We start from the raw sequence: 57,671 nt of genomic DNA, 5'->3' as shown, positions 1-57,671 counted from the left end.
TCAGGGGGCCCTTTCCGTACGGTCCCCTCGGCTATGCGCTGGTGGGCTTCCGGTTCGCCGGTCTTACCGATCCGGAGGGCTCCACCGAGCTGTCCCTGCAGACGATCACCGGTGACCCCCATGCGTACACCGCCCAGCTCGGCTCGGTGGTTGCGCTCACCCTCTGCGGTCACGAACGGATCGTGCTGGGGCTATCGGCAACGGCATTCTTTCCTGGAGCGGTCCGCGAACACGTTCATTCGCCGCTCACCTGGTGGATGACTGACGCCGCGGAGGACGCCATCACGGTCCGAGACGGCCGGGTGATGCGTGGATCGGACTACATCCAGATCTCCGGCCTCCCCAAACAGGCCAAACGCGGCGAGCTGGTAGAGATGGGGGAGCGGCTGTTCGAGACGCACCTTGTCCCCCTCCTTGAGGAGATGCGCCGCGACGATGCGGATCGGGCGAGAGTGGCGCTCGCCGTGAACTCCTACGAGCAGTGTCTGGACCTGGCGCGAGGTATCACGCAGGCGGTCGGCTACCGGGATGGCCTATGCGTCGCGGTCCCGGCGGACATGAAACGGCGCGAGGCACTTATGGGACGGTTTCCTCTCCGTCGTGGTGTGAACACGCTCACAGCGGATGAGTTCGAGGACTTCCCTGCGCACGGTGACATTCTGATCGCTCCCATGGCCCGTATCACCCGCGGGCTGAACATCGTTGTCGGTATTCGATCCGCTCTGTCGGCGATCTTCCTGTGCGTTCGCCCGCTCGCGCTGATGTCGGATCCCGCGGAAATGTTCGCCAGCGTCAATGCCGCCGGACACACGGGGGTCGAGCCGTCCGGCCGTCCGGCCGACATGCTGGCAGCGGCGCGGAGGCGTTCACGTGAACGGCTCTACCAGGTGCTGCGAGCGGCACCGCATTTCCGCAACCAGGACGACGAGTTACAGGAAGAAGTAGTCGCGGGAGTCATCGTCGACCTCATCCAGCTCGCTGGCCGCGCCCGCCGCGGCGGCACGGATATGCGGCTCTTCCTCGTCGACCATGCCATTCACGACAAGAGCTGGCGCAGTGACATGGCTACCATCATCCGCCGTATGTACGCAGCCTGGCCTGACGAGACTCGCCGCGACATGGCATCCGTCTACGGATCGGCCCTGACCTCTCTGCTCAAGGACGTCGCAGGAATCGATCCGACGGATGTTCAGTGATCCCCCACCACACCCAGCGCTCGAAGAGGAGCGGTAGCTGATGCCTGAGAGCATGAGCCGACTGAATGTTCTGGCCTTCCGATTCACCCCTGACCTGGCCGGAACGGTCCAGATCAGACGGCTGCCCGAGGAGTTCCAGCGCGCGTGGTGGGCCTTCGACAGTGCGTACAAGGCCACATGTGGCAAGGACGTCCAACCCGCGCACTCCGCGATCTCGCTGGCGCTGCGCGGCCTGCTCGGTGGACATGTTCACTTCGACCCCGGCAAGGGCGAACTCGTCACCGAGATGGACCTGGACGATCAAGACATCCTCGATGCGTTCACCCTGTTTCGCGCCTTCTCGCTCGAGGAGGAACCTGACCTTGGACGCCCCTGCGACCTCGCGAAGATCGTCGCCGCCACGCCGGCGGAGTGCGTCCATCTTGGAACGTTTCTTGATGGAGGGTGTACTCAGCCGAATCCGCCCGGGTGGGTGTTCGCGACTGCTGGTTGGGCCTTCGCCCGCTCCCTGGCCGCCCAGCCATGGGAGATTGACGGCAGGTCTGTACGGCTGCGCGACGACACCAGCGGCGCGCTCAACGCCTGGGATGATCTATGGGCAGGCGCCGTGCTCCGCCCGGTTGTTGGCTCGAAAGACAAACGATCCGAGCCTCGGCACTCCATGGCGCGCATCACCGCCCGGTTGAAGACCGTTCCGAACATTGCCCATCCGGTCCTGCTACTGGAGGGCAACGCCACCAGGATCAGCCCGACGCTGCGCGGTGTCAGTTCGGTACTCGTCGAGCAGAAGACAGCGGCAGCACCCCTCGTACGGCTCTCGCTCGATGGGAGAATCGCCCGACACGTCAACCGGCCCGCTGCACAGACCCTGGCCGCCCTCAGCGTGGACCGTGCCGTGCTCGACCTCCAGGACTTCGCGATCAACGCGGCAGAACCCGGCCGAGTACGCGGAATCGTGCCCAAGTCCTGGCGGTTCGCCATAGGCCGAGGTGTCGGGATGCACTTTCACCGGGCACTTCACCGGCACGTCCACGAGGTCTTTCCGGAGATCCAGCCGATCGGCACACGCGCCGTCAAAGGACGATTCCCGGCCCCGCGCCAGGGCCGGATCGAAACGGGCGCCATCGCGGCCGCCTTGCGAACCCATGGACATGCCTCGCTGACTGTCGTCTGCCTCTGGGCGAGGGACGTCAACCGGAGACGGATGCTGACCGAACTCGGCGCGGCCTTTGGCGTGGACTTACTGTATGAGGACCCAGCCGACGGAGCTGTCGTATCCGTGTCCGATCAGATCCGAGTAGCCGTCAAGCACGCGCCGGAGCTTCTCGACCACGGTCTCACCGTCGATCGAGTTGCATTGGCGAAGCAGATCCCTGTCCTGCATCCAGCGACGGGTGACCTCACAGTCGTCCTCTGCGAAACGGACTCCAACCACGGCGCGCGCGTCGAGCTCGAGGACAGTGAGGCGGAATCCGAGCAAGAAGCGCGGGCAGCCTATAAACGTTTCCTCGATCGGCGTAGAAGCCTGGAGGCCGAGGACGCCAAACCGCAGGTGCGACGGCTGCTCGCCCGCCTGCAGCTTGTAAGCCAGTTTCTTGATCAGCCCAAGCAGCAGCGTAAGCGAGCGAAGCCGCCGAAACACGAGGACTATCCCGCCCGGGCTGCAGTGATCGATCTGCTTCGCTCCGCGGGCATGACCGATGATCGGTTCACCCATGCCCTTGCCGGGGTCCGGATCGGCGAGCATCTCGCGTCCAACGTCGCGCACATCGGGATTCACATTCGGCAGCAGAACAAGCAGACGCGAGGGGGGAAGACCAAGCTCGTCGTGACGATCACGGCCTTGCTGCCCCCCAGTGGAGGCGAGACCGTCTGGAAGACCTTGGCGTGGGCGCATCGCGACCGGCCGCAATGGGAGCCATACCCCTTGGCATGCGCGCACTTCCACGCGGTCGCGCTGGAACGGGGTAGCCGCAGCCATGACGAGCTCGTCCGCCTGGCGGGCATCGTCGAACATGCCCTGGGCACGCTGACAGACAGCAGGCTCCGCGGTATTCCCTACGCGGTCTATGTTGACGGGTTCACCAGCCGCGGCGTCTGGCCGGGACTGTTCAACAACCGGCAGGGGGCACCGCCAGACCTGGATCGTCCCTGGCTTCCTGGGGCGACACTCCCCGCTGCTCAGCGACCCATCGCCACGGTTCGTGTCAACGCGGAACCGAGTGAGACGCCTCGGCCGGTAAGCGTCACGGCGGTACGGCTTGAGGCTGAGGGTCGTCAGATCAGGTCGGAATCACGGACCACGACCAGGCTCTTCCGGGTCGAGACGGACTTCGGTGACCCGGTGTTCTGGCTCTCCCGAGTGCCGGTCCAATTCGACGGGGCAGGTTCGGGGCGGCTCGGTGAGTTCACGACCCGATGGGGTGTCGAGGATGGGCCAGCGACCCGTCGCACCTGGTACTCCATGAACACCTTGGAGATATATCCGATCGGGCGACTACCCGACACCTCGATGGAAGCGCTGGCCGTGAGCGCCGCTCGCCTGTGCCGCCAGACGAGTGGCTGGGACGGCCAGACGACCTATCCAGAACCTCTGCACCTCGCCCGCCAGCTGGACCTCGATCATCCCGAGTATCGCGCTGACGAACTCCCCGACGACCCAGAGTCCCCACTGCTCGCTCACGACGAATGAAGGCGCGATGATCGGCCCCACTCCCCATACCCGCAAGCTTCTCGCCTTGCTCGGCGACAGCGAGCTCTCCCGCGCGGACCTTCTCAGCCGAGCACGAGTGAAGTTCCCACGCCAGCCTGACTCCCGGCTGTCCCTGCTCATCGACGAGGCCGTGACGGCGGGACACATCACCGATGACGCCGGAATCCTGTGCCGAGTAGGGAGCGTGCCAGCGCCCGCTCCCCGAGCGCGGGGACTGGATGCGCCACCGCCCAGGCCGCTGCGCGCGGTCGCGATCGATGTGGAATCGGTCGTACGTACCACCGATCGCGAGCCCTATACGGAAAAGCGGATCTTTCAGATCGGCGCGGTCCGCTGCGGGGCGGATCAGGTATGGGCCTCTGGGACCGGGCGGTTCACGCGCTGGCTGGCACTCCCGCTCGGCGAGGACTGGACGATCGCTTCGGCCCGGATGCGGGCGAGGCATGCCGCCGAGGCGATCTCTCCGGCGGAGGCCCTCACAGATCTCTTCGCCTTCCTGGAAGGTGCGGATGCCGTTGTCGCCTACAACGGCACCGATGCCGACTTCCCGATGCTCGCCGATGCGCTGGCCCGTGAGGGAATGCCGGACCTGCCCGGGCACCGGATCGATGGTTACTACCTCGCACTCTCCATGTGGCCGATGGCCCGTTCCCACCGCCTCGCCACCCTCGCCGAGGACCTGGGCATCGAGACGGACGGTCTCTCCTGGCACGACGCGACGGACGACGCCGAGTTGCTCGGGCGACTGCTTGAATTCGGTGCCCGGACTTTGGCTTCCTGGCCGGAGGGGCTCGCCGACCTGGTCGCCGGAACCTGTCCTGATTCGACGGCTTGGCAGCTGTTGCGCGAGATGGCGGGCGGCGCCAGCGCGTATGGGAGCAAACGCCCGACCACTCATGCTGAGATCGCTCAGCTCACCGTCGATCTCCTCGACGGCAGGGCACCGATGCGCAACCAGGGCGGTGGACAGGGCCGCAGCACACTTACCGCGGCTCAGCACCTGCGCGGACCCGATGGCAGGGTAGACCCGGTCGCGCTTGCGGCGCTGGTCCACGGTGAGCACGTACGACGGCGACCGGCCCAGGAGCAGATGGCTGCCGTCCTACACTCGTGGACCGATGCTGGCGCCTGTGGGGCTATCGAAGCGCCCACCGGCACGGGGAAGAGCTACGCGATCCTCGCCGCCGTCATCGATTGGCTCGCCGCGCATCCCGCTCACACGGCGATCGTCACCACGTATACCAAACAGCTTCAGGCGCAACTCGCAGATGACCTCATCCGGCTCGAGCAGGCAGTTCCCGGACTCCTCGGGCTGAGTGACGTGGTCAAGGGGAAGGCCAACCGGCTTTCGCTGCGGGCATTGCTCCTTGCTCTGGCGGATGCCACCGCGCTGGAGTCTGAGCGACGTCCGAGACCGAGTACGGCAGGGCGGTTCCTCCCGAACCCGCGCTACCGGGAACTGCTCATCTATCTCTTCCTGCGGTTGCGCGCAGCCCGTGAACCGTTTAGTTCCTGGGTGGCGCGCTCTGTTGACCCGGTGGACGTGCCGATGTTCTTCGCCGAGTACGCGGGCGCTGCGATCTCCGTATGGCTGACCAGCCTGTCCCAGGGCGATGCGGGTGATTACGCCGAAGACCCAGACAATCCCATCTCACTGCACACCAATACTGTTCGCGAAGCTCTCGCAGCTCGTCGGCTGGTTCTGGCGAACCACGCGTTGCTCCTCGCTCACCTGGATCATCTGGAGACGCTCGGCACGAGCACAGTCCTGGTCGTAGACGAAGCCCACGAACTGGAGAACGCGGCTACCTCCGCCCTCACCACGGTTCTTGACTATCAGGCGCTCGAAGACCTTCACGCCGAGCTTGAGTCCTGGACTCAGGAGGCATCGGCGGGCCCGCTCCGCGCCGCGGTACAGGAGGCTGTCGCCAATCTGACCAACCTTCTCGACCACGAAAGTCTCCCCAAGCTGGCCAGCCAGCTCTTTGACGCACGCTCGCCGGGTGCCTCGGTAGGCTCTCGCGGCATCACGCTCGCGAGTCCATTTGACGGTTCCGCAGGTCGTAACCGCATCGGCACTCTCGTAGGTCTGCTCAAGCGGCTCGCCGGTCTGTGTGAGGCTGTCACGGGAACCCTCAGGGCCTACAGTGCTGGCCAACCACTCGGCTTCTATACGCAGGAACGAGTCAGTGCGCTGGTGAGCCGCACAATGGCCCAAGGTTCCGCAGCGCAGGCACTCGTTGCCGATTTGGAAGATTTCCTCGATGGCGCGGAGCAGGCGCCGGCCACCGACGGGCGGTTCGCAGACTCTGAACCTGAGGAATCGACTGCGCTCAGCGACCCGGACGACGGCGACCTCGTCGATGCCGATGACCTATCCGATCTGCCCGGACTCTCGGCCGAAGGTGAGCAGCGGGAAGACCTGCACGATCGTGCAGAACGCGCTGGCGAGGAGGGCCGGATAGGAAGCTGCAGTAGTCGAGGCGCGCTGCCGCCGAACACCTCGAACCGGGTTGTCCACGCGAGGGAGCTAGGCGCCCTACGGGGCATGCTCCGGGCCTATAGGTTTCAGCTCGCGACCTCACCGGTCGAGTTGCCCGAGGACCCGGATTGGCGGCGGTTCCTGGGTGCCTTCCGGCGGACGTACTACATCTCGGCCACGCTTCGGGTGGAGGGTTCGTGGGCCTTCCTCCGATCACGGCTGGGGTTGGTGGAGGCAACGCGGACCCTGCATCTACCGAGCCCGTTCGACCTGGAAGACCAGATGGAACTTGTCTGCCTGGAGGACTTCCCTTCGTGGGCCGAGCAGGCAGAGGGTGCCATCAGGACCGTGGCCCATCAGCTGCGTGGATACGCTGCGGCGATGGTCCGCCCGGCCGATGGCGAGCGTGGCGGGTACGACAACGGGGCTCTTGTGCTCACCACGGCGCGGTCTACCTCCGGCGGGATCGCCGATCGACTCGTGGCGGAGCTAAGGCATGCAGGAGAACCGGCCCCTGTTCGCTCAGCGCTGGTACGTGGCAACCGGCAAGGCCTCGCCGAGTTCACCGACCGTGAGTACGGCGGCGGCTTCCTGATCGGCACCAAAGGGTTGTGGCAGGGCGTCGATATCGCCGACGCGCAGCGCCTCCGGCTTGTCTGGATCAACAAGCTGCCGTTCGCGCCGTTCGGCGATCCGGTGATCGAAGCACGCCGGGCGGCTGAGGCCATCCGAGCCGAGTCGCTCGGTCTTGAGGATCCCGAGCGGGCGGCCATCGAGCGGTACTACCTGCCGATGGCGGCGCTTCAGCTCCGGCAGGCCGTGGGGCGCCTGATCAGGTCCGAGCGTCATAGGGGCGTTGTCATAATCTCCGACCGCAAGCTCGCGGGGGTCTCAGCGCTGCGCCGGACCTATCGGAAAATCTTCCTCGGCTCGCTGGAGCCAGAGATCCTCAAGCCTCATCCTGTGACCTGGGAGCCAGGCGGAGGCAACGTCGTACCGATGACGGATGCCTGGCGCAGGATCTGGCATTTCTTCGCCCGTCACGAGCTGCTCGATCCGGGCCGCGCGTCGGAACTGTCGACCGACGAGGCCTTGGATGAGCACACGACGTTGCCGCAGACCCGTGCGATCAGGGAACTGGAGCTGAGCCGCGAAGAGGTCGAGCGATTGCGCTCCTCCGGTGGTCTGGCCGACGAGGTCGTCCAGAGAGCGGCCGCTGTGGCTGGATTGCTTCGGCTTCAGGACGGCTCAGCCGTCTTGAAGCCCGCCCAAGAACAGGCGATCCGTTCCGTCGCCGACGGAAAGGATCTGCTCGGCCTTCTTCCTACGGGCTTTGGCAAGAGCTACTGCTTCCAGCTGCCGGCGCTGATCCTGCCGGGCGTGACATTGGTGGTGTCGCCGCTCGTCGCCCTGATGCACGACCAGGCGCTTGAACTCAACCGCTCCATCGGAGGTGCGGTGCGAGCGCTCGTCGCCCCGATGCGTGAGTCCAACTCTCGTGCCGGGCGCACCGAGGTCCACGAACAGCTGCAAGGCCGACGTGATCACCGGATAAAGATCATTTACGTATCTCCGGAACGGCTGTGTCAGAGCCGCTTCCGAGAACTGGTGCGCGATGCCGTCCGCGATGGGATCATCACCCGAGTCGCGGTTGACGAGGCACATACGTCCATCCAGTGGGGAGACGACTTCCGGCCGTCCTTCCGCAGAGTCGAACGGTTGCTGGCCGAGCTCCGTACGGAGCACCGCCTTCGCGTGACGGCCCTTACCGCGACGGCCAACCACCATGTCCGCGCTGGGTTGCGCGAAAGAATCTTCGGGCTTCGTGAGGGCGAAGCCGATAGCGGACTCGTGACGGTCCAGGAGAGTCCGATTAGACCTGAACTGGCCATCCACCGCCGTTCGATCGCGTCGGCCGGACCAGCCAAGGTCGCTGCTCTACTGGAAGGGGTCGTCCGCACGATCGACGGTCACGCGATCTTCTACTGTCTGACGATCAAGGAGGTTCTTGCCGTCCACGCGCATCTGCGCGATCACGTCGGTGATGGCCGTGTGCTGGTCAGACGCTTCCACGGCCGCCTCACCGAGGCGGAGAAGGCGGCCGTCATGACGGAGTTCCGCGAGGCACCGAGGCAGGGTGAGGAAGGATTCGTTCCGCTACTGGTAGTGGCCACGTCCGCGTTCGGCCTCGGCATCGATCGCCCCGACGTGCGGACCGTCTTCTGCGTGTCGCCGCCGACCGATCTTGCGGCGCTCTACCAGCAGATCGGCCGTGCCGGCCGGGATGGTGGTGCGCCGGGCACAGTCAACGCCGGACTCGCCCTGGCCACCAATAGAGGATTGCGGACTGTCCAGTTCATGACTGACCGGAACCTCTCCGCATCTCTCGCCCGACGAATGGCCGTCATGGTGTTCGGCCGTCACGACGGTGTGCTGGACATCGCCGCCACGGCCGACCAGCTCATTGGTGAGGACCTGGACGCGGGACGAATCGACGCCGCTAAAGCCCGGGAGTCTCGGACACAGGATGAATACGCCGAAGGGATGGCCCGGGTCTTCGCGACGCTCGCTGACCTCGGAGCTGTCGAGGATCTCGGGGATTTCCCGCCTCGGGTGGCTGTCGGCGCCGGAGAGCTGCTCGATCCTGGCGGTATCCCAGATGCGCTGGAAGAGAAACTGATCGCAACTGTGCTGAGTCTTCCAGCACGTGAAGGGTCCCTTCACAGGTCAGCGCTGTTCCTTCCAGACCTCGACCGCCACCTGGCAGCCGAGATCGATGGATATGCCACCATGATTGAGCACCCGGCTGAGCTGTGGGCACTGCTGTCAGATCTGCACGACAGAGGGAGGCTCGATGTCTCCGCCGCGCCATCGCGCCGTTTCGTCACGGGCGTGAGAGTCGTGCGGCGTGCGCTGCCCGGCGGATTCCACGCGGCACTCGAGAGCCGTACTGAAAGGGCTGCCGCCGAGCTGGAGCGTCTGCGGGACTTCTTCCAGGACCACGGCGCCTGTTCCAATCGCAAGTTCGCTGACTACTTCGGTGTAGGCGAACTGCCCGAGGACTGCTGCTCCAGCCTCAGCAACCGTTGTTCGGCGTGCTGGGACCGCAGGCTCGACGTTCCAATGGGGGAGTCGAAGCCCGCGGTTGTTATGGCCCTCAACGCGGCCACCAGAAACTTGACCGCAAGCGGAGGCACCTCCGCCCCACAGGAACGGACTCTCGACAGGCAGGTCACCGCCCTTCTCTGGCATGTCGCCCGGGGCCTGACCGCCCAGCATCTCCGCCTCGCCTTACGAGGCGAGGACTCGTGGTTCCATGCTGGGCAGCGACGGAGGTTGAGGCTGCAAAGGACGATTACGACCAGCCGGTATTTCGGGGCGGCACCTCGGGTGACAGTGCGGCAGGTCGAGGACTCGCTCGCGCGATTGGAGGCTGCGGGAACTGTGGTGTTCGTCGAGGGGCGATGGAGAGAGGCGGGGAACGTGCGGCGTGAAGCCGCCCGACGGGCGAAGGAGAACCTGTGACGGTCTGGACTCCTTATGCCGATAATCCCTTGTTCACCGCCGAACTCATCCTCGGTCCTGAGGCCATGTCCGACCGCCAGAGAGAGCGACTCACTCGCTACCTCGAAGCATTGGCTTCGCAGCGCGGCGTCCTTCACACCGCGGTCGCGTTCAACGCCGTCTACTTCGGCTACGACCTCGACTACGGCGGCTACACAGGTGGCCCTGTGGACTTCGATCGCCTGCCCGATACGCGCTCAGACGCTCCGGCACCGCCGGTCGGGGCGTTGGTAAGCCTGGAGGTGGGCTCGGAACCGCTGTTCTGTGAGGTCCTCTACGCCGAGGGTGCGCACCCCGCCCTGGACGACGACGGTGCCGTCGAGCCCTGGCTGTCCGGGGCTCCCCGTGACACCGCAGGTCCCAGCGGGGGGCCAGGGGCCCGAGACAGACTGGTCGTGGATTTCGACGCCTTCGGCCATGGGGTGATCACTACCCGTGAACGCCTTGGTCGGTTGCGGCGTAAGGGCCGGTTGCTCGACGACCTCGGCCATCTTCTGCTGCCTTCTCCTGTGCGAACGGGATTCGTGGACTTTCTCCTGGGGCCCGCGCGGGAGTGTCTGATCACCGGCCCATTGCCCCTGCTTCTGGGTACTGACGCCGACGACGCGGATCTCGAGGCCGGCGTACGCAGAGCTCTCCGAACCCTCGACGCCCTCCTCGCCGCAGCTCCTGGTCTGCGACGTTGGGGACCCTATGCCTTCGCCCGCGATACGCTTGCGGTTCGACTCGGTGACAAGGAAGGCGAACTGGGCGGGGCCGACCTGGCCTCCATTGTCAGCGGAATGACCCGCCCGCCGTCGAAAACTCGCCGAAACCGGCACGTTGAGAGCGTAACCTACACGGCTGTTGGTCCCCGGTTGCGTGGCTCAGCGGCCAACCAAGCGGCGCTGGAAGGCGTGGCTTATGCTCTCGCTGTCTGCCACGCCAATGCCGTGTTGTCCGATGTGGCCAGACGCGAAGCCGATGAGAGAGGTGTTCTCCCTTCGGGCGGACATCTGCGACTCGACGATCTCCGGCAGGGTGGGGGTATCTGGCGAGTCTCCCACCCAGCCGGGCCGCACGCCGGTCTTGACCCACTTCTGCCGCTCGGCCTCGGTTGGCTCGAGAGCCTGCCACCCGCTGCCGACGAGGATGACCTAGTCACCAAACCCGAGGGTGAGGAACGGCTCACCATCACGGATTCCCAGGTTGACTGGACCAGCCCGTTACGGCTTCGACATCACTCGGAGGGGAGGCTACCCCTACCTGAACGTCTCGCGAGCGAACTGACTGCGGGAGCCGTAAGACTTCGGCTCAGCCATGACGGGTATGACCTCGATCCCGATGAGGCAGATCAGGCCGTCTGCGTCGAGTACCGAGAGGGCCACCCCTATCTGACCGGCGTCTGCTGGCCGCTGGAGTACTTCCCTGGCATCATCCTCGACTTCTGGTGGCCTCGCGGAGCCCCCAGCATCAATGCCGGATCGACCCTCCTCGATAGCCCGATTACGTTGGACGGCGAGCTCATCGAGCACCGATACGATCCCGGAATCGTTACCAGGGACAGAGCCCCGGGCTGTGTTGTCCGAGGAAGCGCCGTGCGCCTCGAGCTCCGTGACCGGATCCTGCGTGCGGTTCGTCGAGCGGGCCTCCTTCGGGCGGACGGTGCGGCGGTCTTGCCGGAACAGATGCTCACCAAGGCGGTCTTCGGCGATCCCGCCGCTCATGCGACGATCCTGCTAGCGCCCCTGACGGAACTACTCGCAGAGGGCGTTCTCGATCGATCTGTGGCGAGCAAGGACATGGGTTGCGCGCTGAATTTCCCCGCGACGCCTGGGGCGCCGGAGGTCCCCGTCCTGGTCTGGCGACCGGAGATTGTTCCGGCCGGGGGAAACACTTCCGGGCAGGGATCCCGCAACATCGCAGTGCGTCTCAAAGGTCACGATGTCCGCTCGTTTCTTCGACGGCTTCGGCCGGGTGAACGTGCATCCGAACTTGCTCGGGACGAATATCGGCGGGTCGGCGAGCATTTCGGGTTCGGACCGGAATTGCCGGTCGGCTACACCATCGTCCGCGCTCATCGCCGTGGAGTCTTATGAGCTCAGGCGAGCCAATGTTGGTATTTTCCTGCGGTCTAAGAGGTACGTAAGCAAAATAGTACTTGTGATGGAACAAGGCGGCTGAGAATGGCGAGACGTAAGAACCATGCGAGAAACGGCACGTGTGCCTGCCATTTAACGCGGGACTACGTCCCTGCCGATCCGGAGCGGTTCAGCCAGGCCGCGGAGGCCTTCGCGCAAGCACTCCGCCGCCTGCCCGATCCGTTTGCCGGCGCGATCACGGCGCTGACGCCCGCGGATGTGCGTTGGGGAATGAACAGGATCAACCCTGAGCGTCGCGGTCTTGTCATGAGCCGCCTTGGGCTCGGCAACATCAAGCCGAGCAAATGCCCGCTGTCCATGTGCGAGGGCATCCTTGCCAGGCTCAACCGACCAGAGGGCCGGTTCGCCGCTCAGACCTTCGCCCGTCCGGTCGTCGAATCACTCGGCAAGGGCGGGTTCCCTGAAAGTCTGGCCTGCCTGTACCTCTGGTCACATATGGGAACGGGGCTGACTCCAGACGCGGTCGCCGCTGACGCCCGGTTCCTTGCGGCATGGGCTGAACTGCCGTGGTGGCTACCTCCAGGAGTGTCCACCGAGCAAGGGGAAGCCGTGCTCGAAGCCGCCCAGCTGGTCATCGCCGTCAGCTCAGACTTTCCGCCGGGAACTCCCGAGGGTGGGCAGCCCGATCACGCTCATGAAGAACCGCCGCCGAGGAACGATCAACCTATGCACCAACAGCCACCAACGCCGGCAGTCGCCCCAGATTCTGAAATCTCGACAGGGTCGACCACAGATCCCGAACAGCTCGCGGTGGATCTGGCGCAGGCATGGTCGGACGCGAAGCAACGTGTCGTAAGGCTCGGCGAAGACCTTTCGGCAGGCTTGCTTCCCGATGGGACACACCCGGTGTCTTTCGAGCATCTCGCTGCCCACACCGCACTTGCGCGGAACCGCGTCGGAGCCGACCTGCCCATCCCGGATCTGCTGACAGCCCTGCGCCAGGTCGCGGATCGTGAGAAGCGAGCCGCGGAACTCGCATCACTAGGCGAACTGGAGGGCCCTGCGGGCCAGCGGAACGAGTTGGCAGCAATGATCGAAGCTCTCATAGCCGCCCCCCATTGGGGTGAGGAAGAGCGCCGCCAGGCTGACGGTCTCCACGCTCTCTACCGTCTGATCGATCTGGTAGCAGGTGAAGGTGGGGTTCCTGCCGACAAGACAGAATTCAACGCGCTCGCCGACAGGGCAGGCGTCCTTCCTATGAATCTCTCATTCCTTGCCGCGACGGGTCAGCTCACCCGCCCACACCTTCCTCCTGCGGATGTGGCGCCTCCCGCGAACGCAGAAGAAGACACATCGCCAGTGGCGCATGCCAGCGCAACCCTCATCGAACTCGCGGAGGGGACAGAGGCAGAAGCCCAGACGGAGGTCGCCCCGGCTGTAGTCCCGGTGTCCGCACCGAGCACCCCCGAATCGAGCGATACCCGGTACCCAGTGGAATGCCTGGCTGAACTGGTGGCCGCACGTCGCTTCGCCGCGGCGCACACGATGGCGGAAGCCATGGGCCAAGACGCTCCTGAACGCTGGCCCTACCGTGTCGCAGCTCTCGCAGAGGCCGTTAGGTCCGCCAGCGGCTCGTGTGCGGCACGGCTCGCTGCCGAGATGCGAGACGTCACCATGATCGAGCCCGAGCCGGTGGCGCTTCTCGTGGCCGTCCCAGCTCTGATCCGGGCCGGCCTCATCACTGGCGCATCTGACATCGGTGCACTCCTGATCGAGTCGGTCAATCATCTGGATCCTGAGCTCGGTATGGTGGCCGAGAGTGTGGGACGCACCGTCGTATCAGGCGCGCTCGCCGACACACCGCTCATCGGCATGCTCGCGGACGTTACCGAGTTGGAACGTCGGCTGGAGGAGGCCAGGGCAGAGGCGGCGTTACGACTGACGCGCCAGCGCACTATCCGGTTCCCGCGTGCCACGGCGATGGCGAAACGTTGGCTTGACGCCGAAAGCGGGCTTCTCGGATCACTCCTCTCCGCCGCTGCGGAGGATGATCGGACGAGGGTTCAGCAGGTCAAGGCGGAAGTCACGCGGCTGAACGCAACGAGTGAGATCAGTCGCGAGATAGATCGGCTCGATCATCAGATTCGGCAGAATGGAGCCAAACCGCTGGTGGGCGGCCCTCGTCAGAATCTGCACGCGCTTGCGGTCGGCGCGCTATCGGCTGTCTCGGCGTGGTTGGAGGCAGTCACTGCGCTGGAACGTCAGGCTCGACAGGGTCGCACGTGGGCGACCCATGCCATCGGGGCCTTGAGATCGGAGCTACTCAGCCGACGTGCCCCGGTAGCCGCTGTCCTGACAGACCGTGCAGGCAACCCCGATCCGTTGACAGCCGCTGCGGCCTACGCCGCCGCAGCGGCCATGGAGGACACGTTCGCCTTGCTCGCGGGCGACCGCAGCCTCACACCGGGCGAGCCGGCTGCGGACCTCGTCCTCACCGTCGAACTGCTCAAGATCTCGGGCGCCCGGCTCGATTCCGAGTCTTCCGAAGTCGTCCTTGGAGAAGATCTCCGAGGGGAGATCGCGATGCTCGCTGAGGCGTTCACCCTGAGCTGGGAAGAAGCCTATGCTCGCCATCTAGCGGGCGAGAACTACCCGGCCGCCGCCGCGATCATGAAGCTTGCCATAGAACAGCAGCCCCTGCGGGGCGGGCCGATGGCAGGTGAGGCCTTCGTCGAGCACGAACTGCGTGCAGCAGTTGAACGCTCCCGCAGCGAACTCCTCGACCTGCGTGACAGTCTGGCCGTGGAGGTTCGGCGGGCGCGGGGCCAGAACGAGCTTTCTGAACAGGAGGATACGCAGCTCGGAACGATGCTGGCAGCCGCTGACCCACTCCGCGGGGACCGCACAGATCTGCACGAAGTCCGCCGTCAACTCGGTACGATCAAGCAAGCGCTGCCCGAACTGCGCAGCGCGGCGGCCGAACGACTGCGTGATCGGTTGGACAATGCCATAGCCGAGCGGCAGAAGCCGGTCGATCCGGCCGAGCCCGCCAAGATTTCGGAACTGATCGACGACGGGAAGCTCTCGATCGCCGAGGAGCTGATCTGGTGCCTCGAAAACGATGCTGACCTGCCGGCCTGGGAGCCGCGTGAGGACCTGGAAGCATTCTTCCCTACCGTCCCCGAGGCCCTCCCCCAGGGGATCACACCCGATCACATCGAGGCGCTGCGTTCCGGAGGAATGATCGCTGACCTTCCAGTACTCGACTGCTCAACCCTTTCTGAAGGCTTCAGGGAGCGCGGCGCGATGGCGCTTCGCGACTGGCGGCTGCTTGCCTCAACGCCGCGGGATGGCCGTGGCCGCGGCGGCCAACTCGAGCACCTGACCGGCGTACTTCGACTGGCAGGTCTGGAGCCTGAAAGCATCAGAAAGATCAGCAATCATCCAGGAAACGGCTCGGAGCGTCGGTTCGTGCAGGCATCCGGCATTCGGTTCATTGGCCGGGCCACTCTGCCAGAGTTCGGCACCCGCCTCGGCGATGGCCGGCGCGCGGGCGGAGAGCTCAAGATCCTGTTGGCCTGGGGCAGGCCACCCGCCGACCTGCTGATGAGCTGGATCGATCACGACAGTTCCGGTGACAGCGTACTGGTGGCCTACTTCGGCACCATGACGGCGTCGGTGCGTCGTGCTCTTGCCGTACGTGCCGTCCACTCGCCCGCTCCGGTGATCGTCTTGGACGATGCCGCACTGGCCTATCTCGCCGTGAACGGTGAGGGCCAACTGCCCACGGCACTCGCGGTAGCGCTCCCGTTCTCCGCCATCAACCCCTACGTGCGCGACAAACGCGGTCCCGTGGCTCCCGAGATGTTCTATGGGCGCGACAAGGAACGCCGGGCGATCCTGGATCCCAATGGTACGCAGGTGATCTTTGGCGGGCGAGGTCTCGGCAAGTCGGCTCTCCTTCGTGACAGCAAGACGGAATGGGAGCGGACCCAGGGACGATTGGCTGTCTTCCTGGACCTCAGGGACATCGTCGGCAAGGAAGGCCTCGGTGCCGGAGCTGTCTGGGACAAGCTCCGTCAACAGCTGATTGTGGATGAGGTACTCGCTCCTGTGCGCGCCAAGGCGGCCCGCGGAGACTCTCACGACGCGGTCAAGGTGGGTCTGCGATGCTGGCTCGACGCCGACTCGAGGCACAGGCTCCTGGTTCTGCTGGACGAGGCCGACGGATTCTTCGAGTCGGACGCCCCGAGCTTCGTCCAAACCCACAGGCTCAAGGCGCTCGGAACCGAATTCGACGGCAGGGTCAAGGTCGTGTTCGCCGGTCTCCACTCGGTCCAACGATTCGCCAAGGTTGGGCGGAACGGCCCGTTCTCCCACCTGGCTCAGCGCCCCGAGGTCATCGGACCACTAAAGCATCAGCACGCGTTCGACCTGATCGCCAAGCCGCTCAGAGCGCTGGGCATGGTCATCGCGACGGATCTCGTCCACCAGATCAACATCCACTGCGCTTACCAGCCCTTCCTGCTCCAGATGTTCGGTCACCGGCTGATCGAGCTCATGCACCAGCGGAGAACCGGACACAACGCCGGACCGCCGTACGTGGTCTCCGAGGCGGACGTTGAGGCAGTCATCTCAGATCACGGGCTCAAGGGTGACATTATCCGGGTCTTCCGCGACACTCTGAATCTTGATTCGCGCTACAACGTCATCGCCAATGTTCTAGCCCACCATGCGTACGAGCGGGGCATGGATGCCCGGCTGAAGGAAAGCGACCTGCGTGCCGAGTGCGGCACGTATTGGCCGCAAGGTTTTGCTGGGCTGGATTTCGAGGGCTTCCGCGCCTACCTGCAGGAGATGGCCGGCCTCGGCGTGCTCCATCACAACAACGACGGTCTCGGCTGGCAGCTCAGATCCCTAAACGTCCTGCCGATGATCGGCAATCCTGATGACGTCCTGACGGAACTGGTAAATGCCGCCACCGAGCAGATACCTCACCGCGACCATGTCCTCCAGGCACGGCGGCTGCTCCGCGACGGCCGTACCCGGGCCCCGCTCACCGAGGAGCAGATCGACGACCTGCTAGGCGAGCACACCAACCAGACCCGGGTAGTGCTGGGCTCCCGCGCGACCGGTATCGGTGACGTGACTCAGACGTTGGACGAGGTCGTCGAAGCCCTCAGCCTTCGGTTCCGGCTGCGGAAACCGACAGGTGTCAACGAATTCAAGACCGAGTTGGTCGAGGGAGATCCAGGAGATCGAAGAATCATCCTTTCGGATCTGATCCGAAAGGAGACCAAGGCGGATGGTTGTCGCGACAGTCTGAAGTTGGCGCTCACGCTGCTTCCTCGAGCATCGGGTGTGACCCGCTCTGCCGTGCTCGTCGCGGATCCGAGTGTCATGAGCTTCTGGGAGGAAGCCCTTGCCATGGACGAGCAGGGCATGTCGGTCGTGCTGCTACGCCGACACACACGCTCGACTCTGAAGACATGGACGCTGGAGACCGATCGATTCGGTGCGCATCTGGATGGGCTCTACACGGTCACGTCCGGCTGGCCGTTCCTTGTCGAACGCGCCCTCACTGAGTCCTCCCGGCGTGCTGAGCACGACGTCCTGGCCAGGTTGTCGGCTGAACTCGACGCCCCTCAAGGAAGTCGCAACCTCCTGGAAGCGGTTGGGCTGCTGGCTGATCGTCGGGTGTCCAGAGGATATCGGGCGATCTCTGGCTTTTCCGATGGGTCAGGTCTCACTCATGCCGATTTGATCGCCGCCGTAGGGTGCGACATCGATGAGCACGACCCCGAGTCGACAGTCAGCTGCCTTCTCGCCCTGGATCTCTTCGACCTTGACGACCAAGGGCGCTATCGCCCTGAACCCCTCGTGGCGGCAGCCTGGGCAGCGCTTCCGTCTACCCCTAGGTCGTCTTAGCTTGGGATTTAACCAGCTCAAGATCAACGTGAGATCGTTTTCGCGGTTCCCCGGACAGTGACGCGGCCTTCGCGCGATCGTGTCTTCTCGCCAGAGTCAACACCGATCGCCCGAAGGCCGCAGGGGTGAAGTGCTGCACGACCATGCCGAAGTCGAGGCGCTGTCTGGATTGTCCGCGTTTCGGGACGGGTTCTATGACTTGTACTGCTTCATAACTCAGCGCGTGGTGCTTGATCTGCGGCTTTGACCTCCAGAGGCCTCGCGGGCAAGATCGCGGTCTGTGTCGGTTCGTCTGCTGTATCTGATCTTGATTCGGGTGTTCGGCTGGCTGGTGCTGCTGGGGCGTGGGCAGGCGTCCAAGGACGTCGAGATCATGGTGCTCCGCCACGAGGTGGCCGTGTTGAGGCGCCAGGTCGTCCGGTCGAAGCCGGACTGGGCCGATCGAGCGGTCCTGGCGGCGTTGGCCCGGTTCCTGCCGATGGCCCTGCGCGCTCACCGATTGGTCACCCCCGGCACCCTATTGGCCTGGCATCGGCGTTTGATCAAACGCGCGTGGACCTACCCGCACCGCTCTGGCCGTCCCGGCACAAGCAAGGAGATTCGGGATCTTGTCTTTCGTCTGGCCCGCGAGAACCCCCGGTGGGGGTACCGGCGGGTCCATGGTGAGCTGGTTTGCCTCGGCGTGCAGCTCAGCGAAGCGACCGTGCGACGAATCCTGCGTTCACGCCGGCACCGGCCGGTACCACGAAGCCTCGACACCTCCTGGCGGGCGTTTCTACGGCTGCAAGCGAAAGGGCTCCTCGCCTGCGACTTCTTCCACATCGACACGATCTTCTTGAAGCGCCTGTACGTCCTGTTCGTCATGGAGGTAGAAGCACGACGTGTTCACATCCTGGGTGTGACCGCCCATCCCACCGGCGCCTGGACGGCTCAGCAGGCCCGCAACCTGCTCATGGGCCTCGGGCACAGGGCTACCTCGTTCCGGTTCCTCATTCGGGACCGGGACACCAAATTCACCGCCGTCTTCGATGAGATCTTTGCCGGGGCAGGTGTCACGGTGATGAAGACTGCGCCGCGGACACCTCGAGCTAACTGCTACGCCGAACGCTGGGTGCGCACCGTCAGGGCCGAATGCACCGACCGGATGCTGATCTACGACGAACGCCATCTTCGATCGGTCCTGAACGAGTACGCCGAGCACTACAACAGCCATCGCCCGCACCAGTCCCGCCAACAACGCCCACCCGATCAAGACGAGCACGTCGTGGTGCCGCTGGAAGGCCGGGTTCAGCGCCGAAAGGTGCTCAGCGGAGCCATCAACGAGTACCGGAGGGCTGCCTGACAGACCCGAAGAAGCACCAGCTCAAACCATGTGTACGAGTTTTGAAGCGGTACACCCCGGACACCGCAGCGCAGCCCGCCCGGGACCTGACCGAACTCAACGACCCGCGATCCATCCGCCGAAAACCCGTCGCCACAGGCATGATCAGCGAATACCACCACGCCGCTTAACCACAGCTCAGGTCACATAACTCAATATTCGAGCGGTACACCATACGGACTTTTGGGCGAATTTCAGGCGGATGACACTAGCAATGCTACGGCCTGCAATTGCAGGTGTCCGACGACCCCATAGTCCCGCATGGGCGGCGGTAAGGGGCAGCTGATGCCATCTACTACATATTCATCAGCTGAGTCAGTTGTTGTCGGACTGCGTTTGTCACTGTTTGGTTCTTACCGCGAAAAGCGACGTAGGATCTCCCGGCTTGTGCATCGCGCCATGGGTCACCAGTGGGGGTGTTCTGAGATGTTGTGACCTTCATGAATGAATTCTCGCCAATAAGCCATTCGGACCTTGACCCCCAGCTGCGGGATGGCAGCTTAACATGCGAATAGGCGTTTTTGATATAAGTGGCGACAATGTCTGATTCAGCGCTAAAGGCCAGCCTTAGATCGTCTGGTCCATTGTAGAGCGCCTTCTCAAGTAGAATCTCAACACAGGAGGACGAAATAGTGTCGCGCCACACTTCCCAGGGAGTTGGGCCATCGGCACTATCGGCACGAAATAGTTCCGCTGGATCGGCTGGATCGTCTGCTTCGTAGCCTACGGCGAATTCCATTTCGCCCTCGTCTTCGATTCTCCAAATCAGCACACCTGCGCTTAGATCCTGGCGGAGTTCATCCAGAGGGAGTATGTTGCCATGGCTGGTCGTGATATCAGACCCTTGACCAAGGATATTATATATTGTAGATATCGGTGCTGGCAGTGGAAACCCGAGGCGATTCTCTGTTTGAGTGATCTCCGTGTTGGAGTAGACGTCTATATTTGTGCGTACATCCAGCCATTCGCGAGAGAAGGCCTCGATGAAGTGACATGCCTCATTCGGGCCTGTTGTCGCGAGCTTAATGGATTCGACTAGAGAGATTCTTTGGTTCACGTAGCCAGGATACCGTATCGATCGGGATAAGAGAAGTAACTGACGCTGGCCGATGCCCCCGCTCGACCATTCGGAATGGCGGCACCGGCAGCGATATTAAGCTAAGGTGAAAGCCTTTGAAGGGCCGATTCTCCCTTTATGCAATCATGCAGTCCCATGTTCCGAGATTGTTTGCCCATTTACAGTTGGGCATTGGCGGTCCGGCCCAGTATTCTGGATCCTTCATGTAGAGCCAGGCCCATGTGATCATCGAGATGGCGTCCATCGCACCCACTCCCCCATCAACACCCCGGGGAAGTCTTGGAAGAAGAGTGCTTGGCCTCGAACCGGCTGTAAGTGGAGTTGTGGGTTTATTTGCGATGTTATTCCGATTTATCATTTTCGGAATTTCCGTTTCGGGGGTAATTCCCCCCTTGATGGAATTTTTTCCTTCTCCTCCGAATATCCTCTCATATCCCGGGGAGCGGAACACGATTGTCACGCCATATTTTTTGGCGACGCCCGGTAGGGTGGCCATGCAGCCTGTATCGCCTTGGCATGGTGTTCTCTTGGGGTCGTCTACCGCGATAATAATCGTGTTGCCTTTTTCTAGCAGTCCACGAAGGTTGAAGTCGCGAATGACTCTCGGTTCGATGTGGCTATCGTAGCTGCGTTCTTCCCGTGTGGGCATCTTTTCGTTTAGGCCGGTGTTTGTCAGCCCACTGAAGAACGTATTGTCGTAATGAATCAGATTTCCATTTTTGTCGTAAGCAGCTGCGGAGCCTCGGATTCCCGTCTCGTTTAGCGCCTTTTTCCCGTGTGGTTTCGTCCGCAGGTAGCGCTCGCGGAAGGTGGGTGCCGGCGGCGTCCTTGGAGAACCATCAGGTACTCGGATCGACGGAGAGTGTCCGTCAAGCTCAATGAGATTAATAGGGTTACCGCCAGCGAACGCATAGCGGTTGGCAGTCCATGGATCCAGCGCGAGTGCTAGATCGCCGAGGGCCCCGTTGTAAGTGTCTCGGTTGAGGAAGCGGTTGAGGCCCGGGTTGTAGTCGCGGAACCCCATGTCATACATGCCGGTGGAGTTGTCCCAGCGCTTGGCATTGAAGCGGTAGGGGTTGTACTCCTCCTTGGCGGTCGGGTCGACCGGGTCGGGCTTGTCGACGCCGGTGAACAGTTTGTCGTCGTTGCCGCCGTAGGCGGTGTAACCGTAGGTGGCGCGGGTGTCACCGGCCTCGCCGGTGATCTGTTCGACGTCGGTGTGGGCGTTGTAGCCGTAGTAGGACGACTCCTCCCCACCGGTGGCGTTGACCTTGACCTGGGACAGGCGCTCGCCCCACGGCGAGTACTGGAAGGACTTGGTGAGCTTGCCGGCGACCTCTTCGTCCAGGACCTCGCCGGACAGGCCGAGGTAGGAGTAGGTGGTGGTTTTCGCCTGGGCGGAGCCTTCCTTCTCGGTCTTGCTGGTGGTTCGATCCAGCGGGTCGTAGGTGTAGCTGGTGACGGTGGTGGCGCCGTCGCCGCCGAGCTTCTCGTGCCGGACGACGTGGTCGAAGCCGTCGTAGCTGTACTTCTCCTGGACCTTGCCGCCGCCGGTGACGGTGCGCAGCCGGCCGTAGGGGTCGTAGTTGTAGGTGGCCGTGGCTCCGTCGGTAACGGAGGTCATCAGGCGGTTGCGGTCGTAGGTGAAGGTGGTCTTCTTGCCGAGGACTTCTTGTTCGTAGACGTTGCTGTTGGCGTCATGCCAGTACGTCTCGGTTGCCGCGGTTCCGCCGCCGGTCGGGGTTTTGACGGTTTTGGCGATGCGGTCGCGGGGGTCGTAGGTGTAGGTGAAGTCGTGTTCGAGGTAGGCGCCGGGGTTGTCGGCGTTCTGAATCTTGGTGACGTCGCGGGCGCGGTGCAGGTTGCCCTGGTAGCCGATGGTGTGCTCGGCGACCACCGTCCCGTTCGACTTCTTCTCGATCGAGTGCCGCAGCAGGCCGTCGAGGAAGTAGTCGTAGGTGACGGTGTTGTTGTTGGCCTTGGTCTCCGTCAGGCGTTCGGCCTTGCGGGTGTAGCTGTAGCCGGTGACCTTCGGCGCGGGGTCGGTGGCCGACTTCTTGTTGACGACCTGGTCGACCAGGTCCCGCACGTCATACCGGTAGGTCGCGAGGGTCTTGTCGTGGGTGCGCTCGGTGACGGCGCTGTTTTCGTTGTAGGTGTAGGTGGTGGTGTTCTTCAGGACGCCGTTCAGCTTCTCCTTGATCGATTCGATCTGGTTGAGGCCGGTGTAGGCGATGTCCCAGACGTCGATCTTGGCGGTTGGCGAGTGGTCGTCGATCTTGGTGAGGTTGGCGTTGGCGTCGTAGGTGTAGGCGAAGTCCTTCTTCTCCGCGTCGGTGTCGCCGCTGTTGTCGCGGACCAGTTTGACCGCGTCGGCGACGACGCTGCCGTTGGCCTCGTCGGTCAGGGTGATGGCGTGGGCGTTGCCGGCGGTGAAGGCGAAGCTGCCGAGGTCGACCCAGTCGCCGGTGTTCTTGGTCTGTTCGACGGTGACGACCTGCTGGCCGCCGTCGTGCTTGACGGTGTACTTGGCGTTGGTCGCGGTGCCGCCGGCCGGGTATTTGACCTGCACCTTGTAGCTGCCGGGGGCCGGGGTGGTCAGCCCCCAGGTGAAGGAGGACTGGCCGGTTCCGGCGGGGGCGGTGGCGTAGTCGTAGCCGACGAACCCGGACGTCGCCGACGTGGTGAGGGTGGGGCCGACGATGTTCGATGAGGAGGCGCCGCTGGTGCCGCCGAGGGTCCAGGAGCCGACCGCGGTGACCTGGCCGGTGTCGGAGTTGTCGCCCAGGACCACGTCCAGGCCGAGGGGGACGCCGTCGTCGGAGTGGGTCTTGAGCTTGCCGTCGGGGTAGTAGTCCCAGTCCAGGGCGCGCTGGCTGGAGCCGCCCGCCGAGGTGACGGTGCGGTTGGTCTGCAGGCCCAGGCTGTTGTAGTCGTAGGTGGTCTTGATGTCCCACGGGTCGGTGGTGGTCTTGGACCAGCCGTTGTCCCAGTAGGTCATCGTGGACACGTTGCGGATGCTCTGCCCGTGCGAGGGCGGAGCGGAGATCTCCTTCAACCGCGAGACCTGGTCGTAGACGTACTTCACCGAGTCGGGGGTGTTGTACTTCGGGTCGTCCCGATCGAACGGGTAGACCTCCTCGACGGGCCGGTTCAGCTTGTCGTACTTGGTCTCGGCGATGAAGTCGGTCGGGTCGTCGGTGGTCTCCACACCGCGCGGGGTGACGACCTTCGTCTGGTTACCGACCTGGTCGTACTCGAACTGAGCGACCGTGTACTTGATGACCCCGTCGGTCTCCGAGTGCGGGACCTTTGTTTCGATGACCTCGCCGCGCTTGTCCAGAGTGATAAAGCTCTTGTTGCCCCCTTGATCTGTTACCCCTTCGACCAGGCCGTCCAGGTCGTAATCAGTGACCGTCTGGAAGCCCGCGGCGTCCTTGACGTGGGTGACCTGGTGGTTGCGGTCGTAGGTGTAGATCGCCGTATAGTCCGCGCCGTCGGCGGTGGTGTTCTTGCGCGGGTCGACGACCTTGATCGTGTTGCCGACGCTGTCGTACTCGTAGGTGACCTTGTGCTTGTATGGCTCGGCGTTGATCACGTCGGTCAGCTGGTAGATCTTGTCGTACACGTACGTGGTGGTGAAGTCACCGGCAACCTCGGGGGTGAGGTTGCCCTTCGGCTCGGTCTGCGTCTCGAGGTTGCCGGCCGCGTCATAGGTGAAGCTGGCCTTGCGCTCCTCGCCGCCCTGGCTGTCCTTCGGCAGGAACGATTCGGTGAGCTGGTCGGCCTCGTCGTAGGTCGCGGTGGAGACGGCCCCGTTGGGGGCGGTCATCTTGGTGATGTTGTCGTTGGCGTCGTAGACCGGTGCCGGAGTGACGATGAGAACCGGCGGGGAGGCGTCCTGGTCCTTGGGGACCGTGTTCTCCAGCGGCCGTTTGAAGATGTCGTAGGTCTGGGTGGTCTTCTTACCGAGCGCGTCGGTCACCGACAGCACGTTGCCGCGCACGTCATAAGAGGTGGTGGTGACGTTGGTGTAGGCGTCGGTGATCTTCTCGGGGTAGCCGGTCGGGTGGTAGTCGCTGTAGACGGTCGGGTTGTCGTTGGCGTCGATGGCCTTGGTCAGCTGCCCGACCGGGTCGTATTCATAGGTGGTGGTGTAGTCGCCGTCCACGGTGGTGGAGGCGACGCCGAGCGGGTCGGTGACCGTCTTCAGGTTGCCCTTGTCGTCGTAGCCGAAGGCCCACTTGCGCCCTTCCGGCGACGTCTTCCCCACCAGGTCGGCGACGTAGCCGTTGAGGAAGCTCTGGTAGGCCAGCACCGTGGGAGTGGTGCCGTTGGCGTTGGCCTCCGCGTCCTTCAACTCCAGCGGGTAGCCGGTGTTCTGGTCGAAGATCCAGGTGGCGTATGCGCCGTTGGCCTCGGTCAGCCTCTCCACGTTGTGGTCGGCGTCCCATTGCAGGACGGTCTTCTCGTTCTTGGCGTTGGTGATTTCCTTGGGCCTGCCGTAGGCGTCCAGGAGGTACTGGGTGGCGTTGTTCCGCGGGTCGGTGACCGTGGTGTGGATCATGCCCTCTTGTGGCCCGTCCAGGTCGACGTAGTCGAACTTCGTCACCCCGTTGAGCCGGTCGGTGAGGGTTTCGACCTTCCACAGGTCCTTCGGGTCGACCTGCGCCTCGTAGTACTTCAAGGCGGTGGTGTTACCGCGCGGGTCCTTGACCGCGACCAGTTTGACGTTCTTGTTCCCTTGCAGCGCGTCGTAGCCGAACCGGAACGTCTTCGCCTGATCATCACCGGCGCCGTCGACCATCTTGGCCATCAGGCCCTTGTCGGTGTAGGTGAAACTCACCTTCCGTCCGGCGATGTCGGTGATCGACTCGACGTTGTCGATGATGTGCGGGTTGGTCAGCTTCGTGTCGTTGACCTCGGCGCCCGCGTCGTTGATGTAGGTGTAGTCCTGACCCTTCTTGTAATAGGTCAGGCGCAGCGTCTCCCGGCCGGCGGCGTCCGTGATGAACTGCAGGAACTTGGTCGGCTTGTTGTTGGACCGGCGCCGCTCGTAGGCGAACGACATGGTGTTGCCGTTCTTGTCCACGATCGCCGACTGGAAGCCCTCCTCGTCGAAGAAGAACTGGGTGCGGTCCGGCTTGGTGAACACCCAGCGCCGCTGCTCGCCCATCTCCTGCTGGTCCGGCGGGAACAACCCGGGGTCGACCCGCTGCAGGTACAGGTGCACGCCGCGCGGGTGCTTGTAGTCGCAGGTGTCGTAATCGCACATGCGCACGTCCTGGCCGTGGGTATCCAGTGTCCATACGTGCGTGGTGCCGTCGCCGTCGGTCAGCCGCACCTGCTCCGGCCAGGACTGTCCCGGCGGATGCAGTTGCAGTTGGGAGCCGAGCCTTTGCAGAGTGGAGGTCTGCAGGCTCCAGCCGTAGCCGAGGGAGGCCGCGGTGGTGTCCAGGCTGTTGTAGGTCATCCGGGCGAACGTTTGCACGCCCCGGGAGGGGTTGGTGAAGGCGTTGTAGTTCCACACCAGGTTGCCGGCGTACGGGTTGACCAGTGCGGTGGATCCGGCGCCGGTGTTCTTGCCGGTGTAGGCGTAGAACTTCTCCGACCCCAGCAGATCGCTGGTGGGGGAGTCGAGGCGGATCTGCTGCGGCAGCTGCGGCAGGTGGTGGGTGGCCGACTTCCAGTTGTTGGTGGAGGTGTCCTGCACGTCCCACACCAGTTGCTGGCCTTCGGCCTTGTTCGTGCCCAGACCGGTGAGGGTCGGTGCCTTGACATCGGCGGCGACCAGCAGCGACTGGCCGGGGGCCAGATCGGCGGGCAGCATGGTCTTCAGTTGGTTGTCCGGCGTGGACAGATCCGTCCCGTCCGGCGACTTCCAGTGGTAGGAGACCGCGGTCGTGGCGGCGGGCCAGTTCTCGTTGGTGGTGTTGGTGACGACGACCTCGATCTTGCTGGTCTCCTCGCTGGCCAGCCGCTCGGGTGTGCCGGGCACGTAGAAGGCGGCCGAGGTGGTGGTGTCCACATAGGTCACCCGCAGCCGCGGCTGCAGCGCGCCCTCGTCGGCCTCGGAGGCCAGGAAGGAGGCCGACTGCTTGGCCGCACCCGCCTCGTCACCGACCTTGACCAGCAGCCCGTGGTTGGCGGCCGGGGTCGCGGTCCAGGACTTGGCCACGTCGGTGACGATCCACTTGCGCCAGCCCGGGGCGGCGGTGAGTCCGGTGAGCGTGGCGGCCGGGGTGGCGTCGAAGTCGCCGCCCGCGCTGGTCCACGGGCTGGTCCAGGTGGCTGCCTCGTCGAAGTCCTTGGTCAGTTTGTGCGCGGTGAAGCCGGCGCCTGATCCGGTGCTGGTGGTTCCCCACAGCGACAGCGCCGCCTCGGTGATCTGCGCGTCGGCCGGGATCTGGCCGGCGTAGTCGTCGAACTTGATGACCGCGCGGGTGTTGCCGAGGGTGGTGGCGGTGTTGCCGACCCGCAGCCACTTCTGCCCGCTGACCTGGTCGTGCCCGGCGGCGGGCTCGCCGGAGGACAGCGTGGTGTCGGCGCTGCCGTACAGCACCTTGGTGATCAAGCCCGGCTTGGGCAGGATCACGGTCAGGTCCGTGGAGCGGATCACCTCCCCGTTCTTCAGCACCGCCTCCACCCAGTAGGTGGCCTGGTGGGTGTAGGTCGGGTCGGCCACCAGGTATGGCATGCCGCCGCTGCTGGTGTCGGTGAAGGAGGTGACCTCCGGATCCAGCGTCGTCACCAGCGAGTTGTCCACCGGGCCGCCAGAGCCGGCCTGGCAGGCCGACGGGCAGGTACGCCGCAGCCGGTAGGAGACCAGATCGTCGGAGGCATCCTCAGGGGTCGGGTCGCTGTAGGCCGTCCACGACAGGCTGGCCCCGACCGGGGAGGCCTGGCTCGGCTGGTTCAGCCGGACACCTGGCTTACCGTAGGTGACCAGCAGCTTGGGGAAGTTCACCGTCTCCGACAGCATCGCGTCCCCGCCGTAGGCGTTCTCCGATGCGGCCTCATACACCGGCCCGCCGACCTTGCCGGTCGAGCCCTCATCGGTGGCCTTCAGCAGAAGGCCGTGCGTGTAGAGCGACTGCGACAGCCAGCGCCGCACCACGTTGGTGACCGGGAAGGAGTGCCAGCGCGACAACTCGTTCGGCTGCCGCGTCACCGTCGAGGCCGGCGTAGCCACGAAGGAGGGCTGGGTGTTCCACGTCACGCCGGGCGAGAACCAGCTGGAGGTGACCTCGTGCGCGCCGATGGTCACCGCGCCTGATTCGCCCAGCGCCTGGTCGAAGTAGACCTCCAGCCGGGCGTCGTCGACGACCACGTTCTCATCCGGCAGCTCGTCGACCACCTGGATGTTGACCAGCGACCGGTTGATCGCGCCCGTGCTGGTCTTGCCGACCGGCAGCTGCCAGGCCCCGTCGTAGTTGGTGGTCTTGGCCGCGGAGTTGACGTAGGCGTCCTGGGAGAAAGCCCAAAGGGGCTGCAGCACGATGGTCGGGTCGATCACGGCGGGCCAGGTCCGCTCTGGGGCGGCCAGCCAGGCCGCGTCGGGGGCCAGGGTGATGGTAGCCTCGCTGCCCTGCTGAGCCAGTGTCTGGGTGACCGCCTCGGAGTGCCGCTTGCCGTACGGCGAGGCCGGATCCGCCGCCGCGTCGATCATGAACGGCTTCGGGATGGTAAACACCCGGGTGCCGTCCTCGGCGTCGAAGGCAATCGACCCGTCCGGATTCTGCGACGCCTGCACACCGCCGGTCTTGACGGTGAAGGCAAACGTCGTCCCAGGCGCGGGCGCGCGGTGCAGGACGACGTACTCCTTGACGCCCTCGGCGGTGAGCTTGAACACCAGGTCGGCGCCGTCCCACATACCCGGGTAGGTGATCGTGGACTCGGTCACCGCCGGTGTCACCTGGCGGGACTCGCCGGCCACACCCAGCGTCACATGCCGATCACCCAGCTTGATCTTCGCGAGCTTGTCGCTACGGTCACCGAACCGGGAGGAGAAGCCGGTCTTGTCATTGCCGTGAACGAAGCCGTCCTCGGAGACGCCCTCGAGGCGGGTGTCAATGTCCTGCCAGTCGCCGTTGGCGTCCTGGTAGTGGACCGGATGGCTGGAGATCTCCGCCTGGTGGCGGCCGTCTTCCAGCTCGTAGACGGTGCCGAACCGGGAGCGTTTACCGGGCACCTCCTTGACCCGCTTGCCGGGCGGTTTTGCCGCGGGGGATGCGGTGGCTTGACGGCCGGGCAGGGTGATCTGCTGCCCGCTGGGGCGCATCTCGCCCTTCGGTTCCTCGGCGAACAGCCCGGCGATGCCATTGCTGACCCAGGAGGCGACCTGGGACACGAATCCTGCCTCGTGGGGGAAGGCAGGAGTCTGTGCGTAGGCCGGCAAGGCCGGGGTCGAGGTGACCAGCAGGACCGGGGTCAGGGCGAGCACCATGGCTCGGCGCAGCCGTCGGCCGGTTGACCGGGTGGTGTGAGGGGGTGGAGCGGATGGGCGGGGATGGTGGGTACGGGCAGGGGGTAACAGGCGCACACAAGCTCCGCTCATGGAGAGATAAGTCGGATGCAAAAGCGCCCTGATCAAGCCAGAAAACCGCATATTTGGTCAAGATCTACGCAAAGTGATCATCTTGTAGTCCGAACGCGCGTTCTATCTCTAGTTGAACCCTCACCTACAAGGGCAAACCGGTCAGATGGACAGCCAGCTGGACAAGCTGTCAATTGTGACTGTCTGTAAACACTGCAGATGGGCGCGGTGATCCCGAGATCAAACCGTGATCCATACTCACAGACAACGCTCAGGAATCCTGCTAAGAGCGGAACTTGACGCGGGCGTGGCCGACTGCGTCAGTGGGTAGAACTACTCGTCATCCGAGCCCATGGCCCGAACGCCAGCCATCCTCGGGGCGGATGTGGATCGCGTCCCACCTTCGGTGGGCGTGGAGCGCAACACGAACACGTGATCCAATCGTGACGTGAGGCTCGTACGGTCTGCTGTCCATGCAAGCAAGATCACTTGTCGTCGGCCTGTTACTCGCGGCCGCGGGCCTGTCTGCGATAGGAGGCGGCGCGTACGGCCTGGCCACCGAACTGACCCGCGGCCCCACACCCGAGGAGACCAAGCGGGCCGGCGAGGACGAACTGGCCCTGCGCTGGCGACACTGGAGCGCCGGACGGCTCTTCCCCGACCGGTTCACCACCCACGACACCAAGGCAAGTTTCGCCCACCGGATCGGCATCGCGCCCGAAAGCAGCTGCGAGCAGGCGCTGGACGACAGCGCCACCCAGGTGGCGAGCGCGCACGGCTGCCTGAAGGTGCTGCGGGCCACCTACGCCGACCCCACGGGCACGATCCTTTCCACGCTGGCCATCGTGGTCATGAAAGACACCGCCGCCGCCAAGGCCGCACTCGCCGCGGGCAACTGGCAGACCAGCGGGGTACGGCCAGCGGGCATCCCAGGCACGCTGTCATCCAGCTTCGACGCAGGTCAGGAACAGGAGCGCACGGCGGTCAGCCGCGCCAACTACCTCGTGCTCGGCACCGGCGGCTACGCCGACGGCAGACCGCGCCTGCCTCGCGCGGACCGCGAAGGCTTCCCCGGCCTCACCACCAACGCCGTTGACACCCTGGCCACCGTGCTGTCGAAACACGTACCGGCCTGCGAGGTCAAGGAGGTCGTCACATGCTGACCCGTGCACTCCTGGTGGCGGTGCCGCTGGTGCTGGCGAGTACGCCAGCCGCCCCGGCCCACGCCGACGGCCAACCCATCGTGCGCATGGCCGCGGACTTCGCGGCGGCGCAGCGGATCACCTTGGGCGACGGCGCTCGCGTGGCGATCGTCGGCGACGCCGTCGCCAACGCCCGTGCGCTCAACGGCGCCGTTCGCGGCCGGCTCGACCTGGTGAGATGGCCGCCCGCGAAGATGCTCCACGGCACCGCGCAGGCCACGATGCTGGCCGCCTCAGGGCCACGCCCCAACGCCCCCACGGCCACGCGCGGCCTGGTGCCAGAGGTGGAGTTGCTGTCGGTCCGCGTCGAATCTTTCCCGGGCGACTTCGGCAGCAGCAGGATCGGACGGAGCGAGTGGTTCGAGAGCAACACCGGCGTGCTGTTCCTGTCCAGTGGCATCCGCTGGGCGGCCAATCACGGCGCCGACGTCATCTGGACCACCACCTCGTGGGAGGGCGGAGACAAGCGCCTGGCCGAGGCCGTGGCGTATGCGGCTGGTAAGGGCGCGGTGGTCGTCGCGCCAGCGTGGCCCGCGCCCCGCTCCTGGGGCATCGGTGTCAACGGCGTGTTCGAGCCGCACGGGTTGCCCGGTGTTATCGGCGTGGGCGTCGTCGATCTGAACGGCAGCCGCCTGGAGGAGTACTCCGCCAAGAACCGCAGCGTCCTCGTCTCGGCCCCGGGCCTTCCGCTGCCGACCACGGGGCCGCGCGGCGAGCGTTACTACCTCGACAGCGGGACCGCCGCCTCGGGCTGGGTGGTCGCCGCGGCCGCGATGGTCAAGGCCAAGTACCCCAAGCTCGCCCCTTCGCTGGTCATCCAGGCGCTCGCTGCTTCCGCTCGCCGTCCAGGACAGCAGGGCGAGGGCGAGGACGTCGTCACCGCCGCCTACCGCACCAGCGAGCCGCGCTCCTACGACACCTCGATCGGCTTCGGCCTCGTCAACCCCGCGGGCGCCCTGAAGATGGCCGGCACGTTCGCGGCGATGAAGCCGGGCAAGGACTCCGTCGCGCCCGGCACGCGCTTCGGCGGCGGGATACCCGCCCAGAAGATCGTCGCCGTACGGCACGACAAAGCCGGCCTGACCGGCTTCGCGGCCGCGATCGGCGGGGGCGGGCTCCTACTCTCTTTGGCAACGGTGGCCATCATCCGAGGACGGCGCACTCCCAACGAGGACATCGAGGTTGCCGCGCGGGATCCGGCGCAAAGCCCTCCAGTGCCGTAATGCAGAGACCTCGTCGGACATGGCGCGACAACCCGGGCAGCTCCGCGTGTGGTCCGGCTTGCTGTCGTGCCGGACTGCCGTGCCGGATATAAGTGGCCTGCGCGCTGGGTGTGGGGCCGTACCGGACCACGGTAGATCACCATGCCCAAGAGGCGAAGGAGTCGACGTGGATATAGTCTTGATCTTGGGTGTGCTTGCTGAGCAGGGTGTGACGGCGATCCTCAAGGCTGACGGCGAGCGCATGCGTGAAGGTGTCCGGCCCTGGACCTTCGTCGCGAGTGGCGGTCCCCTCAGCGGGCGACCCCTCCGAATCGACGAGGACTCGGTGGACAGATGCCTGGAACATGCTCTGTCGCGCCTGCGAGCTATGGGTCTATCGGTGCCTGCCTGATTTGGCTGCGAAATCAACACTGCGCCTGCCGACAATGCCATCCGCACAGGTCATCCGGCTTGCCGGCGCCTCTTGGCGCGCGCCCGCTTCGGCTCATGGAAGGGGTCGATCGCGGCAGAATGATCACTCGTGCTCTTTCGCCTGGCGTATCTGGCTGTCACGAACGCTTTCGCCGCGTTGCGGTTGCTGCCCATGGGCGATCGGGACAAGGACGCCGAGATTCTCGCCCTGCGTCACCAGATCACCGTCCTGGAGCGGCAACTCGGCGCCGATACCAGGGTGAGGTTCGCCCCCGAGGACCGAGCCTTTCTCGCCGCTCTGCTGACGTCGTTGCCTCGCGAGGTCCTGCACCGGCTACGACTCCTGATCCGCCCGGATACCGTCCTGCGCTGGCACCGCGACCTCATCAGACAGCGTCACGCTCGTGCCTGCCGGCCCAGGCGGCCTGGACGCCCGCCCACCGTCCGCTCCATCCGTGCCCTCATTGTGCGTCTGGTTCGGGAGAATCCGTCCTGGGGGTATCGGCGGGTGCACGGCGAGCTCACCACTCTCGGCATCAAAGTGGCTCCGTCTACGGTCTGGGAGATCCTCAAGCAGGAGGGTTTTGATCCGGCACCCGAGCGGGCGTCCACCACGTGGGCCGACTTCCTGCGTTCGCAAGCCGACGCTCTTCTGGCTTGCGATTTCATCGAGACCATCACGCTCAATGGGCAGCGTCAGTACATTCTGGCCGTTATCGAGCACACGACTCGGCGCGTGCGCGTGCTCGGCACCACCGCCCACCCGACCGCGGGCTGGGTGCTCCAGGCGATGAGGAATCTTGTTATGGATCTGGAAGATGCGGGCTGCCGGGCGCGCTATCTGATCCGTGACCGGGATGGGAAGTTCCCGGCCCTCATGGACGAGATCCTCGCTGAGGCCAGCATCCAGACCGTGCTCACCGGTGTACGGATGCCCCGGATGAATTCGATCATGGAGCGGTGGGTGCAGTCGTGCCGCCGCGAGCTTCTCGACCGCTGCTTACTGTGGAACGAACGTCACCTCCATGACGCCTTGCGCGAGTACGAACGGTTCTACAACGAGCACCGAGCCCATCAGGCTCTTGCTCAGGCAGCTCCACTGCGCGCCGTCCCGGATCCGATCACCGATCTAAGGCGCATCGTCGACCTGAACGTACGCCGACGAGATCTACTCGGAGGAGTCCTCCACGAGTATTCGCATGCCGCGTGAGCAGCATGGATGAGGTTTTCGGCAGGCGCACAGTTGGTGCAGCTGGCGGGGCAGATCCACGAGAGCAGGCCCAAGACCGATGCCTCGATGCGCACCATCGCGCTGGACGCCGAGACGGTCGCGGCTTTGCGTGAGCACAAGCGGCGCCAGCAGGAGGAGCGGCTCGCGGTGGGGGAGGCGTGGAAGGAGACCGGTTTCGTGTTCACCCAACCGGATGGGGATCGGCTGCACCCGCAGCACGTGTCCGACCAGTTTCTGTGGCTGGCCTATCTGGCGGGGTTGCCGCCGATCCGGCTGCATGATCTATGACATGGTGCGGCGTCGTTGATGCTGGCCGCTGGTGTGGAGATCAAGGTGGTGCAAGAGACGCTGGGGCACACCTCCAGTGCTTTTACTGCTGACACCTACACGTCGGTCTTCCCTCAGGTGGCGATGGCGGCGGCGGAGAAGACCGCGGCCCTGTTGCTGGGGGACGACGAGGGCCGAGGCGTTCTGCGGCAGCTCCGCGCGTAGCACAGAGGGTGCGGCTGGCCCGGGGGAGATGACGGCTTTGTTCCGCTGGAATCGCGGCGGAACGGGGCCGTTCGTCATGTCGTGGAAGCGATGGACGGCATGATGATCATGGTGTGTACGGGGTTGGTACGGGCGAGCACGGTAGGAGCACGGATGGCCCAGAACTATGTTCTGTGCGACTGTCACGGCGCGTGTTTCCGCAGGTCAGCGCCATGATCGAAGCGCGCCCTGCAGGATTCGAACCTGCGACCGTCGGATTAGAAGTCCGGTGCCCTGCCGTGTCGAGGATTGCCGAGCATGATCGAGCAGCGCTATTCACGCTGCTCAAGCGTGTTAACCGTTGCCGAGTGTTGTCGAGAAGTGCCGAGGATTGCCGAGCATGATGGTCCGGCAATGGTCTGCCGGACCGCTCGGGCCTACTCGCTCTTCGGCCACCGCTCCTGCGGGCTCACGAAGCTCCCACGCGCTTGGATCGTGAAGATCCAGCCCTCCTCGCGCAAAACGGCGACGGCCTGGCGCACCGTCTCTCGGGCCACCCCGTGGATCTGAACCATCCTCGTCTCGGACGGAATCGGCGTCATCGGCTCCAGCGCGCCCTGGCGTATCTGCCGAATGACGATGTCCACGATCTGCCGATACTTCGGCGTCGGGTTGAATGGGTCCACCACGTCCATGATCATCAACGTAGTGGTCATGGTAGACGCCCTCGCCGTGGGCTACGTTGACCACGAGGTAGACGTGGCAGACGAGGTAGACGTATGCTCCTGATTTCCGGCCGCCGTCGAGCCCCACCGCTCGGCGGCGGCCGGGCTGCTGGAACTCCAACGGAATGCCGCTCGTAGCCATCCGAGCAGGTCCGCCAGACATCACACTCATGGCAAGGCCCATCACCTGGAGTCAGCATGCGACGAAGACCGGCCCGCCGACACCGCCGCCGAACCCTCGGCATCGCCTTAGTCGCCGGCGCCGCGGTCCTCGCCCTCTATGGCTGCACGAACTCACCGCCCCGCGCTTCCCTTCCGCCTGCCCAGGCGCAGGGAGCCGACGAGTCCGCGGCCGCGGTGGTCCCCAGCCGAGACCGGGCATGCTCGGGCCACGCCGTCCGCGCATTCCTCGGCGGCCTCGACACGCACATGCAGTACGGCAGCGCGGACCTGACCGACGAGGCGATCACCTGGTGGTCAGGCCTGGCCGGCTACAGCGCACCGCCGCCGGTGAACAAGCGCATCACCGCGGCGACCGCCGCCCTTGATGTGCTCATCGACGCGTCGACGAGCTCGGCGCGTTCGCGGGCGCTGCCTTCCGTTGTCCGGGCCGCGAAGAGCCTGGCCCGGGAGTGCGGCCTTGAAGCCGACTACGACTTCTACCAGCCGACGAAGAAGCGCGACCGCAAGACGGCCAAGACCCCCGACCAGCAGAACGACCGGCGCGAGAACGACGACTCCAACTGGCCCCGCCGCGGCAAGAAGTACCGCTGGTTCTGAGGCTCAGGCTCCGCCCTCGGCGGGCCTGCCCATCTTGCCGCTGTAGATGAAGCGGAAGCGGTCCGAGGGGACGACGATGTCAGCCGTCTCGACCGCCAGCTCGCCGCTGTAGTACGTCCGCTGGGCCGTGATCATGATGCTGCCCGCCGCGTGATCGAGGCGCTGGCACTCCTCGCTCGTACCGAGCCGCGAGCCGACTTCCTCCACCCAGTCGTCGATGGGGTAGCCGATCGACAGCATCCGCTCGGCAACCCCGCGGCCGGCGAGCATGCCGTCCTCGGGGAGCACGACGGGTGTGCCCTTGGTGAGGGCGAGCGGCTCCCAGCTCGTCGACAGCATCACGGGCTCGTCATCGGCTCTGAACAGGTAGTCCGTGCGCACCACGTCCTCGAGGTCGCCCGGCTCGCTTAGGCCCAGGCGCTCGCGTATCTCGGGTGGGGCGATGGTGGTTCGCGACTCGTAGGACCAGGCGGCGTCGTGCCCCTGCCGCTCCATATCTGCCTTGAACGGGGAGCCGTACGGCGTGGCGCGATACCAGGCCCTGATCAGGGGCTGCAGCTGCGGCCGGCCTCTGACGAACGTGCCAGACCCGGCGCGGGAGATGACGAGGCCCTCGCTCTGCAGGGCGCGAATCACTCCGTGTGCCGTGTTGGTGGCCACGCCGTATCTCCGCACGAGTTCGGGGATCGACGGGAGCCGGTCGCCGACGGCCAGCTCGCCGGAGGCGATCAGTGCGCGCAGGTCATCGGCTATGCGCTGGGAGGCTGGCCGCTCGTCATTTTCCACATGAGTAGCTTGACATCCTTTCTAGGAAGGTTGCAAGCTAGTGAAGAAGCATCCATCCTTCCTAGAAAGCTGGCGGTCAGGATGTACCGACAGTCGCTCCCCCCGACCACCGAGAGCCCGGCAGCAGCGGCCCTCTGGGCGCGCGAGATCGCGCTCCACGAGCGGCCCGAGCTCGCCGACAACGCCGAGAAGGCCATGCGCGAACTCGTCTCTCAGGCCGTACGGCGCACCGGCGCCGACCAGCTCATGCATGCCGAGATCATGATCACCCCTCGCGGCATGTCCCTGACCGTGAAGGACCCCGGCCGACCCGACCACACCGGAGGCCCCGAGTGGGCCGAGATGTCCACCCTCACCAGCACGCTCCTCACGAGAAGCGGCCCCGACGGGCACGAAGCTTGCGTTGAGCTGCACCCCTCGCTCGCGGAGACGGCATGACCGCTGCCCACGCCGAGGACTCGCCAGCGCGCGAACCTGACCCGCACTGGCGCCGGTGGCTGCTGTGGGGGATCCCCGGATACGGCGTCTGCATCGAGCCCGACTTTGCGCAGTTTCGGTCCACGATCGCTCTGGCCGAGGCCGAGAAGGGCCTCGCCTTCGAGCGGCGCGTGGCCGAGCTGGGCGAGCGAGGCCTGGCGCTGCTGGCCAAGAAGGTCGAGCAGCAGCCGAGCGACTGAGCTCCCGGCCTGCCGCCTGCGAACGGCTGCAGGCCGGGGCGCCAAACCCCGCACCCCCCATCGGGGGTGAGGTGCGGGGCCAACATAAGCCCGGCACAACCCAGTGGCCGGGCCACACATGGGCCTCTGGCTGTATGGAAGCGGCTGGAGGCCCAGCGTGCCTCAGACGTCCGGTAGCTCAACGCCGGACACGGTCCCGCCCGTCCGGGTCGGGCGGGCCCCCAGAGCCCGGCGCGACGTCTTCCCTGCGCGGTCCCACACCAACCGCCCCACGCGTCGCGCCGGACGGCCTCCCGCCAAGTGACCGGCGGGAGGCCACCCAAGCCCGCACAAAGCGGCCCTCGACCAGCGACTCCACCGCCAGCCGAGGGCCCGAACACCCCGCCAACCGATCACAGCGGAGACGGAGCAGTGAAAGAAGTACAGGACGGCGCCATGTCCGCGCCAGAGAACGCGAGTTCGATGCTGCGCGAGCCCACCGACGAAGAGCTCGTCGCGGGCATGACGCCCGCAGAGGTCCTCGCCGGCCCCGGCATCACGCAGCTGCGCCGAGAGTGGCGTCTGGCTCACGGCCGCGACCCCGACACCGGTCTGCTGCTGGTCGACGAGGAGGACGCGGCCGCCGCACCGGATCACCCCGCCGAGGCCGATCCGGGGCCCGCCGGGCAGCCTCCCGCCAAGACGCCGAATGAGCCGAAGCAGCGCCGCATCAACGAGTGGTGGGATCGGCACCAGGCCGCGCGCGCCAAGCGTCGCATGCCCCACCCGGTCGCTCCGGATCGGTCTGGTTGGGCGATCCTGGGTGTGATCGCTCTGGCCATCCTCGTCCTCTTGATCGTGGCCGTCGGCCTCAGTGTCAGCCTCGGCCCGCTGCGTGACACCGCGCTCGTCGTCCACATTGACCCGACCGCCGCGAACCTGTGGTGGATCGGCGTGGACGGACTGGTCGTGGTGGCCATCATCGCCGCCGTCGTCCTCCGTCACGATCCCTGGGCACGCTTCTACGCGCTCGGGGTGGTGGCGTTCTTCACTGGCGCCTCGGGTCTCCTGCAGTACCTTCACGGCCTCGGCTTGACGGCTCCTGATCGCCTCTCGGGGGGTGATCCGCAGTTGCCGAAGGCCGTCGTGGCGTTGGTCGCGGCGCTCGTTATCGGAACGATCTTCTGTGCCACCCACCTCCTGGTGTACGTGCTGCGTCACCTCTTCCCGCGCGCCCTTGCTGACCAGGCACGATCCTCGGCGGATGGCTCCATCGAGGCACCCGCCGAGGCGCTGAAGAAGATCAACAGAGATTCGGACTCGGGGGACGGGCCGCCCGAAGACGGGCGATCCGAGACGACCGAACAGCCGCTGCTCGACCCCGAGACCGACCGGGAAATCCGTAAGTGGTTCGCCGCCTGCGCCATCCATCTGATCATCGAAGCGGGCGGCAAGCCAAGCCGCGCCAAGATCGCCGGATCATTCGGAATCGCCGATCGGCAAGCGGGCTACGTGATCTCCGACGTGATCGCCGATCGTGAGGAAGCCGCCGAGCACGAGCGCGAGCAGGCCGCGCTGAGGGAGCGCCTCAAGCAGATGCCCGAGGACGCGCTCCTGACCGACGGGGCGCTCGCGCGGATCAACGGATCAGGCTCCACAGGCCGATCCGAGAAGGGTCACGGTGCGCCATGAACTGGCTCATGGGCACCTGGCTCGCCCTGTTCGGAGCCATCGCCGCGCTCGTCTGGGCCAAGGTCACCAAGTGGTACGAGCTCCTTCTACTCGGGAGCTTCGGCCTCATGACCGGCGCCCTCGCCGCCGGCGCCCGCTCGTGGAAAGGCGTCAGCTTCAGCACCCTGTGGGAGGCGTTCTTCTCATGAGTCTCTCGAACTTCACCCCGTTCCTCATGCGCTGGTGGGCCTTCCGACCCACGTGGATCGGCGTCCTCGCCCTCTTCGCCGGCATCCTCTTCCTCGGCATCTTCACCGACATGCCCGCGCCAGCCTGCTGCGCCATCATCTGTGGCGCCTACCTGCTCGGTTCCGCCCTCCTGGCTGCCGTCGAGGCCTACGCGGACGCGTGCGGCATCCCCGACGATCAGGCGCCCGACGACGAACCGCAGCTCTCCGACGAGCCCGAAGCTGCGGCTACACCCGCCATCCATGTGGACGACTCGGAGCCGCCCACCCGGGCCCCTGCCTACGCCCTCGACGACGAGCTGGAGCCCGGCCGGTACGTGCGGCTCACACCCCGAGACGACGGTGAGGTCGAGACATGACCGGTCTTGAGCTGGTCATAGTCGCTGTTGCCGGGGCGGGCCTCGTAGTCGTGACGAAGAAGGCCAGCGGGCCGAGCCCACGCAAGAGCCGCCGGGTCCGGGGATCTAAGCGGGCCTGGCTGGTCGGGATGTACAACAGCACCGGCGCTACCCCCCTTAAATCGACCGATGTGCGAGGGGCAAGCGCCGAGCTCGCTGGACGGGGCACCGGGCGCGCGCTGCGGGCCATCCGCCGTGGCAGCCAGGCTGCGAACGAGCGTATGGCCGCTCGCCATGAAGTCCGGCGTGACAGGTGGGTGGTCCGGTGGGCTGAGCGGCAGGCCATGCGCCCCACTGAGAACGTGATCGACCGGTGGCGAGCCACCAAAGGCCAGGTCGACGAGCGCCGCCTGATGCGGCGGGGCGTGGCCCGTGCTCGCCTCGTATTCGGCCTGCCCACCCAGCCGTCCGCACCGGCCCCAGCATCTTCGCCCGCCTCGAACCCCCGTCCCGAGCAGGTCGCCCCGGCACCCCCCGCCGCCGCTGCTCAGCCCGCCCGTTCACCTCGCGCAACTCCATCTGGAGGCACCACCATGACTGCACCCACCGAGATCAGTCAGCAGGCCGCCCCCGGCGCCGCCGCGCCTGAGGACTGGCGCGTGCTCGCCGACCGCGTCGCAAACTTCACGCCCGAGGACGACACCGCCCTCGTCGCGTTCATGCGGGGCGAGACCGCCGGCGTCGTGGCCTACGCCGACGCGCTGGAGCAGGCGCGCGAGAACTGCGTCAACGACGTCGGGTTGGACCCGTCCGCCGTTCAGGGCCTGACGACCAGTTCGGAGCACGTCTCGGAGGTGTCCGAGCGGCTGGCCGAGGCGCTGAAGGAGTTCCTGACCGTGTACAGCGAGGTGCTGGAGCTGCGCTCCAACGGCGTCACCCTGCCCTTCGACGGCCGCTGGTTCACCGGCGAGAGCGCCTGACGGATCAGCACGCACGCACAGAAAGGCCCGTCGTGGATCTCGACACCGAACCGACCATTACACCTGAGGCCGAGCAGCGGCGGCGTGGGCTGCTCGGCCGCGCGGTCGGCTGGGTACAGCGTGACCACCTGCGCCGCGGACCCGTCCCCGTCATGGCCGGCGCCTACGCCCTGGCCGCCGTCGCCCACCACTTCCAGGCGCCCGCGCTCTGGGGCCTGCCGCTGACCGTGGTGGCCACGATCGGCATGGGCGCCCGCGAGATGAGCCTGCCCGGCCGGCGCCGCCCAGGACGAGCCGCGTTCGCCACCGCGGTGAGCGGGCTGTGGCTGACGGGCGCGACCGCATGGGGTGTCACCGCGGGAGTCGAGGGCGTACCGGGCCTGATGAGCATGCTCGGCGCGGCCACGGCCGGATTGACCTACTGGGCGTACCGCAGGGATCCGGAGATCGCGGCGGCGATTGCGTGGGAGAACGCCTGCGTGGACTGGCACCGCCGCGCCCCGCTGTACGGCCTGGCCGGATCGCACCTGGTCGCCTGGCGCGAGACCCGGCTCGGCGAGCAGTTCGAGCTCAACACGGTCGGCACCGGCCGCCGCGCCTCGGCGCTGGCCTCCCGCGACCTTGAGGAGCGCATCGCCGAGCACGAGATGCTGAAGACCTCGCGGGTCAAGGTGCGCGTCGGCGGCATCGCAGGGCGGCTGCTGGTCAACATCCGCTACAAGGACCCTTGGGCGCACCCGCTCCCGCACCCGCTGCTCGACCTCACCCCCGAGATCGTGTTTCCACAGGTCGCGGACGTGCGCGAGCCCTGCATCATCGGCATGGACCCCGAGACCGGCCGCCCGCTTCAGATCGTCCTGTGGGACGAGGACGGCGCCAAGCGCATCGTCATCGTGGCACTGCCCGGCTCGGGCAAGACCGTCATCCTCAACTGCGTCTACGAGCGCACCACCGCGGCCGACAACGCGTTCCCGATCGGCCTCAACGTCTCCAAGGCCAAGGAACTGCGTCGGTGGCGGCGTGCCCTTGGAGCGTCGGCGTGCGGCCCCAACGAACGGATCAAGGCCCTGCGTCTCCTCCAGTTCGCCCGCCACGTCATCGACTACCGCGGCTCCCTTGACGACGCCGAGGAAGCCACCGTCGAGCCAACCCGCGAGGTGCCGCTCGTGCCGATCATCCTCGACGAGATGGACGAGCTGCTCGCCAAGGGCGACCCCATCGGGCAGGCCACCCGCACCGAGTTCGCCTATGTCATGAGCAAGGGCCGCTCGGAGGGCGTGCCCGTCATCATGGCCGGCACCCGCGGCACCGCCGCCTACACCGGCGGCGGCAACTCCCGCACCATGGTCGACCAAGTCGTGCTCGGCAGGGTCAACCGCAAGTCCGAGATGCAGCACGCCGCCGGCGAGTACGGGCTCAGCCTGCCGAACATGGCCGACTACGGAGAAGGCCACGCCGGAGTCGTCCTGATCGCCGACATCGGCGGCCAATGGTCGACCGGCCGCGGCTGGAAGCTCGACAAGCTGTCCGACATCGACCAGCTGGCCGCGCGGCGCAGACCGGCCGAGCTGGAGCCCGGCCTGATGGCCTACATCGTCGAGCAGATGGGGGCCGACGTCGTGGCCGAGCTGCTGTCCATCGAGCCGCCCACCTCCCTGCTGGCCAAGAACCCGAAGCCCGCCAAGCGCAGCGCGGCGCCGACACCCCTGGAGAGCAGCATGCCCGAAGACGTCGCCGCCGGCCGGGCCGCCGAGGCCCGCGACCGCGCCCGTGCGACCCTCGCCCAGACCGGCAGCCTCGACACCAGCCTGACGGCAGGTGAGCGGCGCGCGGTCGCCATCGAGCGGCGCCGCCAGGCCGCCGAGCAGACCGTCATCGCGCCCGAGCTGCGCAGGGTCATCCTGCGCATGGTCGCCCGGCCCGAGGGGGCCTCGACCCGCGACATTGAGCGGGCGATGGAGACCGAGCTCGGGCACGAGCGCGGCCTGTCGAAGAGCGGCGCGTGGCGGTGCCTGGACCGGCTGCGGTTCGAGGGGATCGTCGAGCTGCGCGGCAAGGGCCGGGGCGCGAGCTGGCACCTGATCGCGCCCGCGCCGCCCGCCTCGCTGCCATCGGACACGGTCTCCGCGCTGACTACGGAGGAGCTGATCGAGCAGGCCGAGGAGCAGGCGGAAGACGACGCGATCGACACCGCCGACGAACACGAAGAGTGACCGTAATTGTCCCAGCAGCCCCTCTCGGGAAATGTCCCACAGCCCCTCCCCCGGGGGCCATATACGGGGATCGGCTGGGACATTGACACGTTTCTACCCGTCGCCGACCACCATCACAATCCGTCACCGATTGGAGGTGCGCACACGTGAGCTGGTGGACTGCCCAAGCCGAGGTACTGGCGGACACGACCGACCTCGGCGCCGACGCCGCGATGATGTGTGGCCGAGGACGAGCGACCGGCCTGGACCCGGTCAGCATCCGGTCCCTGATCGGCGCCACCCTCGCGCTCGGCGTCTGCCCCCTCCGAGGCGAGGGCTGGACGCCGTACCGCACTGACCGCGACCTCGTCGAGGATCTCGTCGAGCTGTCGGTCGCTGTCAACGACTACGGCCGTCGCGTCGAGCAGCTCGTGAGGCGCGTCGCCGCTCGCCGCTTCACTCTGATCCGCTACCTGAGCGAGAGCGAGGAGGACCATCCGCAGCGTCCGGAGTGGCGCAGGGAGCTCGTCGACTGCAACACCGCGCTGGCAGTCCTCCGCCCGCTCCCGCGGCGGCTCGCGGTCGTCAGCGCCAAGCTCACTGCCTGCCCTGTCCAGCTCGGCGAGACGTACGCCGCGGTGTACGCGCTCGTCGCCGCCGGCCGGGTCATGCCGTACCGCGGCCGCTGGCTGACGGGGGAGGAGGTCCCGTGCGCACCGACCTGATGGACTCCCTCGCCCACGCCGCCGCCCGAGACGACTGGATGTCGTGGGGATTGTGCAGCGAGACCGACCCAGACGCGTTCTTCCCACCCGAGCAGGCAGGCCCGAACTGGTGGGCGGCCGCGGCCGCGGTGTGCGAGGACTGCCCCGTCCGAGATGAGTGCCGCGACTACGCCCAGGAGCACGCGATCGAGTGGGGCGTCTGGGGCGGCACCACCTATCACGATCGGCGCCTCGACTCCGAGCTCGCCGCGTAACCCATGGAGGAGATCATGAACACCCGTCACGTCATCGCCGCCGCAGCGCTCTTGCTGGCGGCTACCGGCTGCGGGGTCGCCGTCGCGGAGACCACGCCCCTGCGCGCGCCAGCAGGCCCCGATGGGCTCGTCATCGCTCACGAGCCAGGCGCGATCATTGTCGTGCCGTGGCGGCGCGGTCGGGCCGAGCGGGTCCTAGTGTCCGAGCAGCAGGCCCGCGCCTGTGCCGTCGGGGACCTCTACAAGGTCTGTCTGGAGGCGAGGGGGTGATCCGTATGCGCAGCACCGAGCAGGAGTTCGGCACCACCACCGGATGACGTATCGCCCCCGCCAGTGGCGGGGGCGGACGCATGTTCGGCGGCGCCCCCGCAGCTTCCCCTCGACGAGAGCACCGCTATGTCCAGAATATTGCGATATGTCCGGTTCGCGTATGCTCGCATCATGCCCGTCTGGGAGGGGCCGGGAGGCTATGAGATCGAGCCGATCAAGCTCAACGGACGCTCCCGACTGCGCATCTCAAGGCGCGCCCCCACGGGCGTCCTCTTCTTCGTGGCCTACGTCGCCGAGGTGGATGAGCTCAGGCGTTTCGTGGACCTGGCCGACCTCGTCGAGGTGGTGGATATCCGGGCAAGGCGCCGTTCGTGTAAACGATCAACGGCTCAGCGCTGATCCTGGGGACATGGACGACGACGAATTGCCCAGCGGCGTCACCCGCCAGGAGTGGACCGACCTGGAGCCAGAGGATCGGCTGCTGCTTGCTCTTGGCTCCGACCGTGAGCAGACGCCCGAGGAACGCACAGAGGCGGCGCGGCAGGCCATTGAGGCATACCGCGAGTGGCTGACAGGGGAGCAGGACACCGCCGAGTGACACTGTTCTCCCTCTCTGCTGAGGAGGAATCGCTACCGTGACCCCCATGTTTCAGATGCGTCCGGCAGGTGTTGAGGACCGGCCGGAGATCGAGACCCTCATACGAGCCCGCGCCTCGTGGATGCGCGAACGAGCACTGCCCGGTTGGGAGGGCTGGCACGGCAAGGCGGCCGAGCTGGCAGCGCAGGCCGGTGACCCTGCCTTCCCCGTCTGGGCCATGACCGATGGCGGGCGCGTGGTCGGGGTGACCAGCCTCTACGAGCAGAGCTCCCCGCTGCTGTGGCCGGACGAGGCCGAGTGCGCCGAGTCGTCCCTGTTCCTGGCCACCACGATCACCGACCCAGCCTTGAGCGGCCAGCGGCCCGGGAGCCTCATCGCCTGGTGGGCACTGCACCAGGCCGCCGCCCAGGGCCGCACGTGGGTACGGCGCGGCACCGGCCCCTACCCGGGCTTGGTCGCCTACTACCGCGACGTGCAGGGCTGGACAGTCGTGCGCACCGTCGAGCACCAGGGCGTGACCGCCTACGCCCTCCAGCGGCGCGCCGAGCCGCAACCACACCTGGCCGAGCTCGGCCTCGCGCTCAGCTGAACGCCGCCGCCGCCTGCTCGACCGCGAGCACCTCGAACAGGTCGCCGTCATCCTCCTGATAGCCGCCGGCCTCGATCCGGTCCAGTGTGGCCGCGAGCCCGGCCGGGTCGAGGTATCCCTCGTCGAGCAGGATGCCGCCCTGAGCGAGCATCAGCCGTAGCCACGGCACCGCGTGCACGATGATCGCGGCCTGCATGACGTCGCGGAAGTTCTCCGAGATCGCTGGCCGTACCACCTCGGGCGCGAACCCCTTCCGCTGGAGACGAGCGCGAGCCAGGCGCTTGCCCTGGCGCCACTCGACCGGCAGCCACTCCCCGAACCGGATCAACGCCGGATCGGCCAGCACGTGAAAGGGCCAGCAGCCCGCGCGGAGCATGGCCGGCGCCCGGTACCCGAACGCCAACAAGGTCATCTCGTTTACCAGCGTGACGGGCGGCAGATCGTCGTCGGCCGCCGCGAGGGCCTCCACCGTGCTGCTCGACAGCCACGGGTGGAGCGGACGGTCATGGCCGATCGGCTGCTGGGCCCGCTCGGCGGCCGACAGCGCGAGCATCTCGTCCCCGCCCGTCCCGGTCCACACCGTCGCCGGGCGGCCAGGTCTGGCGGCGTGGAGCATGGCGGTGATGGCCTCGCTGTACGGGTCCTCGTACGGGCTGCACGTGGCGCCGGTCGCCCTGGCTCCCGCTGGGTGCAGCGGCGGCAGCGCCGGCACAGCGACGTCGCGGGCGAACCGTCCGGCGGTGAGCGCGGTACGGCGGGCGCGCTGCTGGTCGCCGACCTCACCTGGGATGAGCACCCCGGCGGCCGTCAGCGCCCGCGGGTGACGGGCCGACAGGGACAGCGCGACCTGGGCCGAGTCGGCGCCACCGGACACCTCCACCACCGCGGCGTCGACGTCGTAGACACGGCGGCCGATCGCCTCGGCGAGCAGCTCCTCGAACGCGCCGATCGGGTCCGCGCCCGGCTGCAACTGGCGGGGCGCGTAATGCTCGGCGTCGACCGGCAGGGCCAGGTGCAGCCTGCCGTCGCGGAGGCTGGCGACGGATCGCTCGGTGAGGCGGACGACATCGGCCACCGCGGTGTCCGGGGTGTAGCGCAGCCACAGCGCGAGCAGCCGGGCCACCTCGACCTCATGCAGCCGCCCGCTGGGCGCGTACTCCGCCAGATCGGAGAAGTCCCACGAGGCGTGCAGGACGCCGCCGCGGCTCACGGTCGCATACAGCGGTACGGCCGGGCAGGCGCTCGTGCTGATGGACACCTCGCCGGCCGGGGTGGTCGACACGGCGACGGCGGGGCGATCCCAGCTCGTCACCGCGCCGTCGGGGACGGTGGTGCGGCGCTCCCGCACGGTGATCGTCGCTCCCAGACAGGTCACATCTAGGCGGTGCTCGACGGCGGGTTGGTGGATCGGAGTGATGGACGAGCGGCCGGCGACGTAGCTGGTGCCGTCCCATCTCCAGGGGCTTGCCAGGTCGGCGGGGTTGAGACGCAGGGTGAGCACGGGGGACACCTCCGGGGGTAGGGACGCGGCGGCCCCACCCGCGGCGTGGTGCGGGTGGGGCCGTGGTGGACGTGATCAGGTGATGATCTCGTCCTTCTGTCGGGCGGTGTCGCTGGACCCAGACTGCTTCTTGTAGCTGTAGCGCTCGACGAGCGACTGCCGCGTGGTGCGCGGGCTGTCCTGGAAGACGTCGGTCATCTGATCCATGCCGATCTCCGTTCTGTGAGTGGGGACGGTGAGATGGGGGTGCGGTGTCCTGGTCAGCCGGTGTGCGCCGGGCAGGGCTTCCTGACCGGCTTGCCGGTCTTGGGGTCTACGTCGGTGATGTAGCCCGAGCCGTCGCAGGTCTTGCACTTAGCCATCGTCGGCACCTCCTGGTTGGGGGTAGTGCGCTGAGCGTGCGCGGCGAGCTGGTTGCGGGGGTATTGGTAGATGCAGGTCCGGCAGGTTGCGGGCAACTCGCAACTTCACCGAGTGAGCTGACGCGTGTACGGTCAGTGCGTGGACGCCAGACGCCGCACGGAGATCGCTGAACAGCAGCGCCTCAGAGCCCAGAAGGCCCACTGGAGCCCCTGGCAGCTCGCCCGGTCGATCCACGACCTCGCCGAAACGCCCACCCTCCTCATGGCCTGGAGGCTGGCCACCGGCCACACCCAAGACGAGGTGTGCGCCGGGATCCGAGGTCTGGCCCTCGACGACGGCCAGAGCTGCGGGCTGGGCTGCCCGCAGCTATCGCGATGGGAGTCCGGCAAGGAGCGGCCCGGCTCGTTCTACCGGCGGCTTCTGTCCCGCTGGTACCGAGCGAGTGTGGACCGGCTCGGCCTCGGCAACGATTCTGGATGTACACCACCCGCCGAGGAGGATCCTGTGGATCGACGTCGTTTCCTGTCCCTCGCCGCCGCAGCCCCGCTGCTCGCCCAGCTCGACGAGATCCGCACCGGCATCGACACCCATCTTGGCGTCATGCCGACCCCGGCCGACATCGAGCACTGGCGTGATGTCGTCGTCGGCCACGTCGGCGCCTACGGCCAGGTCGCCCCCAGCGAGCTGCTCGCCCGCCTGACCCCGGACATGGCCGCGCTCGCTGGCCTGTGCCAGCGCCACCCGCACCAGCGGGACCTCCACGTCGCGGCCGCCCGCCTCGCTGGCCTGGTGGGCGCCATCTACACCGATCTCGACCAGGACCGCGACGCACGCGACTGGCTGCACACCGCCGCCCAGCTGGCCGAGGTGTCCGGCGAGCTGGAGACGCGCTGCTGGATCGTGATGGCCCAGGCCATGACCGCGCTGTACTCGCCGCACGTCGGTCACGTCCTCACCATCGCCAGCCGGGCGCCCGACGCCGTACGGCAGGCCGGGCCCGCGGCCGCGCAGCTGGCCGGGTTGACGGCACGCGCGCACGCCAGGCTCGGCCACGCGGCCGAGGCGCGGCAGGCGCTCGACCAAGCACACCACCTGTCGACCAAGCTCACCGGAGCGCAGCAGAGCGAGACGTTCTTCGGCTTCCCCGCCCGGGAGCTGGCCATGTACACCAGCCAGGTCCTCACCGACATCCGCTCGGGCGAGGCGTGGGACGCGCAACAGCGAGCGCTGGACGCCTATCCCGCCGGCGACGTGATGGACCGGCCGCTGATCCTGTTCGACCGCGCCCGCCTTCTCATCGCCCAGGGCGAGGCTCGTCAGGGCGCCCAGGTCGCGGGCGATGCGGTGACGTGCCTTGACCCGGCGATGAGGGTTCCTCTGCTGATGAGCCGCGCCGCCCAGGTGGGGACGCTGCTGGCGCAGGCTGACGCGGGTATCGCCGCCGACTACCGCGAGCGGATCGCCGCCTAGCGGTCCCGCTACTGGCCTAGAAGCCAGCGCCGCAGCCAGCGAGTCCACGACCTGCTGTCAGCGCCCTCGCCCTCTTCGGACGGCGGGGGCTCTAGCCGTAGCGGCTGGACGGGTGCCCGCGCCGCCGCTTCGGCGGCTTCCTGCGCCTCCTTCGCGAACACCTCTTTCCACTCTCTCGCGTACGCGCGCCGGCCAAGCTTGGCCAGCAGCAGCGCGCGAAGCCAGGTGAATTCCGGGCTCGGAGGTGTGTATCGCATGACGGCTTCAGTTAGTTCGGGATTCTGTTGCTCGAATGCGTAGAGCGATTCAACGGCCCCTTTGGGCAAGGGCGCTCCCACCTCCCTTTCGAGGCGACGCGCGGTGAAGGGGTCGATCTGGTATTCGTCTGGGACCATGGCGCGTTCCTTGCGGCCGGGGTGACAAGGAAACATCGACGGTACGTCACGGACCTGATACGCGAAAGCCCTATTCATGACGAACGCCCCGTCCATCAGGGCGGGGCGTCGCCTTCCCAGGCGTCGTCACCAACGTACGCCTCGGATCGAGGCTGCGCCAGCTATCTGCTGCTGGTCGTGAAGCCCGCTGTGGTCGGGTCGCCAGTCGTGCCGGCCACGATGGACGCCAGCAGGGTCAGCACGGCGGCCATGCCCGCCATCGAGCCGACGGCCAGCCACGCCACGTCGAACAGGCCGATCGCGCCAGTGCCTATGGTGGCCAGAGCCGAGCTCGCGGCGGCACCGACCATGCGCTCGCCAGCGTCCACCCAGAACAGTCCGGTCAAAAGTCGTCGTGGGCTCATGTTGATCTCCTCATGTGAGGTGGGGAAAGAGGAAGCCGCCAGCCACGGAGCGGACTCGTCGTCACGGAAGGGCTGGTCACGTTGTGCAAGCTGGATCAAGTAGAGATGGACCAGGGGGTCGATCAAGGCGTGACGTCGAGGCGCACGGTCACGCGCTCGATCGCCTCCTCGATCCGCGCCATCAGCGCATCGACGTCCACCTCCGAGTGACCCTCAGCGATGAAGGCCGCCAGAGTCTTGATGGTCTCGGCCTGCGCGTCGAGCTGACCGGAGATCTTCCGCAGCCAGTTGCCGTGGTTGACCAGGACGTTCCCCGCCTGCCAGCTCGGGTTCTCCTCGCTGCCGTAGGGGACCTTCAGTTCGTGCTCCCACAGGTCCTTCGCGCTCACGTCGTCGTCCTCCTCGTAGTCGGGGTTCCAGAACCCGGCGATCACGTTGCTCGCGCGGACCCTGCGCTTGCAGGAGTCCGCGGTGTTGCCCTCGATGGTCTGCACGCGGCCGTCACCGAGGTTGACCTCGACGATCCCGACGTGGTCGATCGCGCCGATCCGGTCGGTGCCGTCCCAGTCGAAGAACACGACCGCGCCTGGCTTCGCGTGCTTCCGGATGTTCTCGGACGTTCCCGGATACCAGCGGCCGAGGTCCTTGCCGTCCTCGGCGTGCCAGACGGTGAAGGCCCTGTCGCCCTCGGGTAGTACGGCGTCGGCGTTGCCGGACTGGCGGGCCCAGTGCGTGATGCTCATGTCGCACCACGGAGCGCGAAGGAACTCGCTTCCGTTGCGCGAGGCGTAGTCCCGCGTGATCGGGTTGGGCCGGCCGCTCATGCCGAGGTCCTTGCGTGCCTCGGCCAGCATCGTCGCGGCGGTCATGGCGTGGCCTCGCCTCGGTAGATGCCGGCGGCGTCCGGCGCCCCGTAGAGGGCCGCCAGGACCTGCTCCTCGTCGTCCTCGGTCGGCCCCCACGGGCGCCGGTTGACCCGCTCGGCGACGAGCTCGGCCTCGGTTCTCTCGGTCATGAATCCTCCTCACTGCTTGTCACGGGCACGAGCCCGGCATCGCGGACTTGGCGGGTCAACCTGGCGACCTGCCGCTGAAGGGAGTTGATCTGGGCGGCCTGGCGGTCGATCTCGGCCTGCATCCGGCCGAGCGCCCCCTCGTACACCTGGCGGGCCCGTTCGTAGGCGCCAGCTTCGATCTGCCGGACGGCCGCGTGCTCGTCGACCTGGGCCCGCCGGTCGGATGCGTGGCGGGACAGGCGCGCGGTAATGACGGCCGCGGCGACGCTGGCAACCGCACCGATTCCCGCCACCACCACGGCGGTGCTGTCCATCGCCGCAGCGACGGCGAGGATGACAGCGATGGCGTCCATTACGGCCGCCTGAGGGGCTCAGGCCAGGAGGCGATGACGGCGACGAATCCAGCGAAGGCAAGCCAGATCGCCGCGGCGACGTAGCCGCGGGGAATCTCGCCGAGCAGCCACCCTGCCAGGTAAATACCGCCCCACCCGACCTTGAGCCAGGACGCCGCGACGAAGGCCGCCCGATCCGCGACCATGAACGCCTGGACAGCGCACAGGAGCCCCACCGAGCCCCATGCGACAGCCCAGACCGGCAACGGCAGGATCGTGGCCAGGAACGCGTACGAGGCACTGGAACGCGTCTCCAGCGGGGGCGCGATCAAGCTGCCGGCGAAGACGAGGTCCAGGAGCCCGAAGAACAGCAGCGCCGATCCCCGGTGCCCGATCCGGGCCCGGAGACTCTGCCACCACCTGATCGCCCTGGTCATGGCATCGGGATGACGATGATGTCGCGCGCGGCGATGTCGGCCGTGTCCGGGTCGGTTCCTCCTGAGGTCTGATACATGGCGCGCAGGTAGTACAGCTGGCCGGGGAGCAGGTTCTCGATCAGGCTGACGCGGCAGCCGTACTGGAATTCGGTGTCGTTGGCGAGGCTGATGTAGCCGCGCAGGGTCACCGAGGAGGCGAGCACCTCGACCCCGCTGGAGCTGTCTCGGAAGAGATTGGGCGCCAGGAACACGCGGTCGACGGCCGAGGCGCCGTTGTCGCGAAAGCCGCCACCGATCGTCAACCTAACCCGGCCGGACGGCGGGCCGACGAAGTACACGCCCACCTCGGGCGTGCCGGTGATGTAGCTCGTGGACGTGATGTTGGCGATCAGCGTGTCGTCGCCGATGAACGAACTGGGGGCCAGAGTGCGGACGAGGTCGCCGTCGACGATGGTCATGGCGCCGGCGCCACGATGATCTCGCGGCAGGCGATGTCCTGTGTGGACGCGCCCGCGTCGCTGGTGGCCACGGCGTACTTGACCACCGCGTAGTACAGCTGACCTGGCACCAACCCCTCCAAGATGCTCTCTCGGCTGCCGTAGTGAAACGCGGATGCGGCGATGTCGCTGCCAAACCCGCGGGTGGTCACGGTCGGGCTGAGCACCACGGCGCCCGCCGCGTTGGTGATCCGCACCTCGGGGGAGAGGAAGATGCGGTCGCCGCCCGCGCCGTTGCCCAGGCCGCCGCCGACGATGAGCAGCACGCGGCCCGACGTGGGCGCGATGAACGTCACGCTGACCTCGGGCGAGCCGGCCGTGTAGCTGGAGTTCGACGGGTTGTTGATCGCGGTGGCGTCCTGCGCCCACACCGCAGGTGGATAGTCGAGCGCCTTGACCTGTTGGCCCGCGAACGAGCTGCCCAGCGGCGTAGGGGTGACAACGACCTCGCGCACGCTGATGTCCGCGGTGCTGCCACCAGAGACCTTGTGCATCGTCCTGACGTAGTAGGTCGTGCCCGCGGTCAGGCCGGTCAGCAGCGTCGTCCGGCTCCGGTGGATGTTGGCGCTCGCCTCACCGGGGATACCGACCCCGCGCGTGGTCACGTCGGCCGCCAGGACCACGCTGCCCGCGACGCTGCCAACGCGCACCTCAGGAGCTACGTGGATCCTGTTGGTGCCGCCGTTGTCCGACCCAGCGACACCGACAGACAGCAGCACCTTGCCGGAGGTCGGCGCCACGAACGTGGTCTCGACTGAGGGCGTGCCCGCAATGAATGTTGTGCTGCTGATGTTCTGATTCAGGGTCGCGTCGGACGCCCAGACGGCCGGCGGAAAGTCGTCGGAGCTGATGGGCGCCCCGATAAGGGTGTCAGGCAACAGGGTCCTCCTCACAGTGCGTAGATGGCGGGCTGGAACATCTGCACCTGGGCGCCGCTCGCGTGGGACTTGACGATCCCGTTGACGCTGCGGATCACCGTCAATGTCTGGTTGGTGCCGCTCGGCGCGCTGACCGCGGTGACGGTCATCCGCTCGCCGCCGATCATCACGTCGTAGCCGGTGGAGGTGGTGGACCAGAGCGGCCCGGTCGGCGTGGTGATGTCCACCCCGGTCTCTGTCGTGTCGAGCGCTTCGTTGGTCACGGTCGAGTGCGGCCCGTACCTCGCGGCCCCGTCGTACACCGCGACCTGATACGGCGACTCGGGCGAGCAGTTGATGACGAGCTTGTGCTCAAAGTTGGCGAGCACCTCGGTGTAGCCCTGCACGATCTGCGAGATCTGCTCGGGCGGCATCCACGATGGAGGGTCGGTCACGGTGAGCCGGTCGCCTATCTCCATCAGGCGCAGGCTGTCTGTCAGCGTCGCGCTTCCCGCGATCTGGGAACGGGATAGATCGACGCTGATCTGCGGGTAGCGCGCCTCGTCCACCGTCCCCGTGTGGAGTCGCCATCCGGCCTGGTCGAACAGGTCGAGGTCGTACTGCACGTTGATCGTCTCGGACACGTCATACCGGCCGACTCCGGACGGAGGGGCCAGGACGGACATGGCGCCGGTCTCTTGCACCACGCGCGCCGAGCTGCCGCCCTCGCGCGTGACGGTGACGTCGTTGCGGGTCAGCTGGTCATCGTCGGTCGGGTCGAGCGAGTCGGCCAGGTGCGCGGAGTCGTAGTCCAGGGCGACGCGCGCGGTCTGGTTGTACAGCGATTCCCGCGTCCGGTAGCCGATGCCCAGGACCTCGCGCGGCTCGTACAGCATGCCGCCGTCCGCGTCTGCACACCCCCGCAGCAGATCCAGGAACCCGCCGGGCACTTGGACGCCCATCCGTGTCGAGGTGTCCAGATCTCCAAGAGCCCTGAAGGTCACGGCCTCCTCCCGGCACAGTCGCTCGATCCTGCGGCCGGCGCGCTCGCCTTTCCACGCGTTGAGCTGCGCGCCGAGGTCGAACAGGCTGGAGATGAAGTTCTGCACTGACAGGTGGCCGAAGCTGATGCCGGTGATGCCACCGTTCGGGCTGACGATGAGCTGGCCGACCCGCCCGACCGTGTTGGACGCCAGCGTGCCGCCTGTCTGCAGGCCCGACGATGCGCCTGGCTCCAGGGTCAGCAAGGTCCAGTCGATGCCGCCGCCCGACTCCGTCAGCTGCACGCTGACCCGCAGATTCTTGCCGTTGCAGCCGAAGGCCACGTCTCCAGAATCAAAGAGCAGCGTGCCGCTGGAGTCGTAGGCGCGCAGGCCGAGCGTCCCGCCCGTGCCGTAGTGGCACTCCCACCGCCGGGCGCTGCCGGTGCAGTAGAACGTCAGGACGGCCTGGTTGTCCTCGGCGCCCGCGGCTGGCACGTGCATGAGCCAGCGGATCTGCGTGTCGACGCCGACGGTGTACGTGGGCGCCGCGCCGGTGAAGCTGCCGCCGTTCAACGTCATGATCGGCAAGCTGCAGTCGAATCCGCTGTAGTCGCCGAATTCCGGGCTGCCGATGTAGGCCATACCCTGGTGCGTTGCGAGCGCTGAGGCGGCCTGCTGCGAACCTTGCTCGTCCTCGAACGGCCAGTAGGCGACCAGCCCGAACGTGTCTCGAAGGATCGCCCGGTACATCACACTGCCGTCGACACGCGTACCGGTGCCGAGGCGGCGCATGATGCCCGCGGCCTCGATCGGCACGTACACGTCGGTTCCGGTGGTGTCCCACCGCTGGGGGAGGGATGCGATCTCTCCGTGGAAGCGCCACCGCCTGTTGCTGATCGTCGCTCCGACCTGCACGGTCCACGTACGGCCCGCCGCGTCTACGAACGACGACGCCCCGGGCGTCTGGATGCTGAAGTCGGGATTCGCGACTGGCGATCCGCCAATGCCGTTGCGCAGCTCGAACGCGTGGACCTGGCCGGTCAGGGCCGGATGGGTCAGGTTGCCGTTGTCGCCGAGCTCGAGCTCCGCCGAGCTGGAGAAGATAGACGTGGTGCCTGCGGTGACCACCGGGTCGCCGAGCTGTGTCCACGGGCCGGCCATGGTCGGCGCGGTGTAGAACACGACCGTATTGCCGCCGGCGCCGTTGTTGACGTCGTGCGTGATGCGCACGGCCTGCCTGCCGCTGCCTGGTGCTGGGGCAGGCTTCGTGCTGAGTACGGTGGTGGTCGCGGTGCCGGTTGCTGACCAGGTGTAGCCGAGCTTGCCGGAGTTGTCGGCGTACAGGTAGAACGCCCAGCTGCGTTGGTTGCCGACGATGTCGTACTTGCCCGCCAGGTCCTGGCTGGAGCGCCAGTTGCCGAGCGTGCAGTCGACGCGGATGTCGATGTCGCCGGTGATGTCCAAGCTCGCGTGATCCGGGGTGGTGATGCGCATCAGCGTGGTTCCGTCGAGAGCCAGGTAGGAACTGCTGCCAGCGAGCGAGGCGCGGATCGGGGTGTTGCGCCCGAGGAGTCCATAGTGCGGGCCGGTCGGGTTCCTGGGGCTGTAGCGGCCGTCGCGGTTGTTGATCGTCGCGGTGAGCGTTGAGCGGTCGACCTGGCCGGACTCGTCCGAGCGGCCGCGCGTGATGTCCACCTGGTCGCGCCGGTAGACGTGGCCGAGGGTGGTGATGTTGGTCCAGGTGCCGACGTTCAGCTCGACGGTCAGCGGGAGCGGGGTCTGCGGGAAGGCCACGTCGTCACCTCGATCCCAGCACGGCCTGGACGTTGCCGCCGCGGGTCCGTACCGACTTGCGGAGCGGGTCGATGATCAGCTCGCCGAGCTTCTCCTTGCCGATGTTGAGCGTGATGTGCAGGTCGCCGCCCCAACCGCCCCCGCCGCCGGCCATCATGGCGGCGGTCTGCCCGGCCGGGGTCACCTGCGACCCGAAGGGGAGCCGAATGAGCTCGGGGCCGCGCTCGCCGGTCAGGGTCCAGCCGCCTGCGACGCCGCCTGTGGCCTTGCCTGAGGAGGTTTTGAGGGCGGACCGTACCGCGGAGGTGGTGAGCCCGTACCGGTCAGCCAGCGCGCTGGCCTTGCTCTTGCTCAAGCCCATCGAGCGGGCCATCTTGATGAACTCGGCGCGCTGCTCGCGCATCTTGGCGATGACGGTGGTCGAGGCGCGGCCCTGCTCGCGCATCGCGACGACGACCTCTTGCGCGGCCTCGGCGAGGCTGAGGAGCGCTGCGCGGTTCTCGCGGCCCTTCTCTGTGCTGATATTGAGGGTCTTCTTGTTGTCCTTGAGGCTCTTCTTGGCGGCGTCCCAGGCGGCCTCGTAGCCGGACAGGGCGCGCTCTTGACCGAAGATGCTGGCGGTCAGCTTGTCCATCGCCTCACGGAACGACAGGACTTCACGGATGGTGTCGGAGATGCCACCGAGCCCACCGCCGAGGCCGCCCCCGTCGGACGACTGCTGCCCGCCTGATCGGAACGCCATGCTGATGGAGCCGAACCCCTGGGTCATCGCCCGCGTCTGCCCCGCCGGCACCACCGAGGAGCCGAACGGCAGGCGCACGATCTCGGGGCCCTGCTCGCCGACCATGGCCAGGGATCCGCCGCTCGCGCCGGACACGCCGCCGCTCGCGAAGCGGGATAGACCGCCGATGACGCCGCCCTTGGCCCGGTCGTAGGCGCCCGTACTCGTGACACCGTTGAGGACCGAGCGGCCGGTCGAGGTGTACCGGACGGTGACCGTAACGACCTTGCCGCGCAGCGAGTTGATCGCGTCCTGGGCACGCTTCTTGGAGGCGAGGAGTGACGCGATCTCGGCCTTGAGCACAGCGCGGCGGGTCTTGGTGAGGTTCGGGTCCTTCAGCTGCTTGCGCGCCGAGGCAAGCTTGCGGTCGAGGTCGCGGATCTCGCCCTCAAGCTTGACGATCTTGGGGAAGTTCTCGATGTCCTGACGCCATTCGCCGAGCCTGTGGCGGGTGCCCGCGATGGACGCGGCGATGGATGCGGCGCTCTCCTGCCAAGGCCCGGGGATCGAGGCGACGACCTCCATGATCGACTGGACGCCGGCCAAGACGACATCGACGAACTCCGCGGTCGCGATCATGCCTGAGCGGAAGGCGGACGTCAGTCCCGCGATCCCCTCGATAGCCGCCGGGAGCAGGCGAAGGAGCCCGATGAGCAGCATCGAGATCAGGTCTTTGTTCTCCGTCACCGTGGTCGACAGCGTGATCACGGAGTCCGAGATCTCGGAGAAGAGACCGGGCAGCTGAGGTCCGATCGCGGACAGGAACTGTCCGAAGGCGTCGAAGGCGGGCCCGATGGCGGGCTTGAGCTCCTTGAAGGCGTCGCCGAGGTTGGCGACGAAATCCTTCAGGGGCTCCTGGGCCTGCTTGAAGCCCTTACCGATCTCGGGTGCGAGGTCGGAGACGATGGATTTTGCCTGCTTGCGCGCCTCGTCGAGGACTGGGAGGAGGGGCTTGGAGGCGTCCGTCATGATCGTCTTGAGGTCGGTCCAAGTCTTCGTCCACTCGGCCTTGACCTTCTTGTTCTGCGCCAGCAACGCCACACCGATACCGGTGACGGCGCCGCCGATGCCGAACGTCAGCGCGCCCGCCAGCGCCGCACCCACGGCAGGGCCCGCCGCCATGATCGCGCCGACAATCGCGCCCACCAGCAGCGACCCAAGGATCGGAGTCCCCGCCACGCCCTGCGCCGCCGTCTTCATCGTGTCCTGCAGCGCTGTCGCGACGCGGTTCGAGCCCTTGACCAGCCCCCAGCTGATGCCGTTGAGGAGGCGCGAGGCGAGCCCGCGGCCCTCCCGCTCGGTGGCGGCAGGCGCTGGCGTGAACGCCTTCGCGAATCGGCCGCTGGCGTCACGCGCCTGCTTGAGCACACTGCGAGTTGCCTTCTGTGCGCCCGCCTCGACCCCGGCGGCCAGCTGATCGCCAGCCTCCTTACCCGCGTCCGCGAGTTCCTTCACGAACCGGCCCCGAGCGTCACGGGCCCGCCCGAGGATGCTGCGCGTGGCCTTCTGCGCGCCGGCGTCGACCCCGGCGGCGAACTGCTCGCCGCCCTCCTTGCCGGTCTTGGTCAGGGTGCCGCGAACGTCTGCGCCCATCTGCTTGGCACGGCGCATGGCAGAGACCATGCCGGGCTCCGACTTGTCCTTCGAGGTGATGACAATCTCGACCTCGTTGGCCATCCTCTACACCCCCTCTCCCAGGTCGGTCTCCGTGGGTCCGGCCAGTTCCTCCAGCTTCAGCAGCCGCAACAGGCTGGCGTCCTCGGCCAGCAGCTGCGACGGGAGGCACCCGAACCGCTCGCACTGCGCGAGGATCCAGCGGGCCTCGGTCAGCTCGCGAGGCTCGGTGACGACACCTCCATCGGCAGTGATGCCTCCTGGAACGGATCGCCAGAGGGCGATGGCTCGTCCAAAGGGGCCGGCACACCTGACAGGTGCTCGGCCCAGCCGCGCAGAACGCAGGCGATGAGCCTCGGGTCCTGCTCCAGCAGCGTTTCGTAGGTGCAGGGGACGGGTGTGACCGTGCCGTCCTCTTCCTCGTCTTCGATGTTCCAGGCCTCGAACAGCTTGCTGACGTGGCGGAACGCCTTCTGGATCTCCTCGACCTGCGCGGCGGTGGTGGCGTCGGCGACCTCGGCCATGTCGATGAGGTCGATGTGGGGGAGCAGCTCGAACAATGCCCCGATGCCCACGCTCTTCAGCCAGACGGTGAGCCCCTCGAACTCATGCCCCTCGCCGAACGAAATCTTGATCGTCTTCTTGCGCCTGTAGCCCATGTCAGCGCCTCACGCCCACGTCGGCACGGTGCCGTCCGCGAGCACACCTGGCGCCTGGAACGTGAGTGCGCCGTCCGCCGCCCTCGTCAACGCGTAGTCGGTGAAGAGCAGCTCGCCGGCGAGTGTCTGCCCGGAGTGGGTCAGCGTGACCGTGCGCGCGACGCTGGTCGACGGGACGGTCTTGAACACGTCGTGCGACATGTTCGACGCGTCGTTGAACACGCCGTTCAGGGTCACGCTGAAGTCGGCGAGCAGCAGCA

Annotated in this window: 44 protein-coding genes (2 of these 44 cut by a window edge); 26 read left to right on the top strand and 18 right to left on the bottom strand. The window is 66.6% G+C overall.

Annotated features, from left to right (window positions below; genetic code table 11):
* The 6 genes from AC3EO4_RS24330 to AC3EO4_RS24305 all read left to right on the top strand — a co-directional run.
* Positions 1–1,196, top strand: partial view of an ATP-dependent DNA helicase gene (locus AC3EO4_RS24330; RefSeq protein WP_431898003.1) — the end only. Its footprint begins 2,005 nt before the window's first position; only the last 1,196 of its 3,201 coding nucleotides appear in the window; its start codon lies off the left edge, out of view; its stop codon occupies positions 1,194–1,196.
* A 40-nt stretch (positions 1,197–1,236) separates the two neighbouring features.
* Positions 1,237–3,888 (top strand): RNaseH domain-containing protein, encoded by a 2,652-nt coding sequence (locus AC3EO4_RS24325; RefSeq protein ID WP_431898001.1) that lies wholly within the window; start codon positions 1,237–1,239, stop codon positions 3,886–3,888.
* Positions 3,889–3,895: 7 nt separating this feature from the next.
* Entirely contained in the window at positions 3,896–9,916 is a 6,021-nt protein-coding gene (locus AC3EO4_RS24320) for a DEAD/DEAH box helicase (protein ID WP_431897999.1), read from the top strand.
* Entirely contained in the window at positions 9,913–12,033 is a 2,121-nt protein-coding gene (locus AC3EO4_RS24315; RefSeq protein ID WP_431897997.1) for a hypothetical protein, read from the top strand. The genes AC3EO4_RS24320 and AC3EO4_RS24315 overlap by 4 nt, the downstream gene beginning before the upstream one ends.
* Before the next feature lie 87 nt (positions 12,034–12,120).
* Positions 12,121–17,964 carry a hypothetical protein gene (locus tag AC3EO4_RS24310; RefSeq protein ID WP_431897995.1) on the top strand — a complete coding sequence of 1,948 codons (5,844 nt, stop codon included), beginning with the start codon at positions 12,121–12,123 and terminating at the stop codon, positions 17,962–17,964.
* A 280-nt stretch (positions 17,965–18,244) separates the two neighbouring features.
* Positions 18,245–19,306 carry an integrase core domain-containing protein gene (locus AC3EO4_RS24305; RefSeq protein WP_431897993.1) on the top strand — a complete coding sequence of 354 codons (1,062 nt, stop codon included), beginning with the start codon at positions 18,245–18,247 and terminating at the stop codon, positions 19,304–19,306.
* Positions 19,307–19,640: 334 nt separating this feature from the next.
* Here the strand turns inward: AC3EO4_RS24305 and AC3EO4_RS24300 are convergent, their stop codons facing one another.
* Positions 19,641–20,402 carry a hypothetical protein gene (locus AC3EO4_RS24300; protein WP_431897992.1) on the bottom strand — a complete coding sequence of 254 codons (762 nt, stop codon included), beginning with the start codon at positions 20,400–20,402 and terminating at the stop codon, positions 19,641–19,643.
* A 136-nt stretch (positions 20,403–20,538) separates the two neighbouring features.
* Positions 20,539–28,869, bottom strand: a complete 8,331-nt coding sequence (locus AC3EO4_RS24295; protein ID WP_431897990.1) for a DNRLRE domain-containing protein — start codon at positions 28,867–28,869, stop codon at positions 20,539–20,541.
* 563 nt (positions 28,870–29,432) lie between these two features.
* On the opposite strand from AC3EO4_RS24295, the gene AC3EO4_RS24290 reads away from it, so the two are divergent.
* From AC3EO4_RS24290 to AC3EO4_RS24270, 5 genes are all read left to right on the top strand, one after another.
* Complete coding sequence (locus AC3EO4_RS24290; protein ID WP_431897988.1) at positions 29,433–30,122, top strand: hypothetical protein; 690 nt, start codon at positions 29,433–29,435, stop codon at positions 30,120–30,122.
* Complete coding sequence (locus tag AC3EO4_RS24285; protein WP_431897987.1) at positions 30,116–31,384, top strand: S8 family serine peptidase; 1,269 nt, start codon at positions 30,116–30,118, stop codon at positions 31,382–31,384. The genes AC3EO4_RS24290 and AC3EO4_RS24285 overlap by 7 nt, the downstream gene beginning before the upstream one ends.
* 520 nt (positions 31,385–31,904) lie before the next feature.
* Entirely contained in the window at positions 31,905–33,005 is a 1,101-nt protein-coding gene (locus AC3EO4_RS24280; protein WP_431897986.1) for a helix-turn-helix domain-containing protein, read from the top strand.
* 33 nt (positions 33,006–33,038) lie between these two features.
* Positions 33,039–33,314 (top strand): hypothetical protein, encoded by a 276-nt coding sequence (locus AC3EO4_RS24275; protein ID WP_431897985.1) that lies wholly within the window; start codon positions 33,039–33,041, stop codon positions 33,312–33,314.
* Positions 33,315–33,329: 15 nt separating this feature from the next.
* Positions 33,330–33,518 carry a hypothetical protein gene (locus tag AC3EO4_RS24270; RefSeq protein WP_431897983.1) on the top strand — a complete coding sequence of 63 codons (189 nt, stop codon included), beginning with the start codon at positions 33,330–33,332 and terminating at the stop codon, positions 33,516–33,518.
* A gap of 416 nt (positions 33,519–33,934) precedes the next feature.
* On the opposite strand, the gene AC3EO4_RS24265 is transcribed toward AC3EO4_RS24270, so the two are convergent.
* Complete coding sequence (locus tag AC3EO4_RS24265; RefSeq protein ID WP_431897982.1) at positions 33,935–34,192, bottom strand: GntR family transcriptional regulator; 258 nt, start codon at positions 34,190–34,192, stop codon at positions 33,935–33,937.
* A gap of 228 nt (positions 34,193–34,420) precedes the next feature.
* Here AC3EO4_RS24265 and AC3EO4_RS24260 point away from each other — a divergent pair, with 228 nt between their 5' ends.
* Positions 34,421–35,002 carry a hypothetical protein gene (locus tag AC3EO4_RS24260; protein ID WP_431897980.1) on the top strand — a complete coding sequence of 194 codons (582 nt, stop codon included), beginning with the start codon at positions 34,421–34,423 and terminating at the stop codon, positions 35,000–35,002.
* Between the two features lie 3 nt (positions 35,003–35,005).
* On the opposite strand, the gene AC3EO4_RS24255 is transcribed toward AC3EO4_RS24260, so the two are convergent.
* Positions 35,006–35,788: a GntR family transcriptional regulator gene (locus AC3EO4_RS24255; protein WP_431897978.1), complete on the bottom strand. Its 783-nt coding sequence runs from the start codon at positions 35,786–35,788 to the stop codon at positions 35,006–35,008.
* Between the two features lie 81 nt (positions 35,789–35,869).
* On the opposite strand from AC3EO4_RS24255, the gene AC3EO4_RS24250 reads away from it, so the two are divergent.
* The 13 genes from AC3EO4_RS24250 to AC3EO4_RS24190 all read left to right on the top strand — a co-directional run bounded on the left by AC3EO4_RS24250 (position 35,870) and on the right by AC3EO4_RS24190 (position 44,309).
* Positions 35,870–36,226, top strand: coding sequence for an ATP-binding protein (locus AC3EO4_RS24250; protein ID WP_431897976.1), 357 nt, complete (start codon positions 35,870–35,872; stop codon positions 36,224–36,226).
* Positions 36,223–36,465, top strand: a complete 243-nt coding sequence (locus tag AC3EO4_RS24245; RefSeq protein WP_431897975.1) for a hypothetical protein — start codon at positions 36,223–36,225, stop codon at positions 36,463–36,465. The genes AC3EO4_RS24250 and AC3EO4_RS24245 overlap by 4 nt, the downstream gene beginning before the upstream one ends.
* Before the next feature lie 411 nt (positions 36,466–36,876).
* Complete coding sequence (locus tag AC3EO4_RS24240; protein WP_431897973.1) at positions 36,877–38,136, top strand: hypothetical protein; 1,260 nt, start codon at positions 36,877–36,879, stop codon at positions 38,134–38,136.
* Entirely contained in the window at positions 38,133–38,324 is a 192-nt protein-coding gene (locus tag AC3EO4_RS24235; protein ID WP_431897971.1) for a hypothetical protein, read from the top strand. The genes AC3EO4_RS24240 and AC3EO4_RS24235 overlap by 4 nt, the downstream gene beginning before the upstream one ends.
* Positions 38,321–38,722: a hypothetical protein gene (locus AC3EO4_RS24230; protein WP_431897970.1), complete on the top strand. Its 402-nt coding sequence runs from the start codon at positions 38,321–38,323 to the stop codon at positions 38,720–38,722. Before AC3EO4_RS24235 ends, AC3EO4_RS24230 begins: the two co-directional genes overlap by 4 nt.
* A 572-nt stretch (positions 38,723–39,294) precedes the next feature.
* Entirely contained in the window at positions 39,295–39,681 is a 387-nt protein-coding gene (locus AC3EO4_RS24225) for a hypothetical protein (RefSeq protein WP_431897968.1), read from the top strand.
* Between the two features lie 32 nt (positions 39,682–39,713).
* Positions 39,714–41,894, top strand: coding sequence for a P-loop NTPase family protein (locus AC3EO4_RS24220; protein ID WP_431897965.1), 2,181 nt, complete (start codon positions 39,714–39,716; stop codon positions 41,892–41,894).
* 146 nt (positions 41,895–42,040) lie between these two features.
* Positions 42,041–42,598: a hypothetical protein gene (locus tag AC3EO4_RS24215; protein WP_431897963.1), complete on the top strand. Its 558-nt coding sequence runs from the start codon at positions 42,041–42,043 to the stop codon at positions 42,596–42,598.
* Positions 42,583–42,852, top strand: a complete 270-nt coding sequence (locus AC3EO4_RS24210; RefSeq protein ID WP_431897962.1) for a WhiB family transcriptional regulator — start codon at positions 42,583–42,585, stop codon at positions 42,850–42,852. Before AC3EO4_RS24215 ends, AC3EO4_RS24210 begins: the two co-directional genes overlap by 16 nt.
* Positions 42,853–42,867: 15 nt before the next feature.
* A complete protein-coding gene (locus AC3EO4_RS24205; protein WP_431897961.1) occupies positions 42,868–43,122 on the top strand; it encodes a hypothetical protein in 255 nt (84 codons plus the stop codon).
* Positions 43,123–43,293: 171 nt separating this feature from the next.
* Positions 43,294–43,521 carry a transposase gene (locus AC3EO4_RS24200; protein WP_431897959.1) on the top strand — a complete coding sequence of 76 codons (228 nt, stop codon included), beginning with the start codon at positions 43,294–43,296 and terminating at the stop codon, positions 43,519–43,521.
* Between the two features lie 10 nt (positions 43,522–43,531).
* A complete protein-coding gene (locus tag AC3EO4_RS24195; RefSeq protein ID WP_431897958.1) occupies positions 43,532–43,720 on the top strand; it encodes a hypothetical protein in 189 nt (62 codons plus the stop codon).
* 46 nt (positions 43,721–43,766) lie between these two features.
* Positions 43,767–44,309 carry a hypothetical protein gene (locus AC3EO4_RS24190; RefSeq protein WP_431897956.1) on the top strand — a complete coding sequence of 181 codons (543 nt, stop codon included), beginning with the start codon at positions 43,767–43,769 and terminating at the stop codon, positions 44,307–44,309.
* Here AC3EO4_RS24190 and AC3EO4_RS24185 read toward each other — a convergent pair.
* Both AC3EO4_RS24185 and AC3EO4_RS24180 read right to left on the bottom strand, forming a co-directional pair.
* Positions 44,302–45,810: a hypothetical protein gene (locus AC3EO4_RS24185; protein ID WP_431897954.1), complete on the bottom strand. Its 1,509-nt coding sequence runs from the start codon at positions 45,808–45,810 to the stop codon at positions 44,302–44,304. The two genes, AC3EO4_RS24190 and AC3EO4_RS24185, sit on opposite strands and share 8 nt — an antisense overlap.
* A gap of 75 nt (positions 45,811–45,885) precedes the next feature.
* Complete coding sequence (locus tag AC3EO4_RS24180; protein ID WP_431897952.1) at positions 45,886–46,017, bottom strand: hypothetical protein; 132 nt, start codon at positions 46,015–46,017, stop codon at positions 45,886–45,888.
* 294 nt (positions 46,018–46,311) lie between these two features.
* On the opposite strand from AC3EO4_RS24180, the gene AC3EO4_RS24175 reads away from it, so the two are divergent.
* On the top strand, positions 46,312–47,643 hold the full coding sequence (locus AC3EO4_RS24175; protein WP_431897950.1) for an NsdA family TPR-like regulatory protein: 1,332 nt from the start codon (positions 46,312–46,314) through the stop codon (positions 47,641–47,643).
* A gap of 8 nt (positions 47,644–47,651) precedes the next feature.
* Here AC3EO4_RS24175 and AC3EO4_RS24170 read toward each other — a convergent pair whose 3' ends face one another.
* The 12 genes from AC3EO4_RS24170 to AC3EO4_RS24115 all read right to left on the bottom strand — a co-directional run.
* Positions 47,652–48,038, bottom strand: a complete 387-nt coding sequence (locus tag AC3EO4_RS24170) for a hypothetical protein (protein WP_431897949.1) — start codon at positions 48,036–48,038, stop codon at positions 47,652–47,654.
* Positions 48,039–48,199: 161 nt separating this feature from the next.
* The gene (locus tag AC3EO4_RS24165) at positions 48,200–48,568 is read right to left on the bottom strand and encodes a holin (RefSeq protein ID WP_431897947.1); all 369 of its coding nucleotides are present in this window, start codon (positions 48,566–48,568) and stop codon (positions 48,200–48,202) included.
* A complete protein-coding gene (locus AC3EO4_RS24160; protein ID WP_431897945.1) occupies positions 48,565–49,311 on the bottom strand; it encodes a CHAP domain-containing protein in 747 nt (248 codons plus the stop codon). The genes AC3EO4_RS24165 and AC3EO4_RS24160 overlap by 4 nt, the downstream gene beginning before the upstream one ends.
* A complete protein-coding gene (locus tag AC3EO4_RS24155) occupies positions 49,308–49,457 on the bottom strand; it encodes a hypothetical protein (RefSeq protein ID WP_431897943.1) in 150 nt (49 codons plus the stop codon). Before AC3EO4_RS24155 ends, AC3EO4_RS24160 begins: the two co-directional genes overlap by 4 nt.
* Positions 49,454–49,810: a hypothetical protein gene (locus AC3EO4_RS24150; protein WP_431897941.1), complete on the bottom strand. Its 357-nt coding sequence runs from the start codon at positions 49,808–49,810 to the stop codon at positions 49,454–49,456. The genes AC3EO4_RS24155 and AC3EO4_RS24150 overlap by 4 nt, the downstream gene beginning before the upstream one ends.
* Positions 49,810–50,226, bottom strand: coding sequence for a hypothetical protein (locus tag AC3EO4_RS24145; protein ID WP_431897939.1), 417 nt, complete (start codon positions 50,224–50,226; stop codon positions 49,810–49,812). Before AC3EO4_RS24145 ends, AC3EO4_RS24150 begins: the two co-directional genes overlap by 1 nt.
* On the bottom strand, positions 50,223–50,684 hold the full coding sequence (locus tag AC3EO4_RS24140) for a hypothetical protein (RefSeq protein ID WP_431897938.1): 462 nt from the start codon (positions 50,682–50,684) through the stop codon (positions 50,223–50,225). The genes AC3EO4_RS24145 and AC3EO4_RS24140 overlap by 4 nt, the downstream gene beginning before the upstream one ends.
* On the bottom strand, positions 50,681–51,616 hold the full coding sequence (locus tag AC3EO4_RS24135) for a hypothetical protein (RefSeq protein ID WP_431897936.1): 936 nt from the start codon (positions 51,614–51,616) through the stop codon (positions 50,681–50,683). Before AC3EO4_RS24135 ends, AC3EO4_RS24140 begins: the two co-directional genes overlap by 4 nt.
* On the bottom strand, positions 51,613–54,357 hold the full coding sequence (locus AC3EO4_RS24130; protein WP_431897934.1) for a hypothetical protein: 2,745 nt from the start codon (positions 54,355–54,357) through the stop codon (positions 51,613–51,615). Before AC3EO4_RS24130 ends, AC3EO4_RS24135 begins: the two co-directional genes overlap by 4 nt.
* 4 nt (positions 54,358–54,361) lie before the next feature.
* On the bottom strand, positions 54,362–56,815 hold the full coding sequence (locus tag AC3EO4_RS24125) for a phage tail family protein (protein WP_431897933.1): 2,454 nt from the start codon (positions 56,813–56,815) through the stop codon (positions 54,362–54,364).
* 149 nt (positions 56,816–56,964) lie between these two features.
* Positions 56,965–57,411 carry a hypothetical protein gene (locus AC3EO4_RS24120; RefSeq protein ID WP_431897931.1) on the bottom strand — a complete coding sequence of 149 codons (447 nt, stop codon included), beginning with the start codon at positions 57,409–57,411 and terminating at the stop codon, positions 56,965–56,967.
* A gap of 9 nt (positions 57,412–57,420) precedes the next feature.
* Positions 57,421–57,671, bottom strand: partial view of a hypothetical protein gene (locus tag AC3EO4_RS24115; protein WP_431897929.1) — the 3' portion only. The gene runs 157 nt beyond the window's last position; 251 of the gene's 408 nt are visible here — the last part of the coding sequence; its start codon lies off the right edge, out of view; it ends in the stop codon at positions 57,421–57,423.

The organism is Nonomuraea sp. bgisy101, from assembly GCF_057708945.1.
The sequence above is the reverse complement of the archived record's forward strand: the minus strand, read 5'-3'. Positions and strand labels throughout refer to the sequence as shown.

Bases quoted from the DNA above. Each gene is read 5' to 3' on its own strand.
- AC3EO4_RS24285 (WP_431897987.1), top strand. From the start codon at position 30,116: ATGCTGACCCGTGCACTCCTGGTGGCGGTGCCGCTGGTGCTGGCGAGT.
- AC3EO4_RS24140 (WP_431897938.1), bottom strand. From the start codon at position 50,684: ATGACCATCGTCGACGGCGACCTCGTCCGCACTCTGGCCCCCAGTTCG.
- AC3EO4_RS24320 (WP_431897999.1), top strand. From the start codon at position 3,896: ATGATCGGCCCCACTCCCCATACCCGCAAGCTTCTCGCCTTGCTCGGC.
- AC3EO4_RS24180 (WP_431897952.1), bottom strand. From the start codon at position 46,017: ATGGATCAGATGACCGACGTCTTCCAGGACAGCCCGCGCACCACGCGG.
- AC3EO4_RS24120 (WP_431897931.1), bottom strand. From the start codon at position 57,411: ATGGGCTACAGGCGCAAGAAGACGATCAAGATTTCGTTCGGCGAGGGG.
- AC3EO4_RS24260 (WP_431897980.1), top strand. From the start codon at position 34,421: ATGCGACGAAGACCGGCCCGCCGACACCGCCGCCGAACCCTCGGCATC.
- AC3EO4_RS24190 (WP_431897956.1), top strand. From the start codon at position 43,767: ATGTTTCAGATGCGTCCGGCAGGTGTTGAGGACCGGCCGGAGATCGAG.
- AC3EO4_RS24155 (WP_431897943.1), bottom strand. From the start codon at position 49,457: ATGACCGAGAGAACCGAGGCCGAGCTCGTCGCCGAGCGGGTCAACCGG.
- AC3EO4_RS24230 (WP_431897970.1), top strand. From the start codon at position 38,321: ATGAGTCTCTCGAACTTCACCCCGTTCCTCATGCGCTGGTGGGCCTTC.
- AC3EO4_RS24225 (WP_431897968.1), top strand. From the start codon at position 39,295: ATGACTGCACCCACCGAGATCAGTCAGCAGGCCGCCCCCGGCGCCGCC.
- AC3EO4_RS24265 (WP_431897982.1), bottom strand. From the start codon at position 34,192: ATGGACGTGGTGGACCCATTCAACCCGACGCCGAAGTATCGGCAGATC.
- AC3EO4_RS24145 (WP_431897939.1), bottom strand. From the start codon at position 50,226: ATGACCAGGGCGATCAGGTGGTGGCAGAGTCTCCGGGCCCGGATCGGG.
- AC3EO4_RS24310 (WP_431897995.1), top strand. From the start codon at position 12,121: ATGGCGAGACGTAAGAACCATGCGAGAAACGGCACGTGTGCCTGCCAT.
- AC3EO4_RS24200 (WP_431897959.1), top strand. From the start codon at position 43,294: ATGCCCGTCTGGGAGGGGCCGGGAGGCTATGAGATCGAGCCGATCAAG.
- AC3EO4_RS24205 (WP_431897961.1), top strand. From the start codon at position 42,868: ATGAACACCCGTCACGTCATCGCCGCCGCAGCGCTCTTGCTGGCGGCT.
- AC3EO4_RS24170 (WP_431897949.1), bottom strand. From the start codon at position 48,038: ATGGTCCCAGACGAATACCAGATCGACCCCTTCACCGCGCGTCGCCTC.
- AC3EO4_RS24160 (WP_431897945.1), bottom strand. From the start codon at position 49,311: ATGACCGCCGCGACGATGCTGGCCGAGGCACGCAAGGACCTCGGCATG.
- AC3EO4_RS24290 (WP_431897988.1), top strand. From the start codon at position 29,433: ATGCAAGCAAGATCACTTGTCGTCGGCCTGTTACTCGCGGCCGCGGGC.
- AC3EO4_RS24195 (WP_431897958.1), top strand. From the start codon at position 43,532: ATGGACGACGACGAATTGCCCAGCGGCGTCACCCGCCAGGAGTGGACC.
- AC3EO4_RS24325 (WP_431898001.1), top strand. From the start codon at position 1,237: ATGCCTGAGAGCATGAGCCGACTGAATGTTCTGGCCTTCCGATTCACC.
- AC3EO4_RS24125 (WP_431897933.1), bottom strand. From the start codon at position 56,815: ATGGCCAACGAGGTCGAGATTGTCATCACCTCGAAGGACAAGTCGGAG.
- AC3EO4_RS24235 (WP_431897971.1), top strand. From the start codon at position 38,133: ATGAACTGGCTCATGGGCACCTGGCTCGCCCTGTTCGGAGCCATCGCC.
- AC3EO4_RS24250 (WP_431897976.1), top strand. From the start codon at position 35,870: ATGTACCGACAGTCGCTCCCCCCGACCACCGAGAGCCCGGCAGCAGCG.
- AC3EO4_RS24295 (WP_431897990.1), bottom strand. From the start codon at position 28,869: ATGGTGCTCGCCCTGACCCCGGTCCTGCTGGTCACCTCGACCCCGGCC.
- AC3EO4_RS24150 (WP_431897941.1), bottom strand. From the start codon at position 49,810: ATGGACGCCATCGCTGTCATCCTCGCCGTCGCTGCGGCGATGGACAGC.
- AC3EO4_RS24245 (WP_431897975.1), top strand. From the start codon at position 36,223: ATGACCGCTGCCCACGCCGAGGACTCGCCAGCGCGCGAACCTGACCCG.